This window comes from Alteromonas sp. 5E99-2 (assembly GCF_017368475.1).
In the GTDB taxonomy this organism is placed as follows: Bacteria; Pseudomonadota; Gammaproteobacteria; order Enterobacterales; family Alteromonadaceae; genus Alteromonas_F.
The window spans coordinates 57,672-115,342 of the sequence record NZ_JAFNJE010000010.1; the positions used below are offsets into that span (position 1 = coordinate 57,672).

The window sequence follows — 57,671 nt, forward strand, 5'->3', positions numbered from 1 at the left end:
TAGGCAGCCATGACTCGTTCAATTATCAACACCAAACAAAAGTTTTGGAAAAACACACTCTCATTTATTTTTTGCTACCTGTTTACCAGTACTTTCGCCAACGCCCATGATGCTTCGTCTACCTATTTAGCAAACGCATCTATATTGGTTACAAACGGCAAAACTAAGGTGTTATTCGACCCCTTTTTCCACAAAAACTTTGGCCAATATCAACTGGTACCAGAACAAACATTAAAGGCTGTATTTGCCGGATTACCGCCATTTGATGGTATTGATGCCATTATTATTAGTCATGCCCATGGCGACCACTTTGCCGCTGATGATGTAGTGCGTTATTTAATGCGCTATCCAGCAACAAAACTCATCGCACCACAACAAGCCATTAACCAAGTGAATGCGCTACCCGAAGCAAAAAAAATAGCAAAACAGCTATATCCGATAGAGTTGAAGTTCCAACAACCGCCAAGCTCGATGACAGTCGACTCGCTATTTGTTGAGGGCGTTAGAATTCCTCATGCAGGTTGGCCGCAGCGCGCTGATGTGGAAAACATCGTGTTTAGAGTCACCTTAAAGGATACCGACAAAGCCCCCATTACCGTAATGCATATGGGTGACGCAGACCCAGATGACGACCATTACCTGCCTTTCAAGGAACACTGGCAACAACAGCAAACCGATACCGCTTTCCCACCTTACTGGTTTTTCTTCTCGTCAGAAGGCAATTACATTTTAGATGAATTGATTAATGCGAAACAACACACTGGTGTACATGTTCCCACTGTGGTTCCCGACAAGTTAAAAGCCACAGGTAAAGACTATTTTTCTGTATCTGGAGACACGCGGGAAATAAAAGTGTCTACCATAGAATAATGAAAATACATGCTCGACACTAAATGAATCTAAGTTTGTTAATTGCCATACAACACCTAACCTTTGTATGGCATTTATGTTGAAAATAGAAAAGCAGACAATGTTATCACTATAATTAAGCCGCCCAATGTAACCCATGACACAACATCTAAAACTCCAGTACCCGTTAGCCCACTAATCAAACCTGTCAAACTCGTAACGGAGAGTAAAAAAGGCCAGCGAAAAATACCCCACTTAGTTTGTTTGTTTTTCATGTGAATTATTCCTAAATAAATCTGACTTGTTTATATTCAATTTTCGTCGTTTCAGCCACAAATAAACTCCTGATCCTAGTACGAGGATCGCCACGATATCGAGTAACGCCCAAATCAACTTTAAAGGCAGACCTGCGTAATCTCCAAAATGCAGAGGCCTAGATAAAAACAGAGCTTTTACTAATACAGGAACGTCTCGTGTAGCGGTAAACTCTCCTGTTTCTGCTTCAATAAGCACAGGCTTAATTAAATGTTTTGTAAGCCCTGTATTTCCTACCATGTATATACCGTAATGCTGCGGAGAGCTAAAGTTATTGCCTGGAAAAGCAATACTGTATGGACGCATTCCAGGTGAAATTTCTTTCGCCTTTGCAATGGCATTGTCAATAGAACTAAGGTTCACTGCTAAGGGCGCTCCTTCAAATTCGGCGACCATTTCTTTAAGTTCAGTCGCTTGCCATAATCCAGCGATGGGGATATCCAATGTATTTAATACACCTGTTGCTCCAACTACAAATAACCATGTCGCGGTAACAATCCCCGTCATGTTGTGTAAATCGAGCCACTTAATACGAGGGTTGTGAGTCTTTCGTACCGTTGCGAACCTTAAATTGCGCATAAACGGCGCATAAACAACAACACCTGAAACAATTGATACCAAAAATAGTATCCCCATTACTCCTAAAAACAATGTCCCGGGAAAGCCCATAAAGAATCGAATGTGAGCTTCTTCCATCCAAAATAAAAAGCCTTTATTTGTGGGTAAAGGCGTTATCATCTCACCCGTTCGACTATCAAAAGGCTGAATATGTCCTTCTTCGAACGGCGTAGCTTCCGTTGCTGCCATTGCTACGCTAATAATAGGAAACTCTTCTTCTAAAAAAACAAATTGAACAACATCATTCAACCGTTCAGCTTTTGCTGACGCTATGATCTCGTCTACTGTTGGAGCCGAAGCCTCTGTAGCCACTTCTTCAAATGGCGGTATGTAGAAAAACTGTTCAATTTCTTCGCGAAAAATCAGTGGCAAACCCGTTATACACAAAACAAATAGAAACAATGTACATATGAGGCTTGTCCACTTGTGGATCCCGTTCCAAATATAGAGAGAGCGATTTTTCATTTACCTGTCCTTGCGAAATTATTCCCATTACCACTCATAATTGATCCCAACAAGGGTTTGTCTAAGATTTCCAAATTGACAATAGATATCGAAGCTACAGCTAGTGTAATATTCTTTATTAAAGAGGTTTGATACGTTGAAAGTTAAGTCAATACCGTCCCATGAAGGGTTAATTTCTTTAAGGTTATAGCGCAGCGCTAAATCAAAAACGGTATAAGAAGGTGAACGCAATGTATTAAGATCGTCTCCATAGCTGTCAGATACATAACGTACACCGCCTCCCACATTTAGGCCAGTTAACGGCCCCACAGGTATACGGTAACTCGCCCAAACCGATGCGAAACGTTCAGGTACGGCTTGCGGTCGCTTACCTACGACCGACTGAACAGATGATTCAGTAACTTCTGTATCCAACCAAGTAGATGACGCAATTAGTTCCAAGTTTTCAGTTACATTCCCTCGTACTTCAAACTCCAATCCACGAGAACGTATTTTTCCATCCTGTACGCTAAATCCAAACGTACTACTGGGTGTAAGAACGTTATCCTGCTCGATATCAAAGATAGAAGAGGTTACAAGTATTGATGTTTTTGAAGGCTGATATTTAATACCAGCTTCAAACTGACGTGCTGTAGTGGGTTGAAATTCGTTACCATCTTCGCCAACGCCAATTGTCGGCTCAAATGACGTTGAATAGCTTATATAAGGCGCAAGCCCAAAATCGAAAAGATAGAGAAGGCCTGCTCTATAACTTACTTCTGTATCTTTTTGTTCGCTAACGGTATCAGTAAAATTATCATAGGTTTCTAATTCTGCAGAGTCATGACGCGCCCCGAGCGTTAAACGCCAATTTGCAATATCTATCTGATCTTGTATGTAAAAGCCTGTTTGTGTCTGGGTTTGACTGTTATCGACAATATCGACAAAAGGACCTACTGGCTGGTTGTAAACGGGGTTAACTACATCAAGTGATGTCGCTTGTCCAAAACTGTAAAGCCAATCTGCTGTATTACGCAAATAATCGACACCAACCATGAATTGATGATTGACCGCTCCAGTGGAAAAGTTTACCAGTATACGGTTATCGGCATTAACGCCCTTTGCATTTTCATCCGATTGAATTGCCGCTCGAGGCAGCAAGCCTTCCGTTGTCAATGGTGCAATAAACTGTACACCCGCAAAGTCTATATCTATATGGGAGTAGCGTAACGCAGAGTGCAGCGAGATGTTGTTGTAATGATGATCAAGTTCGTATCCAATGCCATATTGCTCTCTATCAAACCCTTCAGCACCAGCGTCTCCAAAATTAAGATTAGGGCCTAATGCACTTCGATAAGCTTCAGGTGCTAAATCTCTAGCAAGTGCTGAATTGAAGATGCCGCCCTCGGGATCGGAAGAATAAAACCCGCCAACAGTTAACGAAGTATCCGAGCTTGGGTTCCATGTTAAGCTAGGCGCAACAGCAACTCTTTCCTCATCAACATTATCAAAACGCGTTCCAGATTTTCGCCCAATAGATGCCAATGAATAAGTAAATTTTCCTTCTTCATCTATTGCTCCTCGGCTCGTAATACCAACTTGATATCTATTATTACTCCCCAATTCAGCGCGTAATGTGTTTTCTGTTTCATACGTAGGCTTGCGGCTAATTTGATTAATTAACCCTCCAGGGCTTATCTGACCATACAATACAGCAGACGGACCTTTTATGATTTCAATTCGATCGAGTAAAAAGGGATCAATTGAGAATTGAGCGAAGGCTTGCCCTCGTGGCAACCTTAAACCATCAAGAAAGCTGACTAAAGTAGTACTCGTTCCAAAACCTCCAAATCCTCGCAAAAATACACTGTCATTTCTTGATGTTGATTCAACATCAGACAACACACCCGATGAATATCGCAATGCTTCACTCACTGTTTGAGAATTTTGATGATCTATTTGGGCTCGGGTAATGGTGACAATTGATTGTGGTGTTTCAATGACTGATGTATTAGTTTTAGTTGCACTAGTTGCAACCTCTTCTAAATATCGTTCACTGGTAACCGTAATCGTTTCAAGGTTTGTAGTATTAGATTCATCAGAACCTTCTTGAGCCATAGAAAATGCCGATATCAAAGTAGCACCGATAACTACTGCGGACTTATTCACTTTAACTGCTTGTCTTTTCACTTTTATCCCTCTAGCCATTTTATTTAATCACAACCCGCAACAGGACGGGACTGTCCCGTTCAGTATAATGATAATCATTATCATATTCAACGATTTAAAATAGAGAATTTGTAGTTGATAGTAAGAAGGATTAAACTAAGGCATGGTTAAAAATGAATATAATCCAACTTTTTTGCAATCAAATGATAAAACCAGAGATAAGATCCTCGATGTAGCGGCGATCCTATTTTCTGAACGTGGTTATGCAGGAACTGCCATTGATCAAGTGATCAAAACATGCGGGATCGGAAAAGATACATTTTACCGCAGGTTCGCCTCTAAGCTGGACTTGTTTGAAGCAATGGCGGTACGAGAAAGAGAAATAGTCGAGCTGCGTTTTCAGGAAGTGATAAAACACAGTTCTGGAACGACCTTCGAACAATTAGAAAGTTCTTTTCGATGGCTTCTTGAGATAAATTTAGAACCTCAGTTGATTGCATATAAACGTATCGCATTTACCGAGGCTAGTGTCTTTGGTAAATCAGCTCAAGATGCCCCAAGCGCTATTACCGATTACCTTGTTGAATTAATGGAAAAGCTTATTGCGCAAGGCAATATCCAAGAAAATGATCCTAACGATCTAGTCATGTATATCATTAACAGCCTAATTCTTTCACCTATGATGATGGCAATGTTGGGTAGTCAACAACCACTGTCTTCAGATTGGCAAAAGCTTTATTTTGACCGCACATGGGAAAGAATTTTCCATGGATTAAAGTATATAAAATAAGACCCTGCCACAATAGCCATAAGAGACACTCTTTAATGGCGAGTATGGTTGCCCTTCAAAGATTGAAATTTTGCGAGGCCTTCCGTTTATGCCTGTCAGTTTTTTTTACACAAGATAATCACAAAAAAATTAAGCTATTGAAAATAATAAACTTTTTATAATGGTACGAAATGTGCTTTTTATGCATGAATTAATTTAACAGGGACGAATAAATGAAATTACAAAACTTAATTGCTGCTTTAACACTACCTTTTCTTGTTGCAACAAATTCCTATGCTAGCGCGATTGTCGATGGCTTTAATAGTAATTCACTTGCGGCGAATGACGACGGTTCAACTGGATTAGTTGATATCGGTTTTTCATTAAACTTTTTTGATTCTAACTTTTCCCAGTTATTTGTAAATAATAACGGTAACATCACGTTTGAGAGTTCGTTAAGTACATTTTCTCCGTTCGATTTAACATCAACAGGGCAATCGATAATTGCGCCATTTTTTGCAGATGTTGATACTAGAAATGGAGGAACCGTTAGTTACGGGGAAGGAAGTTTTGATGGTTTTAACGCGTTCGGTGTAAACTACATTGATGTAGCTTTCTTTGGTGGAGCAGGTTCATCAAACACAAATACGTTTCAGCTACTGTTAGTAGATCGCTCTGATATTGGCTCAGGTGATTTTGATATTTTGTTCAACTATGAGCAAATACTATTTGAAACAGGCACTGCAAGTGATGGTGACGAAAACGGTTTAGGAGGCTCATCTGCAAGGGTTGGTTTTTCAAACGGAAGTGGTGATATAGGTACGTCTTTCGAGCTTACTGGTTCAGCCATAAATGGTGCATTTCTTGACGGCGGAGTGAACTCGTTAGTGGACAATAGTTTCAATTCTGACATTGATGGTAGGTATATATTTAATGTACGCAATGGCAGCGTTGATTTTATCGCTGAAGTTCCAGCACCAGCTCCTATATCTATTTTAATGTTAGTAGCATTAGCAATAAGATGCTATCGCAAAAGTAAATAAACAGATAGTGTTATAAAATAAAAAAGAGTACTTATGTACTCTTTTTTTGAGCCTTTTAATCTTAAGCACACGCAGTCTTAAAGCACATTTTGCATAATCTCTCGCTCAAACTCTTTTCAATATTATAACCCGTTCCATTTACATCTAGACCATCTTTTCCCATTAACGTTAGTCACCCTGATGATAAGTTGTAAAACATCGTTGCTATCATTAGCATTAACTTTTAATATCCCTTCAGTTTTTATCAATACCCTTATTTATATATGAATACTAACCTCATTGCAGAGCTCACATGGCGTGGCATGGTGCACGACATTATCGAAGGCACCGAACAACAGCTGCAAAAAGAAATGACAACAGCTTATATCGGATTTGACCCAACGTCAGACTCATTGCATATAGGTAGCCTTGTTCCAATTATTTTATTGGTTCATCTGCAAAAATCCGGTCATCGCCCTATAGCCTTAGTCGGTGGTGCTACAGGTATGATTGGCGACCCATCGGGTAAATCTGATGAGCGCAATTTATTAAATGAAGAGACACTCGCTAACAATATTGCGGGTATCAAGAGCACCTTAGCTCGCTTCCTTGATTTTGACAGTAAAGCGGAAAACGCGCCTTTAATAGTTAATAACTATGATTGGATGAAAACCTTTTCATTTATTGAATTTGCTCGTGATGTAGGTAAGCGTATTACCGTTAACTATATGATGGCAAAGGACTCGGTTAAAAAGCGCATTAGTGGTGATAACACTAACGGTATGAGCTTTACTGAATTCACTTATCAGCTTATACAAGGCTATGATTTTTATCACCTTTATAAAGAACACAATTGCTTATTGCAAATGGGTGGCTCGGATCAATGGGGCAATATTACTACCGGAACCGAACTTGTTCGACGCATGAGTGCACCTGATGAGGCGAAAGCGTTTGCCATGACATGCCCACTTATCACAAAAGCTGATGGCTCTAAATTCGGCAAAACCGAAGGTGGAAACATCTGGCTTGATGCCAGTAAAACATCCGTTTATAAGTTCTATCAGTTTTGGTTAAACACGTCAGACGAAGATGCAGAAAAATACATCAAGATTTTCACATTTCTAGATAAACCAACTATTGATGAATTAATTAAAGTACACGCAGAAGCGCCTCATCAACGAGCCTTGCAAAAGAAATTAGCAGAAGAAATCACCTGTTTTGTACACAGCGAAGTCGAGCTAGAAAGAGCCATTGCTGCGTCAAATATGTTGTTTGGAAAATCCACTTCTGAAGAACTTCAGCAATTGGACGAACAAACCTTTTTAGACGTATTCGAAGGTGTCCCTATGGCAACAATCAGCAAAGCTGACCTTGCCGAAGGACTTGATATGATTGGCGCGTTATCAGCAAAAACGGAATTTTTGAAATCCAATAGTGATGCACGAAGAGCATTGAAAGAAAATGCGGTGTCGGTGAATAAACAAAAAGCCAATGAAGACTATGTGATCACCGAAAAAGACTTAATTGCACAGAAATATGTGTTGTTGCAGCGCGGTAAAAAGAACTACTTTTTGTTAAATGTTGAATAGCTTTTTAATTCAGCAACAAAGACTTATGTCGCGATAAAAACACACTAAACACAAAGCCGCTGCAATCAGCGGCTTTTTGTTAAAGCAATTAAAAACCATTTTAATTTCATTACATTTTTCACCAACAATTAGTCAAAACAACCAATTTCAACATCCTCACTTATTACCAAATAAGCATAACTCTCTGTTTTATAAGAACCTTTTATATGGCATTCACTTTGCAAACGTAAATACAAGGTTACTGAACTTCAATGCAATAGAGGGTTTTATTATGGATATTTTATGTTTCTTATTTAGCTTTTTCTTTGGCGCGATTATATGGCTTATTCCAGTGGTGATGATCCTAGTGTCTAAACGTTCTGAAGGTGGTGAAAAAGCAGCATGGATACTTGCCGTCATATTCATTTCTTGGTTCGCTTGGATATTTTATTTATTACTTGCGCCATTAACCTCTAGACGAAGAGCTTATTAAAATGGCGTCATTTAAGAAAGTCATGCTTACCTTTGCAGGGGCATTGTTTATGGTGCTAGGAGTGATCTTTTTGATTGTTCCTGGCCCATCTCTCTTGTTTTTTATACCAGGTCTTTGGCTGCTTAGTTACGAATATTCATGGGCGAAACCTTGGTTGCGCAAATGTATGGCTCTAATGAAGGTTGGCGCTCAATGGCTTGATAAGCAAATTCGTAGAAGGCGATACCCTTAATTAAGTTCCGCTTCGCTATACACCTAGATTGAATTTCTAAAGTATAGCGAAGCTAACACCTAATGAATCATTTAATATTCAGACGATACGTAATCAACATAATGAAAAGACTGAATAACACGCCCTTTGACTTTTCGATACCGCAACGGAGAGTATTGGTAGTTAATATACGCTTTACTGCGCCTTAGCACCCCTCCTAAATCAATTGTTTTTCCTTCCATGTCTGTGGCAATCAATCTATGTTTATACCCGTTATTATCCAGTACTTGCTTGGCCTCTTCATCTGAGCACTGTAGACCTTGACTTAACTGCTTGAACCTAGCTTTAAATACCTGATTGTGTTTGTGGCGCAACCCAACCACAAGATGAGTAATTTCATGTATTAAGGTAATAAGTAGCTTTGAATGCGCATGTGTGCCAAGAAATGCCGGGTTTATATGGATGTTTCCACAGTTACTTACGCTGCCGTAGCATCGCTTAGACCCATCAAATGTTAATGTACGGTAAGAATGTGCCCACTGAGACTGCGGAAAAATAGAGTAAACGTGGTCTAAACAATAGGATAATGCTTCTTGCACCCACTCCTTTGATATAGGAGATTGAGAAACAAGTGAAGACCATAAAAAACCTTGCATAACGTAAGTAACCTGAATCCTGTTTAAGTAGAAAATTCCAAAACATTTACGATAAACAATACCCTACCATTTGGGTCTTGTCTTGGGTTAGATTTACATTAAAGCATTTAGTGCACAGGGGGGGATTTTTCATCCTCATATTCTTGGAACTTCACATCTGCAAAAACTAATTTAAAGACTTCAGTTAATTCAGGTACAAGTGCCTTATGCTTCTTATGAATAAAATGATAGAAAGGCCTTTCATCAATAACGGCTGAATAAGGGAATTGTTCTGATAGCATGGCGAAATTGTTATCATCTTCAATAGACTCAGCAATCACTACAGCAATATCTGCCCTACCCTTTTTCACCATATCAAGAGCCTGTTGTGCATTAGACACAAGTTTAAAATCAAAGCCTAAGTCCGTTAATTTTGTATTTGTAGCCAAAATTCCACGAACGGTCACTAGATTATATCGGTTCAGATCTTCCCATGTTGTTATGTTTATATCGCCATTGGTCACGTATGCCTTAATTTTTGCAACATATATAGGTATGGGAATTTTAATGTGATCAGGCAGTGTATTTTCTGCAGCCGATGCTCGGATTAAATCACCATCAATAAAATGGTTTTGCTTCGCCTCTATAAGCGCTCGCTTAGAAGGCATTTCAATTAACTCAACTCGATAATTCAATGAATCATAAGCTTGCCGAACCTTATCGTACACCTCAGGCATTTTCACTACATTTTCGACAGTAACAAACGTGAGTTGTTTCTTCTGCTCAGTAGATTGCACCTCTCTACAAAAAAGGTGAGCACATAGGAAAAACAAAATGAGTAATTTCATAGAGGCTGAAAAAATATAAGTCCTTTATAAAGAGTATTGACAGTGAGTCATAAAATTTCAATTTAAAACTAAAATTACTTTTTTGAAAAATTCTGAAGAAGCACTTAAGTTCAGAACAATTAAAACGTCTCAAGATTGTCACCACACTCACTAAGAAAAAGACATTGCTAACAAATAGTTAAATATTGGTTAACCAATAAGTTACCCATTTATTTTTAATACACGTTTAAACATCTGATTATTTATAAAAATTTCCACTTAACTTGACTAAAGAATAACCACAACTATTGTTGCGATAATGTTAAAAGGTTGTTATGTTTGTTGAGCTTGGTTAAATAAAGCCTATAAAAATCAAAATAACCAAGCAAAAACCACTTACCAATAATGTTAATTGGTAACCACTTAAAGCAAACCACAATAAGGCTAGTAGAAATGATAAAGACTAAACCCCTTATAACTTTGTGTACACTCGCATTGAGTATTAATGCTGGGCTCGCTATTGCACAAACAATTCCAATTGAAAGTGTTGGTGACTTTGGTGGCACTGCGGCCAACTTCCCTCCCGAAAATGCTGTTGATGGAAATACTGATTTCTCTTCCCGCTGGGCAGCAGAGCTAGACGGAGACCCAACTAATATTTTTGTAGATTTTGGCTCAGTGCAACGTATTGATGATGTAGGTATTGCTTGGGGTCGCGGTGACGAACGTACTTATCGATTTGAAATTCGTGCTCGTGCAGGAACAAGTGGCTCGTGGACACTCGTTTTCTCTGGAACCAGCAGTGGTACTACTGATGGTATTGAAACATACAACGTAACTGATATGGACGCGCGCCAAGTTCGTATAAAAACCTTTGAAAATAGCGCAGGTACCGATTTTACCAATATTACTGAGTTTGAAGTTTATGGCGCAGCAGGTCGCAGTGGCAGCAACGCGGGCAATAACGACAATTCAGGTAATAACAATGACAACGATAATGACAGTTCTGTAACGGATAACTCTACCCGAACTGTCTTATTCGAGAAAAACGGGTTTAGTTTTTCTATCGATGGGGCTGGTGGTGCGCAAGAAGGCATTCAACTGTATCTATGGAACACCAACGAAAATAATGAAAATCAACATTGGGTAGAAAGCCAGATTGACAATAGCTTCTATCAATACCGCAAAGCAAACACCGACCTTTGCTGGGATGGCGGCGATGGTGGTGAGATACGACAAGCCATTCGATTAGCCCAATGTGATGTAGATGATATAAATCAACACTGGGAACTGATTGACCTTCCAAATGGAACAGTACGTATTAAAAAACGCGGCGTCAGCTTTTCAATCGACGGTAACAATGGCGCAGTCAGACGTCAGGTTATCTACTTATGGAATTCAAGCGATAGCAACGTTAACCAACAGTGGAGCATCATAGAAGTTGATGGTGATAACAACGGCACCGATAATGGCGGTGACAACGGTGGTGATAACGGAAACACAGATTCAGGAGAGTTCAATTTAGATCCAAACCTTGAGCCATGGGAAAACTTCGATCTTTCGGATTGGGTTATCGATACGCCTGCCTTTGCTAGTGATGGTGAATCACAGCGTTTTGGCGAAAATGACTGGGACGAAATTACAGATGAATCTCGTGAGTTTTTCTTTACTCATACTGATGGCGGAATGCGCTTTGTTACACGACTAGATGGCGCACGAACGAGTACAGGTACATCATTTGTTCGCTCAGAACTTCGCGAAATGCTTCGTGCTGGTAGAGACGGCATCAGCACAATCGGCTTGAACGAAAACAACTGGGTATTGGGTTACCAACCAACCAATCTAGATTTAGGCTCAGGTACAACCGATGCTCAAGATAATACCCCCACTCAACCAGGAGGAAGAAACGGCGTACTTACCGCTACGCTCAGAGTAAACAGGGTAACGACCACAGGTACCGGTGTGCATGTTGGAAGAACAATAATTGGCCAAATTCACGCCGATGATGATGAGCCAGTTCGGTTATATTATCGAAAAGAGCCTAATGCTACACGTGGTTGTATTTACGCACAGAGTGAAATACGAAATAGCAACGTAAGCGACGTTGAGTTCCCATTAGTCGGTGACGGGCAAAGTTGTGATGATAGTTCAAACGGTATCGCACTTGATGAATTATTCTCATATAAAATAGAAAACATTGATGAGGACATCATAGTAACTATTTATCGAGGCGATCAAGATGGCCAAGAAATTGGTAGAACAACCATTGATTTAAACGAATTAGGTAGCGGTTACGACAGAGACGACGAGTGGATGTACTTTAAATTAGGTGCATACACTCAAAATAATCGTGGAGATGACAGTGATGGCGATGTAATTACATTCTACCGCTTGAACAACACTCATGATAACAACTAAGTAAAAAAGTCCGTAAGTCAGTCAAGAAGAGGCCTAATGGCCTCTTCTTTTAAGATATAAAAGGTAGTGAAATGAAAATAGTCTTCGTCTTATTTCTTGCTGTCATAGTCTTTGTTTTGTTTGTGGTTAATTCTCAAGATACCGCGATTAATACAGATAACTTAGCGAGCGATAACGTCGAACAAAGCCGCTCAATTCCATCATCAAATAGCGAAACAACAGACATAGCTAATGCAAATAAAGAGTCTATAAAACAAGAAAAAAGTTCATTAAATCAAACACAAAAAAACAACTGTATTGAAGCCTGTGAAGATGTATTAAACGCTTTGCACCTAGGAACTCCCCTTACTTCTAAACAACTTGAATACATCGGAAACACCCCTTTAATTATTATCGAAAATCTAATGCATTCACCGGAAAAACTGGCTATTTTAATCAGTTTAGGTTTCGAAAATGATGACGATATCGACAATATCCAAAGAAGCTTAGTAGCCGAAAAAATAAAAATTAACTTATCCCATGAGCAACAAGAATATTTAGCCAATGCGTTGTTTGATTCCAATAATAAGCACGAAAAGCTCGTTGCATTAGAATTGATGACAAACATCATCAAGCAAGACAATGCTGACTTAGCAAGTTTTACACGTATATTAAATGAAGAAACTGATTCTGAAATACTCATCAGAGCCATCAATTTAACTCAGCAAGCCCAAGGGAAAAATAACAAGCTAAATCTGATGTCTGGGTTGACGGAAATTATCCATGGTGATCATTCGCCTCATATTACAGGTAACGCACTTCTAGCAAAAGCAGCGATTGCGCCCTCCCCTTCACATATCTATCGCGATGTACTGAATGCAGCTTATAGTTACTCAGATCAAAGCAAAGAGTTTGGCTTAACTGTTATTGCTTCTGTCCTTGAAAAAGACACGACTAACGAAGAAAACAGAAGCGGATGGGAGTCTGATTCAAATTTACAGCAAGTCATTGAATCAATTGCTGACAACAAAGATACAGATATAAAAATCAGGCGTATAGCATTGAATTTGATGGATAATTACTACTAAAAAATACGCTTGATAATATTGTTAACAATTTCACCCTATTTCCCCTTAAATATCGTTCACTTTAGGTTTAAAATAGCCTATCGATTCGTCCTATTTTTTGACGTGAAGCTTGAGTGAGTACCCAGTATGAAATTATTCGTTAAACTAATACGAAACCTATTAGGTTTTGTTATTGCATGTATTGATTATGTTACCCGAGGAACTAAGCTAAAGCGCCCACAGGAAGAGCAACAACAAATAAACAATGAACTCTCGTCATTATCTCTTTATCAATTTTTCGCATGTCCCTTCTGTATTAAAACACGCAGGGCTATGTATAAGTTAAATCTACCCATTGAAACACGAAGTGTTGCAGAAGGTTCTGCATACAGGGCTGAACTACTTGAGGGTGGAGGCAGAGTTAAAACCCCCTGTCTTCGTATTGAAAAAGAAGGTAATGTTGAATGGTTATATGAGTCTTCTGACATTATTCACTATTTACAAGAACGATTTACCTAGAGGCTTTGTCTCCTAGTATATGTTCGATTTGAAGGCATAAGTAACTTCGGATACTGTAACCTAATAACGTAGTAACAAGCCGTTTTACAAGGACGTATTATGCTCAAGCATATTTTCTTAACCTCAGTTTTATTTTTTTTTGCTAGTGCCGTTTTCGGCTCTGAAGCAGATTACTCCCCATTTAGCAGACTACCTGCTAATCAAGATATAGAGTTATCACCAAAGGCAACACAAATTGCATTTGTTGAAAACAGTGTTGCCCATGAAGCTGCTATTTTGAAAGTTTTTAACCTAAAAACTCAAAAAATGCGTGCGTTATTAAACTCAGACAATAAACGAGTGAAAATTAACTGGGTTCATTGGAAAACCGAAGAAATATTAATGGTTAGTGTTCGATACGAATCTAAACGGCCGAATGGGCATCGCTTTTACCAAAGTCGATTGTACTCAATTGACACGACCGCTAAAAAGATAAAAAAAGTAGAAATGTTCCGAACCTCGAACCCAGATTACTCACCTCAATTTCGAGATGAAGTTGTACATTGGTTACCTGATAACCCGAAATATATACTCATGCAGGCTGATTTAGATTGGCCCCAACGTCCTGATGTGTACCGTGTGAATATTAAAACAGGTAAACAAATACGGGTTGTTAAAGAACGTACAAAAATCAGGCACTGGATAGCAGACCGACAAGCAAAAGTAAGAGTGGGTTATGCTAGAGACTACGACAATGAAAAAATTGTCTATTGGTACCGCGATAATGAAGATGAACGTTTCACACGTTTGTTTGAATACAATAACTTAACAGACAAGCCCATTAGGGTTCTAGGGTTCGACGCAAACCCTAACGAGTTGTACTACACCAAGTACGATGGCAATTTCAACGCCTTGTATAAAATGGATATGACAACGCGCAAATCCACCCTGTTACTCAAACATGAAAAATACGACGTTTCCGGTTCTCTTATTGTATCGAAAGCTACTAACGACGTCATAGGGATAAGAGATTCACACTCACCGTTTGCGCGCTTTTACTTCGATAACACGCACTATGAATTCCATCGTAAACTCGAAAAATCCATACCTGAACACTACAATTCTCTGGTGAGTTTTAGCGACGACGAACAAATGTACATTATGAAAAGTCAGTCAGACAACTCACCTCCATTTTATTACCTTGGTGACAGACAAAAAAATCAGTTGCAGGGTCTATTAGCTACCTATCCAGAAGCTGAAAAGCTCGATTTACCAAAGCATAAAAAAATCACATACAGAACAAGAGATGGATTAGAAATTGAAGCCTATCTCACTTTACCCTCAAAAGGTTCCGCTCCCTACCCGACGGTAATTCACCCTCATGGTGGCCCCGGTGTAAGAGATTATCGTGGATTTGATTCATGGGTATCCTATATGGTGAATAAAGGTTATGCGGTCTTACGCCCCAACTTTAGAGGTTCAAGTGGTTTTGGATACGAATTTTCTTCAGCACAATACGGACGTTGGGGTTTAGAAATGCAAGATGACCTCACGGATGGTTTACAGTATTTATTTGACGAGGGTATTGCAGATAAAAACCGTATTTGTATTTTCGGCGCTTCCTATGGCGGTTATGCCGCTATGATGGCAACAGTAAAAACACCCGATTTATATACATGCGCAGTCAGTTTTGCAGGAGTAAGCGATTTAAATTTATTGAAAAAAGCGGAAAGTCGTTGGGTAGGTGGAGAGAAAATAGCCGATGTGCAAATTGGTGAAAAAAGCAGTGATGTAAAATCCCGCTCTCCTATTAATGGAGTAGACAAAATAATCACACCGTTACTTATCATGCATGGTAGCGACGATATTGCCGTAAAAGTTAGGCAATCTAGACGTTTTGCTAAAAAATTAAAAAGCAGCAACAAAGACTTCAAATACGTTGAGCTTGAACAAGGTGATCACCATCTTTCAATTCAAGGCAACCGTTCATTGTTTTTTAAAGAATTAGACCTTTTCTTAACGAAGCATTTGGGTGAAATCAATGAACAATAACTTATAAAAATTAGAATAACAGCAAGTGGAACAGATCCACTTGCTCGTTTTCTTACTCATCCACCTCGGCTAAAAATATCTCTCTGTACGCTGCGTAACTAGACGCAAAAGTAATAGGTATCGCCACAAAAACGGCTAAACCAAAGCTCAGCATTACAATTAGATATAAGGCAACAAGCCAAAATCCAAAAAGTAAAAAAGGCAATGTATTTTTAAAGCAGCCTACAAAGCTCTCTTTCATAGCAGTGAGTACCGGCATATTGTGAAAAACAATTAAGGCCGGAGCAAACCACACTGCCATAAACAATGGCGTTAACAGCAATAGAGCGAAGCACATCCCTAATAAAAGTTGAGTTACAACAAGGTTGGGGTTAGATAGAGCTTCATCTCCGTTCACTATTTCTGTGTATGTATCACCCAAAAATGCAAACATCACTAAAGAACTTATCACAGCATATAAAAGTGAAAGTTGTATTAGCGGTTTTAAATTATCCTTAAAAGCCGCAAACAAATAATGAACATCAAATGGCTTACCTTCGTAAACCGCTTGGCATCCCTTCATGATCCCGCCCTGCCAAACATAAAAAAGTAACGTAGCAGCAATAAAACCCAACAAAGGCACGAGTTGTAACCCAATTGAAATCACAAGCCACAACAACGCAGTTATAACCCAGGCTCCAGCATCTCTCTTAAATATCCGAAATCCTATCATCACCCATTGGTTAGCAGCCGTAATTTTTTTCGCTTGAGGACCTACGTATTCTGCATTGTCCTGACGGGTATTAGCTTGTATTTTTTCATCTGTCTGTATCTGGTTTTTATCTTCTGACAATGTATTTCTCTGACAACTCAAAGTCTGTTAACTTTATCTAATATAACACGTTCAAATTGATGACATTACCAATTTAACGCTTCTGGTTTATTAACAATATGCAAACTTAACGGTCAGTTACAGCCATTGAGGTACGCTTAAAACGGGAGAGCACTAAACTAGTGGGCCTATCTGTTATTTTATATCTTAATACTTCAAGGCAAATAATTCAGCTTTCAGGAGTATGACCTCCAAAATTAGAAAATGTGAGTTACTATTATTTGTATCAAAAACATGCAAAACTTTAATGACAGACTAGAATTGTCATACACAAATCCAACTCTTTCTTTTAAGTAACAGAGCGTTATCATTATCATGGAAGCACTAAGGCAGAAAAACTTGCCTCAATGTTATGTTCAACACCCTATTTCACCAGCGTCAAAACTGGTGCTGGCCTTGCTATTCCTGCTATTTTCACTTTTTTTTTGTTCCAAATCGTATAGTAAAGACACCTATACTGAACGCCAAGTAATCGATAAAGTTAATGCGCTAGAAACTGAGACTGACCTTACTCATCAGCAAAAAATAGAGTCACTGAATTCTCTAATCACGTTAAGCCAAAGTAAGCAGTGGCGACAGGCTCTAATTACATCAAAAATACTCAAAATTGAATTGATGCTACATCTTGAACTCATCAACGAGGCAATAGCATTAGTCAATGAAATAAAGCAGGTTCGTTATGATGAATTAACCGCTATTGAGAAATCTCGTGTTGTTAGAGCTGAATTGAAATTTTATTCGACTCGAGGGTTCTTAGATAAATTGGAGGAAAGTCGATCTGAATTATTAAGATATGCCCGAATAATCGAAAAAGAGAATGGGAGTGAATTTGAAACCTTGGGCTACATATACAAAGCTATTGGTTACAGTTACTTTGACAACAATGAACTACCTCTAGCCATTGAGTATTTTAAACGGGCTTACTCTTTGTTTATTGCAGTTGAAGGAAGTAGAAAAAATATTGCCGTACCCGGAATTTTATCTGCACTTGGGGAAGTTCACACCGAAGTTGGTGAAATAACAAAAGCACTTGAATATTTTGAAGAAGCTCTTGGGCTCTACAAAGAAAGAGGTAATAAATTTAATCAGTCTGTGGTGCTTTTTAATATTGGAAGAGCCTATTCAGCTAATAAACAGCCTGACACCGCAACGCATTATTTCCAACAATCTATGACAATAAGTGAGGAAATCGATGATGCAATAGGAATTGTTTGGAGCAAGCAAGAATTAGGTGAAATTGCACTTCAAAAGGAAGAGTGGGTATTGGCGTTAGCCTTATTTAATGAGACTTTACCTGCTTTTATAGAAGAAAACGATATTTTCCACTCGTACTCTGCATTCAAAGGGAAAGTAAAATCTTATATTCAGCTTGGAAATTTAGACCGAGCTCAACTTGAATTAGACAAAGCAATTACGCTCGCTAAGCAATTTAAGTCGCCTACTCAGAAGCTTTCGTTACGTTTACTAGAGGCGGAGCTAGCTCATGCAAAAGGCGATATAGATAACCTTAACATGCTCTTTTTAGATGCGTTATCACTACAAGAAGATATTCACGAAATTCAACAAAAACGTTTAGTCACCCGTTATCGAGTTGAGTTTGATACTCAAATTAAAGAAAATCAAAACAGGGAACTAACATTACAAAATCAGCTTAACGTAAAAAAAATTCAACGAAAAGAAACTCAAAATATCACTTGGATATCTGTTTCGTTGGCTTTTGCCTTGTGTTTAATCGTTATCGCATTCTCATTGTTTAAACAAGTAAAGATGCGCAAGCATTTTGCCAAAATATCATTAAGCGACCCGCTAACAAACCAACCTAACCGCCGGGCTGTAATTGAATTTTCGCAACGTGCTTATGACAAGGCCCTACAAACCCAACAACCTTTAACAATAGCCATAATTGACCTTGATTACTTTAAGCGTATTAACGATGAATTTGGCCATGATGTAGGCGACAATGTTTTGAAAGCCTTTGGGCGAGCATGTAAAGAAGTGCTAAGAAAGCAAGATTATTTTGGTCGTTATGGTGGAGAAGAATGGATGCTGGTGATTACTGATACGAATGAAACTGTTTTACCAACAATTTTTGAACGAATCAGCGCAAAGTTAAATAAAGATAACATCAGCGGATTACCGATAGGTTTCGAAATTAACTTTAGTATGGGAGCTGCAACCACAGTTCCCTCCCCTAATCAGAAATTAACCAATGTAGTGAAAATGGCCGATAATCAACTTTATATTGCCAAAGAAAATGGGCGAAACCAATTAAGGTCAGCGGTAATGTCGGCCTAAGTACACTTAATACTGATTGGAATATTCAACTGTGATCTATGACAACCACACCGTATTTTTTACGGTTTAATCCTTTATCTATCGCTATGAATATGGTGTATTAGATAACATATTTACGTTTCGCAGACTCTGCGTATTAACAATAAGACAGTGCTTTTGATTCAACATCCATTCTATATAGATAAATGGCAAGTAACACCGGCAACCAATACATTGCGTTTAGGCGATATAGTTAAAACTATAGAGCCCAAAGCAATGAACGTTCTCATTCTATTGTGTCTTCGCCAAGGAGACGTTTTAAGTTCAGATGAGATAGTAGCTGAGTGCTGGGGCAACGCTGAAATCGGTGACAATCCTGTTCACAAAGTCATTACACAACTGCGCAAGGCATTGGGTGATAAAGCATCAACCCCGTCTTTTATAGAAACAATTCGTAAACGTGGCTACCGAGTGATAGCCGAGGTAGCATTTCCACTGGAAGATACAGAGGAAGCATCTAGCACAGAATGGACTGGGGGCTCACCTTTTGTTGGACTTAGTGCATTTAATGCATCTGACTCTCATGTGTTTTTTGGCCGTAACGAACAAGTTGCTACATTACTTCGGCAGATATCAAAGCAAGTTCGGCGTAAGCGCACGTTTTGTTTGATTTTGGGGCCAAGTGGAACAGGTAAATCGTCTATAGTCAGCGCCGGAGTGCTCCCTAAACTACAATCAAGCCAAGGCTATGATGGTATTAGAGTAGTTAGCTATACGAGTTTAGACTTTGCAGACATTTCAGATGGAAGACTTTTATTAGACCTTGCAGGTACGTTACTAGACTGGGACATTGACGGAATCCCTGTCTTCGATGGTCTTAGTGCTGATAAACTTGCCAATGACCTGCAAACTAAACCTGATACAATTATTTCCCATCTTCAAACCGTCTGTGAAAACGCCTTCAATCCGGCACTCACTGTAAAAGTGCACTTGTTTCTTTTTCTAGATAGATTAGAAATTTTGCTTTCCTCGCCTGTATTCAGTTCAGAGGAAAAAGCGAACCTACTATTGTTAATTGAAAAATTGGCAACAGCTGAGTGCGTTATCGTATTTAGTGCATGCCGTAATGATTTCTATCCTTTAGTTGTAACTCACCAAAGCTTAATGGCGGACAAAGCAAGCGGCGCACATTTTGATTTAGCAGCGCCGACTTATTCAGCCCTTTCTCAAATAATACGGCTCCCCGCCAGTGCAGCCAACTTAACTTGGACAAAAGATGAAAAAACGGGCTTATATTTAGATGAAATACTAGCAACCGAAGCGAGTAATAATCCAGATTCACTGCCTATGCTGCAATATACGCTTCAAGAGTTGTACTTGCAACGCAGCGAAAACAACGAGTTACAGGCTACCGTTTACCGTTCACTTGGTGGCATAGAAGGTGCCGTAGGGAAAAAAGCCGAAGAAATACACCAACAATTACCAGAGAGTCATCAGCAAGAATTCAGCTACATACTCTCCCTACTCGTCACTCTTAACTCCGACGGTCAAACAATCACTAGTCGAGCGGCACGATGGTCGCAATTGTCAAAAACGACTCAATATGATTTTGTACAAGCAATGATCGATAGCCGATTATTTGTCTCTCACTTACAAAACAATGAACCTTGTTTTAGTGTAACTCATGAAGCTTTATTAAGACGTTGGCCAAGAGCAAGTGAATGGATAAAAGCGCATCGTGAGAGTTTAATAATCAAAAGCCGGCTGCAAGAAGCCTCAAAACGTTGGGTACAAGAAAAACACAATAGTGCCTACTTATTGGCTAGCGGTAAGCCCTTACTTGAAGCACTCAGCCTCAAAAGCGATGCTGCGCTTACATTAGATCCAAACGAACTTAAACTTATTAAATTCTCTCAAAAGCGAGCAAAATTCAGGCGCTGGACCAGACAAGGCGTAGTTACCCTACTTTGTTTACTGACGTTTACTTCCGCTTTCATGAGCTACAAGGGCCAGCAATCTGAACAATTGGCACAAGAAAAACGACTGGAAGCAGAAAACTTATTAGGCTTTATGGTTGGGGAATTTGCTGACAAATTGCGTAGTGTACAGCGCATGGACTTGCTTGATGGGATAAGTAATAAAGCGTTAGAGTATTTTAGCACGCAAGAATCTCAGCCCAATAACACCCTTTTTTCCTTTACCGATAACAAAATAACACAACGGTCTCAGTTTCAACATGCTCAGACGTTGCAAGCCATGGGAGAGGTTGCTTATTCTCGTGGTACAAATAACGAAGCCGAGCAGGCATTTTTATCTGCGGAGTCCATTTTAAATACACTACTTGTGGAGGATAAAAGTAACCTAGAGTTATTGCAGTTAAAAGGCCTTAATGCATTTTGGAGAGGGCAACTTGCATTTGATAGCGGACAGTCAGTTGAAGCTCAAACGGCCTTCGAAGAGTACTTGCTCCTCAGCCAAGCCATGCTTGAACTTGCACCTAACGACCTTGATGTACAAATGGAAGTAGCATACTCCCATTCAGCTTTGGGCTCAGTAGCGGCTTCTCGTCAAGATTATGTTTACGCATTACAATCTTTTGAATTAGCACTTGAGATAACTACAAAAGTACAAACTAAAAGGCCGAATAATACACACTTACAGCTAGTAAAAACTGACTTTCTCACATGGATAGCAGATAGCCAAAAGCACCTTGGAAACCTAGCAAAGACACTGGAAATTCACAAACAAAATCAAATCGAATTAGATGCAGTTCTAGCCTTCAACAGTAATGACGTGAATATAATAATATCACTAGGATATGCTCACTGGCACCAAGCAAGAATACTTTATACAACTAATAACTATATTCAAGCATATGAAAATATAGAAAAAGCAAAAGCCTATTTTAATAACGCGCTAGGGCAAGACCCTGACAATGTGGTTTGGCAACAGCATAAAATGCGTATTCAAATTCTTCTATTCAACATAATTCAATTTCTATCAGAAAATCAAACTCAACAGCTCTCTCGGGCAAGAACTGAAACCGAGCAAGGTATTGATTTTATCAACCAGAGTAACGCTATTCCTCCCTTGCTTATTAATGAAATTATAGAGTTCTACCAAAGTAACAATAAATGGGATTTGAGTATGCTGTTTATACAAAAATCTCAAACTACTATTAATAAAAATAATAAAATTAATTGGTCTGGACTTTACAGATTAGCATATTCCCAACTACTCTTATTAACGGCGAGCCAAGAAGCCTATTCAAATAACACTTTGAACGCTCAAGGCAAATGTGAAGAAGCGATAGCTTATTTAACCCCTTTAGTCGCAAAAAGTAATAGTTTTGATTATTTGATACATTATGTTCAAGCTCACCAGTGTACGAACCAACTCAAACGAGTATCAAATGAAATCGCTATATTACGCACTATGGGAATTGTAGCTGAACCAATTTTTTAATGAGTTTTAAAAGGGAAATATATGCCTAAAAAATCAATGCCAACTCAAGTTTTACCTCCTCAAGTTCATATTCGAGTAGTCGTAGAGTTAATAGGAGGAAACCCTATTTTCACTTACATCAATGACAAAGGCGACGCATGTAATGGAAATGCAGACATCACTGCACTACATTCAGCTATTTGCTACACATTAGTAGATAACTGCAATGACTTTATTTTCGCATCTCCCATTATCGATAAGCACAAGCATGCAAAAGACTTAGTTATTACCACATCATCAAATAGAAAAACTTTGATAATGACCGATACAAAATTAAACTTCGATGAAATATCGTTTCAACTCGTTGTTGTAAAAGAAAGCGATCTAACAAAACCTTACATAAGTCCGGACCCTGTATTGAGAAAAGTTCCAGATTAGTAACCAGAAGTATCTAAAGAAGCGAAGTTACATTCTTTCTTCGCTTCTTTAAATAAATTTAAAATATATAAAAAACAAACACTTAAAGAAAGAAGACTAGCAGAAGGTTTCATTGAACTAGTAGGTATAAGATAAGTCTATAAATTCAGAGAAGAAACAATTTTTCTCATTATATGCAGGCTTATTATGAATATATTCAGAGTTACTTTTTTACTTTTCTTAAGCGCTATCTCTATTACATTCTTCCTTTACGCAATAAAGTCGGATTCGTTAACCTCATTAGAACTCGTGCTTTTTATCCCATTCAATATTTTTGTCATTCCTTATTTAGCAGCCAACGGGATAAAGCAGTATTTGTCATTTTCAACTAAGTACCATAATGGCAAAATTATAAAATTACAGCAGCACAAAAAATTGCACCGCTATTTATACTGAGATTAATGTTAACTACTGGATATTCGCTGCGCCCCATAACTTAGTGTATTTTTCACAGTGCAGTAATAACGTTGTATAGTCGCTGAAATTTTCGGGAAGTTTATATTCTTGAGCACCTTTTGGCGATTTCAAATCAGCTACAAATAGTGCATTTTGCATAGCATTTTTATTTGCCACATCACTGACTGTCTGGTTACTTAAAACAAATTTTAAATCAGGAGCTTTACTCGTTTTAAAGTCATCACCTAAGATTAAATAGGCGTCTCCATCTCGTTTTTCAATACGCCACTGCCCTTGAATTTTTTTTGATTTTTTTGTCCAACTACCACTTCGAGGAGAAAATATTTCAACCTTAGGCTCAATAACCACGTCTGCGGCTAATTCATCTACTGTAGAGTTATCAACTATCTCGTTTTCCACACTGTCTTTCAAGGTTGGTTCAGAAGCGCTGTTACTAACTTCAGACTGTTGTTCTATTACAGTGTTTACCGATTCCGTTATTTCAACGGTTTTTTCACTAGCACTTTCTACTTTTTCACCCACGGTTTGTGTAACTTCTGTTACTGGTTCAGGTACTTCCACTTGATTAGAAAAGTCATTTTTTAAATCGTCTACCTGCCCTGCCACTTTTTCAATAATGGCATCAGATTCAGATGTAAGTTCAGCCACTTGGTCAGTAACAATGCGTGTAACTTCAGATTTTTCTTCACTAACCATTTTCGTAGCAGGCGTACTAATTTTGTTATCCGCCTCACTTTGACTTACATCTTCTGTACTTTTTTCATTACTGCATGCTGACAACGTAATGACTAACGCCGTAGTTGTAATACCTGCTTTAATTAAATTTGATGATATAGGTTGTTTCATTATATTCCTCGCAAAACCGCCCAATATTAGTTGTGCAATCGTATATAAATTGAATTTTAATTAATTAGCCAATCTTATCGGCTCAATCAGTACAATACAGCCCTCGCAAAGCTAAGGGAAGGGAAGGAAAGAAGAAAGAAAGAAAGTAATTAAGTAAGATACAAAAAACCCCGCATAACCGAAGTTACACGGGGTTAAGGTCATACATTTTTCACATGTATTTTTATGAAAGGATTATTTTCTGCGAGCTGCGAAAACACCAGCAAGTAACATTACCAATAAAACGGCCATTCCTGGCTCGCTAACATTTACGCTGCCTAAAGTGACATCGCTACTAAAGAAGATTAAATCATTATTTGCATCAAATACATCCAAAAAGCCAGAACCAGAAAACGTATCAACAACAAGCTGGAAAATCAAAGAGCCATTCAATGAATCAAATGATAAAAACTCTAAACCTGCACTAATATTACTTGTATCTAGAACAGCATCAAAGCTAAACAATGCATCTGTATCCACCCCAAAAAACGATATACCTGCAAACGCTGGTTGCCCATCAAAAAAAGTATCGATAATAGCACCTGAATTAAGCGCGCTATTACTAACTTCAAAAGCGACTTCACCAAACACGTCGCCGTCTACAACGATATCTTGGGTAATTAAAACTGCATTTGCATTTACAGAAAATAATAAAGCCAACGCTAAAGACGCACTTGTGAATAATTTTTTAATTGATTTCATAATTCTATTTCTCTTTGTTATTTTAATTGGGGCACAAATGCCGTGCCCCTATTGTTATTATTAAATTAAGGTTGAACTTCCAACACAGTTGTCCCTTGAGATTCACCTGAGGCATCAATGAAATCGATGCTGCCCATGTAAAGCAAACTAGAGTCTAACCCACGAGTTCTTAAACTAATATTTTGGAATCTACCATTAATTGCAAGACTTGAAGCGGTTGCGACTGTGGAAGAGTCAGCACTTTCAACAATCCAGTTTGGTACGATATAGTCAACTGAATCGTTTGCGTCACCGCTGGCGTCGACACCTGTATCTGCCGCGTGAACAAACAGTACATAAAGGTCACCTGCCGCATCGTCAAAGCGTGCTACAGGGTTAACCAAAAGAACATCTTCGTTAGACGTTCCAACCGTCGCACTTTGTCCAGCTAGTGTACAGCTAAAGTCTTCACAGCTATAAACATATAGGTCTAAATCAGCGCCATCTTCCGCAACTAACTCATCTGACAACGCAAATCTTGCGACACTTGTTCCTTCAGGAATAGATAGGAATGTTGATGTGTTAAGACCAGCTCCAAAATCAAATGCAGCACCGTTTCTATTCACTTCAGTACCGGCTATACCAGTTGCTGGAGTCAATCCTTTCGTTTCCATTGCGAAACTACCTGTATAAGACGTTTCTACAAAGAAGGTTGCACGACCACGGTTCAATTGAAGTGATAACGACTCTGGGACATCAATAGTAACATTGGCTAAAGGACGAATAGCAATTGGACTTCTCACGTCTTCATCACCAGACAGTGTTACCGAACCAAACACCCACTCGTCAGGAACAATTGACTCAGTTGTAGTAAAGGTAAGTGCATAACTTGCTGTACCACCTGCTGCAACTTCAACTTGATTTGAATCAGTTTCATTTCCTTCAGAATCAAATGTTGCTACCGTTACATCGATACCTAGAGGTGCTTCTACGATAACATCATAAACGCCACCATCACCACTTACGTCAGTTACTGTACGGAAAATGGTTTCTGTTCCTTCAAGTTCAGCAATTGCAATTGACGGATAATTCAATTGACTTGCGTCAGTGGCAAAACCACGTTCTGAAAGCTCATCACAAGATGCGGCATCATCACCACTACCTTGTAAACTTAACACTAAGTTTTCTTCATTTTGACCACATAAGAAACCTAAATAGTCACCAAAGTTAGCCTCATAGACTAAACCAGGATTCATAGCTGATACAGGATCAGCATGACCAGCTCCAAAGTCGAATGGGTCAGCTTGAGTAAAGCCGTCTTCTTTTACAATGTCTTGACGTGCACTTGTCATCAATGCAGATTTTATTGCCGCTGGAGACCAGTTAGGATGTTGTCCAACAAGTAATGCAGCCATACCTGCAATATGCGGGCTAGACATTGACGTACCTTGTAAATATTGGAACAGCTCTCCATCAGTATGGGTACCAGTATCAAGTTGATCTGGCGTATTACCCGCCAAGATACGCACACCTGGAGCCGTGATATCTGGTTTCAGAATGTCACCTGTTTGCGTATTCACACCACGAGACGAAAAGTTAGCCATTATGTTACCAACTTCAGTCGTTGGCATAGAGATGCCATCTGTAGTCATATTCACTAGGGTAGATACTTCAGAAAGCGTTGATACCAACTCTAGTCCATCAGAGTTTCCAACCATCACACCTGGAACCGTGATACCAGTAGCATCGCCCCCCATTGCAATAGCAGGTCTATCGTCTGAATAAACCACAACTCCAACTGCACCTGCCGCCTGAGCATTTAAAATCTTAGTTGAAAATGCACAAGTTCCACGAGCAATCAATGCAATTTGCCCAGTCAAGTCAGAAGTAAGAGGGTCACACGCTTCTAAAGGCTCTGCCAACCCAAGATCACCAGAAAAACCTGCTTCAGGAATATCAGTGGTAATTGCACCTGGAATAGAAAACAACCCAGAGGTAGGTAAATCACCTGCACTAACTTCAAGTTCGCTACCAATAAGTACCGACTCACCATCATAAGTAGATGCCGCAACAGTGGCAATCCAAGGGGCAATATTAGAAACAGTATCAGCAGTAGGACCGCTGTTACCCGCTGATCCAGCAAACAATACGCCAGCTTCAGCTGCAGCTAAAGACGCATTATAAACAGGAGAGTTAATTGCTTGGCTGTTACCAATTGAATAGTTTAAAACATCTACGCCATCGACAACGGCCTGATCAATCGCAGCCATGCTGTCGCCAAAGAAGCACCCAGCTTCATCGTCGCCATCTGGATTAACGTAATCTGCGTTCCAGCACACTTTATAAGTAGCAAGCCTAGCTCTTGGCGCAATACCAGAAATAGTGCCGACTTCAGTACCGCTTAACACAGCGGTAATCCCTTCATTACCACCTGCTGTAGATGTTGTATGGCTTCCGTGACCGTCGGCATCGCGAGGTGATGCAAATTCACCTAGTCCAAATTGAATTTCTAACGAGCTTGAGAAAGCGCTACCGAAATACCGAGCACCTATCAATTTATTATTACACTCAAATTCATCTACTGGCGCAGTTTCATCGTTGTAAACTTCTACCCCGCTCTCATTCACGAATGAACCCACAGAGCCTACATTACACTCTCCGGCCCAGCTTTCTGGCGCAGGTCCATAAGCAAGCTCTGCAACACTTGAATCTTCACTGAATGCAGGGTTTTCTGGCCAAATACCAGAATCGAGCACACCAATAATGACATCTTCCCCTTTTAAGCCTAACGTATGCTGACCATTCGGCCCTGTTAAGCCTAAGAAAGCGGGTGTATTAGCAGTTTGAGGTTTTTGTAACTCGTCTTTATAAACTGCAGACACTTCAGGATGAGAACGCACTGCATCTAATTGTGAGTCAGTTAGCTTTGCAGAAAACCCATTAAAGGTGTGAGTGTATTTGTATAAAATATCATTAACGCCTATTTCCGATGCAACTTCATCTTGAGCTTCTTGCATACTTTGAATATAAGCAGTTAAAGCTGGAGTTTTAGCATTGTAGTTATTGCCGTTCTTGGCAACTAACTGATTACTTGGCGTAAGCTCACCAAGCTCAGATGCCTTAGCAATACCCGTCGCACCTTTTAACTGAATGATATAAACATTACTCGCTGATGGAACAACTGGCGCTGGGCCAACTGCCTTTAACTTACTTGTATCTACATTAACTAGATAATCTTGCGCTGCCGTTACACCGCTAAGACCCATACAAGCAAGCATAACGCTATTAACTATCGTTTTACGCTTCATTTTTTTATATTTCCTAGACTATTATTATTGTGAATCCCAATTGCTTTTATTTTTGTATTTTTTTAAACCAGAAAAATTTTCTTTCTATTTATAAACTTACTGATTCAAAGATAAAGCCTTGACACTTTACGCCAAAAATTTGACGAAGATCAAGCCTTAGATGAACTAAAGCTGAATAAAGTGTAAATTTATTGAAACGTTAGACTTATCTAATCGAAAGGTGATACTTTATTGGAGAAAATTTATAAAGAGTGCAATTCTAGGTTGAAAAACACGCAGAGTTATCACGAAACAATGTAATCATTCTCTGCGTATTGTATTTAAGCTTACTGTTCCTACTGCGGCATAGTGCGTTTTAGTGACTATTCAAGGTGCTAAAATCTTAGCTTGAATTTTGGCTTCAGCTGCATAACACAGTCCTTTAATGACTAAACCATAATAGAGCGTTAACAAGCACACGGCTAAGCTAGGGCCAAAAACGTGTGAAAAACCTTCTACGGTAATATTGTTCGACATACCGATTGCTCCTATCACAATGCCTATCCACCCCATCAACATACTCATATTTCCTAGTGTGGTATAAACCTGTTTAGCTTGTAGCATGTTTACCTTTTCTACTGGAATTTGCTCATTAAAAAGTAATTGAATGGCATCTTTGCGTGTTTGCTTAGTACTCGCCGCCATAGTAATTAAAACAGCAGGAGGAATAACAATCAGAAGCGAGGGGATATTTGAAAAAATACCTATACTTCCTGCCCCCCACATAGATAACACAACAACACCAAAAAACACCAATATTCCAAATATAAACATAATTAATTCACTCTTTGTTTGGGTTAGAAACTGTAATCCCGTGTACAATGCTTGACGGGTATACCAAAAATTAGCCTTCTGGGGATGAGTAGACAACAACTCCAAATATTCTTCTGCTAAATCACCCAACAATGGTTCTTCAAGCTCATTGGGCACACTCCATTTAACAAATTTTTCAGCTAATTTAGGCGGGCAAATTTGTTCTGATCCCATCGATAATTTCATACATTTACCGCCTTTGGATTTATCATTAAACTTATACCCTGCCACATAGCCGTCAACGCCTGTTTGCTTCTAACTAGGGCATCTTGACCTTTTGCGGTTAGCATAAAGTACTTTTTGGCTCGACCTCCGCGCTCGGGTGTAGCCTTGCCCATTTTGCTAGTGAGCAACCCTTTTTTTTCCAACCTTTCTAAAGTGGTGTATAAAGCACCAATTGTTACATCTCGCTTAATCGTTTCAGATAAAAGCTGACGAATAGCGCTACCATAGGCATTGTCATTTAACTTCAAAATTGACAATAAAATAAATTGTTCAAATTCTCCCAAGAACTTCTCTTTGGAAGGCATAGTACTTTCCTCTTTCAAACCATAATAACTACAATGTAGTATAAATTATCAAACTGTCAATATAATTTATTTTGTAGAGTAAATAATTCTAGATACGGAGTAATATGCCCATGCGATCTCAAAAAAACGAATTCAGAGGGAGTTTAATCGGTTTTGGCAAAACGGCTATTTGCAGACCTAGGGGTTTAAGTCAAAAATGGCCAACACAGCGTAAATCGCTTTAAAACCGATCTGAAGGTAACGGTTGCGGTGCACCACTTCTTAGTTATATCAATTCAGAAGTTGATCGGATATGCCTTCTCAGTCGTTCTGAAAGGCTCATTTAGAGGTGACGTGGATATAGATTATTACGAATTTCAAGGACATTTCAACGTTTGAAAAACGAGTAACCATTGCGATTACTCGTTAAATTTATTGCAATTTTCAGCTACGGCTAGAGTTGTTCAACACTAAATCCTTGCTCTTTCAGTTTGTTAAGCACACTATCTTCACCCGCCAAATGCGCGGCTCCAACCAATACAAACTCAGTATCATTGTCGTCAAACATTTGAACGATTTTGGGCATCCAATTATTATTTCTTTCTTTTAATAAGTCATTGTATAAATCAGGCGCTTTAATTTGCATTTCTTTGATCATAAGCGTATTCAAAGTTTTCATGTCGCCGCTTTTCCAAACCGTTAACAATTGCTCCAGTTGAGACGACATATTACCTAGATCCTCCAATGTGTACTTAATTAGGTTCTCTTCATCTCCTTCACCCATATTGGCAATAAAATTAAGTTGTTCGTCTACCGACTCTAACCATTTTTGAGGCTTGTTATCAGCGGTCGCTTTTGATGCGTAAAACGCATCAACGCCTTCTTGTAAAAAACCATTCGCTTGATATTCCAACACCGATAACGTTAATGCTACCGCCGCAGGTTTCAAAGGCTGAAAGTTAGCAATAGGAAGCCCACGGGAATCCATATGTTTTTTGAGCGCAGAAAAGGTTTCTGGTGTTAAGTAACTTTCTAATGTAGTGCCATCGGTGAGTACTATTTTACTCATCATTTTTTGTTGAAATGACGGCAATTTGGTTGCCGCAATATCAGTTTCAAAATACAGTTCATCGGCTTTGGCATATGCCGTTTCATATTCTGCAGGAAGAGGAAAGTTCTCTTGCCTTAAAATATGAATGGTACCCCCTATATATAAAGCACTATCTCCTTTACTTACTTTCCAAACAGACGCAGCATTCGCCGATATCGCGGTAAAAAGTAATGTTCCTAGTGTTAACTTGCGCAATATTGTCATGAGTACCTTCCTTTAAGTAAAATTGTCGCGAGAGGCCCCAAACTAGCACATTCCAAAAACGAATAACAACACCCCGTAATCTTATTCATTTGCGGTTACTTTAACCTTGAACGCTATGAAACTATTTTCACTAAGTGATGCTAAATGGTATTGTTTTTGTAGCTTAAATCTATCGTCTATAAAATGATCGCGGGTTATATTAATGGAAGAGAACAATACATCTCCGTCTAACGACAACAATACCTTGTCTCGCAGAGAAACCAGAGAAACGTTAACGCCTTTTGCCTTTGAACTTGACACCTCCTTGTTTGGCTCTCCACTAGCTACTCCTAGCAAACGATTTTTTGCACTTTTAGTAGACTGTTTTGCTGTTGCTCTTCTGAGTGAAGCGCCAGGAGAGTTACTTGCCATAGCAATAGCAATCACCTTGTATAGAATGGGCAACCACAAATTATTAGCCAACAATGCGAACAAAAAGAAACATAGACAAAGAAAGATAATTCGCGTCATTGGTGTCATTACTCTTTGCGTGCTGCTAATCGATTTGTTACCTCGCTACTTCGATAAATTTAATACCTCTAATCCAGATTATGTAAACGCGCCTATACAAGATGATTTTGACATTGAAAAAATGTCGGAATTTTCACCAAGTGAGTTAAATGAATTAACTCAAAGTGCTATCGAATTAGCGAAAGTTAAAGCCTCTGCACAAGAAAAACGCCCTATTTATTCTGTACTCGAATACATCAAAAGTTTAATTAATGATTTAGGATTAGGGTTTGGTTGGGCAGCCTTTTATTTCACTGTTTTAACCTCAATATGGAAAGGTCAAACCCTCGGGAAAAAATTATTTAAGATTAGAGTTCTACAACTAGACGGCACCCCTATATCCTTATGGGATAGTTTTGGCCGCTATGGCGGTTATGGCGCAGGGATCGCTACAGGGTTACTTGGCTTCTTACAAATATTTTGGGACCCAAATCGACAGGCTATTCACGATAAAATATCGTCTACGGTTGTTATTGATAATAACAAACAAAACCTAGCCTGAGGCCTATTTACTATTTAAATCACAACTTTTCATTATCGATTTTAGCATCAAGTGTAATGGCAAAATTGCCATTACACTTGATTATTTAACTCAGTATTTAAAGAGTATCAAGGTGGCGCAAGCCGTTGTTAGTTAGTGATTGATTCAATGGATCTATCTTATCTTTGAATAAGGCTTCCAACTGTATTTGATAGCCTTTCCATTGAGTATCTAAATCGTTAAGACGTTGAACAGCGCCCGCTTGAACAGGTGCTCCCGTCTGATCAAAATTCCCCATCAAAAACTGTACTTGGCGATCAAGCATGTTTGGCCAATTAATATCATCTTCAAAAGTGGTGTGCTTAGGCTGGATAATAAGCGCTTCCCACAGACTAATTTCATTTAAAATACTATCGATAGTTCCTTGATTTGATTCACTCAACGTCGTATCCATAGCTTTTAGTTCAGTTAGACGCTTACGTACATTTCGAGCTTTTTGTAAGTGGGACATCATTTCGTTAAACAGAGCAGCTGTAGCTTCAATGTGCTTATCAACATCTGCTAATAAAGCCTGATCCGCTTCTTCTCTTGGGTCAGCCAATACCTTGAAATTGGTTGTTTCGGAATAATCGCCCACCCGCAGAGTCGCTGAGTAGTCGCCGGGCATGACTCGAGCTCCTTCCCAGCCGCCGAACAACCTAACATTGTTAATGCAATTCAGTGGCGCTCTGCGCATATTCCACTGCCATTGATTATAGCCTTTTTTCGTTGAAGGGTGGCTAAATCTTACTGGTGATCTAGCATCTTGGTTACCAATTGCGCACGCTTCAAACTCACTTGCAGATGATGATATTTGGCGAACAACTTTTCCATCGCTATTCTTAATATCTATGATTAGCGCTTCATCTAGTGCTAAATCTTCATTCAAGTAATAACGAAATAGCACACCTCGTGGTGGGTTTTTAGCTTGTGGAATATCACTTCCCATACCGCCACGCTGAGCGCGAGAACCGTCAACGGGAGAATAAACGTGAAGTGATTTATTAATAAACTGGCTATTTGCGTCTCGTATTGGCTCGATGTTATCCAAAATATAAAAACCACGGCCTTGAGTTGCAATAACCACGTCATTGTCTTTCACTTTGATATCAGTGATAGGCACAGGTGGTAAGTTGAGTTTAAGCGACTGCCAATGGCTACCGTCATCAAAACTAACAAACATACCGCTTTCCGTTCCCGCAAACAGTAGCCCTTCTCTCTCGCTGTCTTCTCGTACTACCCTTACAAAGGCCTCTTCAGGTAAACCTTTATCTATGCGCTTCCAGCGTTTTCCGTAATTTTTTGTGACGTATATGTAGGGTTTAAAATCGTTCAGTTTGTAACCCGTCACCGCAATATAAGCTTTGCCAGGTTGATGTGGGCTAATTTCAATGGCGTTTACCTGAGCTTCCCCTTTTTTATGAGGGGTGATATTGCTCCAGCTTTTGCCTTCATCACGTGTAATAGATAAAGTACCGTCATCAGCCCCTACCCATATTTCGCCAAACTCATGAGGCGATTCAGCTAAATAAAACAGTGTATTGTAGTACTCTGCTCCCGCTTGCTCATTAGTAATAGGACCGCCATTTAAACCTTGTTTAGATAAATCGTTACGGGTTAAATCGGGACTAATTTCCTGCCAGTTAATGCCTCTATCCGCGGTTTTTAATAATTTCTGTGTTCCGTAATACACAATATTCGGTTTATGTTGTGACACCAAAACCGGTGCATTCCAGTTTGTTCGATATTTTTGGTCTTTAGCATCGCGGCCAAATACGTATTCGGGGTAAGGCATAATGGGCCGTGTACGCCCCGTGTCACGATCAAACTCTGTTAACGTGGCATTGATTGTGGTTGCGTAAACATATTTTGGGTTATTTTCATCAAACGAAATATGCGCACTTTCGCCACCCCCAACTGAAAATTGGTCTTCGTAACCAATACCTGAATCACGTGTCCTAGAAGGAGAAGCCAAGGTAGTGTTATCTTGCTGTCCGCCGTAAATATTGTAGGGTGATAGATTGTCGGTTACGACACGGTAAAACTGTGCTGTGGGCTGGTTGTAAATACTCGACCAAGATTCCCCGCCATCAAATGTAATCGTTGCTCCGCCATCATTGGCATTTACCATATTATTACTGTTGTCTGGATTAATCCAAAGATCATGGGTATCGCCATGAGGTAAGGGACGCGACGTAAAGTTTTTGCCTCCATCGATAGACTTAAACAAGTTTACGTTCATAACATAAACTGTGTTTTCATCGTTAGGGTCTGCTTTAATATGATTGTAATACCAAGAACGAGCACGCAATATTGTATCGCCATTTAACAGTGTCCAACTGTTGCCACCGTTATCTGAGCGGAACAAGCCACCATCTTCAGCTTCAACTATGGCATATAGGCGCTTTGGGTTTGCTGCAGAGACATCTATACCAATTTTGCCAACAGTTTCAGGTAGACCTTTAGATAGCTTTTCCCATGTATTACCAGCATCCGTAGATTTATAAATACCACTGCCTTCTCCACCTGATTTTACATACCAAGGCTTACGGCCGTGGTTCCACATCGCAGCGTAAAGAATTCTTGGATTAGATGGGTCAATAACTAAATCTGCTGCGCCCGTTTCAGCATTCACTTTTAACACATGTTGCCATGTTTTCCCGCCGTCAGTGGTTTTGAAAACCCCTCTTTCTTCGTTCGGCGCCCAAATATTACCTTGCACTGCAACCCAAACAATATCAGGATTTGTTGGATGGACTCGTATTTTAGGAATTTGTCCTCGGGTATCTAATCCCACTAACGACCAATTTTCGCCACCGTCAGTGGATTTATAAACCCCCTTACCATGACTCGTAGTTACGCCGCGAATGGGCCCTTCACCCGTTCCAACATAAAGGATTGAAGCATCAGAAGGTGCAACAGCAACAGCACCTATGGTACCTACTGCAAAGTCTTTATCAGACAAGGGTTTCCAAGATACACCTGCATTCTCAGTTTTCCATACGCCACCGCCTGTGGTTCCCATATAATATAATTGAGGGTTACCAGTAACACCCGTAACTGCAACCGACCGGCCTCCGCGATATGGGCCTGCAAATCGATATTCCATTTTATCGAATAATACGGGGGGAACTGTTTCATCCAGTGCATAGGAAAAATTAGCGACGCCGAACAGCGCACAACTAAAAACCATAGCTTTTGCGTAGGTTTTAGATAAGAATGTCATATTAAATTCAATCCAGTGTGTTTTCGATTATAATTATAGTGTTGATAGATTACGCGCGTTCGTACCGAACATGAATAGCGACTTAGCGTTCTCAGCACGTTTATTCGTAACCTCATCGATTTAGCCGTGCTTTAATCAAATCTAGTCAAAAGCGCTCATTTACTGGAACAAATCTGATAATGCTAGTCACTTAAAACAATGATGAGTTAAAAACACTGGCATTATTTATTCTAGTATAAAGGAGTACATATTACAGGATGCTTATCCTAATGATTGTCCAGAATATACGTGTAGTTAACCTTTCTAAAGTTACCAACCACCTCAAACCATCTTGTTATAAATTAGTGCCCAACGTATGCTTTGCAAAATTATCGCATAAGTAAATTTATTCAAACGTGACTCTTTTTTCCACAACCACGCTAAAAACTAAGCATCGTCATTTATATGCATTGATGCTTTTTGTGGTTCTAATTGTCGCAAACCAGTACTACCACCAAGTACAAATCACACATCACCACGATGCTTCTGTCCAAACATCTGTCGCTGAAGTTGAAATAGAAACCGAAGAAAGAGGTATAGAAGATTTTATAATACCTTCTGTCGTTCCCATACATCATTTCTATTCGTTCATAGTCACATGGGTATATGCACAAACACGAGAACTAAAACATTCTCATTTCAAGTATACCCAACCACCAACACGAGCCCCGCCAGCTTTCTAAAATAAACATAACCTGTTGTATTTAAATATATTAAAAATTTAGCCTGTCACTGTTACAGAGAGATTTTGGTATGTCCGCTCGCCTAATTTTAGGCCGGAAACCATCTCGCTAATAGTGGCTTGCTGTGTATATCAAAATTAGAAAGAAGATTTTTTATGAATAAAAAAATACTGGTAACAGTAAGTGTAATGACGTCTATTTTAAGTGCTTGTAGTCACGACGAACACCAAAATCACCATGAAACGTTACAATTTGAGGTAACCAATCCTTTTCGCAAAGACAGCACATTGGTTAAAGAATACGTTAGCCAAATTCATGCAATTCAGCACATAGAACTCCGCGCAATGGAAAAAGGTTATGTGCAACAGACCTTTGTTGATGAAGGTCAAACCGTAGAACAAAATCAAACTATGTTCAAAATAACTCCAACCTTATATCAGGCTGAGCTCCATAAAGCCCAAGCTCAAGCAAAAGCGGCGAAAATAGAGTACGAAAATACTAAAGCTCTAATGGAAAAAAACATCGTTTCACCCAATGAACTAGCCATTGTTAAAGCAGAATATGAGACAGCGGTGGCCGAGGTCGAATTGGCACAAGCACATTTAGATTTCACGAATATTCGAGCACCCTTTACTGGAAAGCTCGACCGTTTAGAAGTTCGAACGGGAAGCTTAGCTGATGAAGGAGAGCTGTTAACTACGCTCTCTGATCTAAGTGAAATGTGGGTGTATTTTAATGTTCCTGAATCTGAATATTTAGATTACATGCAAAACGACACTCCCATAATCAACACTAAGGTACAGTTAAAATTAGCCAATGACTCCATTTATCCGCAACAAGGAATAATTGATGCTGTTGAAGCTGATTTCGATAATCACACCGGTACTATTGAAATGCGAGCCTCTTTTCCTAACTCCGAAGAACTATTACGCCATGGGCAAACTGGTAATATATTAATTGATGTTCCTTATAAAAATACGCTTGTAATCCCCCAAAAAGCAACCTTTCAAATTCTCGACCAAACCTATGTTTACGTAGTCGATAGCGAAAATGTTGTTACTCCCAGACACATTACCATTGCAGCTGAATTACCTCATGTATTTATTGTTGAGCATGGGTTGGATGAAAAAGACACATTGCTTATCGAAGGTTTACGCCGTGTACACAACGGCGATCACATCGATCCAATTCGCATATCTGCGCAAGATGCTCTTGCAGCCCTAGCACTAGAAGCAGAATAAGGAAAAAAAATGTTTGGCGTATTCATTAAACGGCCAGTTATGGCCATTATGTTATCTTTACTTATTGTTTTCATGGGTGTGTTAGCAAAGCTATCCCTACCTACATCTCAATTTCCAGATATTGCCCCCCCCAGGGTAATGATTTCCTTAGCTTATCCAGGCTCAAGTGCAGAAGTACTGGTAAAATCGTCATTGGTAACCATCGAACGGGCAATTAATGGTGTCCCCGGTATGAAATACATAGTGTCTGATGCTACCAGTGCCGGTGAAGCAACTATTCAAGTTATTTTTGACTTGGGTGTCGATCCCAATCAAGCACTTATAAACGTTAAAACCCGCCTCGACCAAATCATGAGTAGACTGCCACAGTTAGTTCAACTAGAAGGTGTCGTTGTTCAACGAATACAACCTAGTATGTTGATGTATATCAATATTTTTAGTAAAGATAAGGAAGCCGATGAAAAATTTTTATATAACTATTCAAATATAAATCTGATACCGGAAATACAACGAGTAAAAGGGATAGCTAGTGCCAAAATATTAGGTAGCAGGCAATACGCTATGCGAATTTGGCTGAAACCCGATCGAATGCGTGCCTATAATATTTCCGTTGACGAAGTCATGGAATCATTGGATGAACAAAGCTTAATCGGTCGCCCGGGCCGTTTGGGAAGAAGCTCTGGCCTTGAGGCACAATCAAAAGAATATGTTTTAGTGTACGAAGGGCGTTTCGATGAGCCCGAAGAGTATGAAAATATTATTATTCGCGCTGATTCAGAAGGTCACTTATTAAAACTACGAGATATTGCAGACGTCGAATTAAGTAGTGAATTTTTTGACATTTATTCAAATAAAGATGGTTACCCTTCAGCAGCAATCGTATTGAAGCAAAATTACGGCAGTAGCGCGAATGAAGTAATTGCTGAAGTTAAAGACAAAATCAAAGAGTTGGAAAAGTCGTTCCCTGCAGGAATGCAATATGAAATCAACTATGATGTGTCAAAATTTTTAGACGCCTCTATTGACCAAGTTATTCACACTTTACTTGAAGCTTTCATATTGGTTTCTTTAGTTGTGTTCATATTTTTAGGTGATTGGCGCTCCACCTTAATCCCGATTCTTGCCGTCCCAGTATCCTTAATCGGTACCTTCTTTTGTATGCAAGCATTTGACGTAAACATTAATCTAATTACGTTATTCGCCCTAGTATTAGCAATCGGTATTGTTGTAGATAACGCTATTGTTGTTGTAGAAGCCGTTCACGCAAAAATGGAACACGATTCAACAATGACACCTTATTTAGCGACGCAACAGGTTCTTGCTGAAATGGGAGGAGCAATTATCGCGATAACCTTAGTTATGGTGGCGGTGTTTGTTCCTCTTGTTTTCATGACAGGACCTGTTGGCGTATTTTATCGCCAATTTTCCATCACTATGGCTTCTTCTATTGTCATATCTTGTGTTGTGGCACTTTCTCTCACACCAGTACTGTGTGCAATGTTATTAAAAAACCCACACACCCATGCTAAAAAGCGCACATTAATTAGCATTGCAATTGATAAATTTAATCATAGATTTGAAAAGATTACGGGGGGGTACAGCAAACTTATCGGCGCACTAGTGACTCGAAGAAGTGTTACATTCTTAATTCTCGGGATTTTTATGATAGGCACTTTCTTCGTGAATCAAAGTTTACCATCGGGGTTTATTCCAGGTGAAGATCAAGGGCAACTATACGCCATTGTTCAAACGCCGCCAGGCACCACATTGGAATCTACGAATGAAATTTCTCGTGAATTGCAAAAAATCGCTCTCGATGTAGAAGGAGTCTCTTCGGTATCATCACTTGCTGGATATGAAATTCTTACGGAAGGACGTGGCTCCAATGCAGGTACGTGTTTGATCAATCTAAAAGACTGGTCTGACAGAAACCAATCTGTTGAAGACATTATCGAAGAATTAGAATCCAAAACACATCATTTAGGTGCTGTCATTGAATATTTTGAACCACCTGTTGTACCTGGTTACGGCGCATCATCAGGGTTAGCTTTTAGATTACTGGATAAAACAAATAGTACAGACTACCAAGAGTTTGACAAAATCAATAAAGAGTTCATGGCTGAACTAGCCAAGCGCAAGGAACTAAAAGGCTTGTTCACGTTTTATGCCGCAGATTACCCACAATATAAAATAGAAATAGATAACCAAGTTGCAATGCAAAAAGGTGTATCTATTGGTCAAGCAATGGAGAATTTAAACATTCTAATTGGAAGCACATATGAGCAAGGGTTTATTCGCTTTAACAACTTTTTTAAAGTCTATACTCAAAGTGCCCCTGAATATCGACGCTACCCTAGTGATTTACTCGATTATTATGTGCGTAACGAAGAAGGCGAAATGGTCCCTTATTCTGCCTTTATGAAGTTAGTTAAAACTCAAGGACCCAATGAAATAACTCGCTACAACTTGTATACATCAGCAGCTATTCGCGCAGCTGCAGCTGACGGATACACTTCTGCTCAAGCAATACAAGCTGTAAGAGAAGTTGCTCAAGCCACCTTGCCCAATGGCTATGACATTGGTTGGGAAGGTTTATCTTATGATGAAGCGCAACGGGGTAACGAAGCAATACTCATTTTTGCTGTTGTATTGTTATTTGTTTACATAGTGCTAGCTGCACAGTATGAAAGCCTTTTACTTCCGTTTGCGATTATTTTGTCTTTGCCTACAGGAATTTTAGGCTCATTACTTTTGCTTAAGTTGATGGGGCTCGCCAATGATGTATATGCTCAACTTGGTGTGGTCATGCTGGTTGGACTGCTAGGTAAAAATGCAGTACTTATTGTTGAGTATGCCGTACAAAAAAATCAACAAGGACTGCCATTAGCTAAAGCTGCAATTGAAGCCGCTACGGCTCGTTTCCGCCCTATATTAATGACGTCCTTTTCATTTGTCGCAGGCCTACTCCCCCTTGTACTAGCTACAGGTGCAGGTGCAGTCGGCAACCGCACTATAGGTGCTTCTGCGTTAGGCGGTACACTTTTTGGAACCATATTCGGCGTAATTGTAATACCCGGTTTGTACTATATCTTCGCCAAGCTTGAAGGCGGTAGATCCTTAATAAAAGATGAAGACCATTTACCGTTAACAGAAACCTACCACTACAATAACGAGGAGCTCAAAGATGATTCACTATAAATCAAATAAAGGTAGTGCAAAGCCCCTTGTAATCGCACTCAGTATAGTTTCGCTTATGCAGGGTTGTGCTATTCCAACAATCCAAACAAAAGAAGTTAATCAAACACTACCGGAGCAATACGGAGCATCAACCTCCATAGGCGAAGTGAATATTAATTGGGAGCAATGGTTTGACGACCCAACTTTAAAAGAATTAATTAATATTGCTTTAACTAATAATCAAGAAGTTGCAACATTACTTCAGCGGATCAATATTGCCGCGAATGAAGTCTACGCTAGAGAGGGTGAATACCTTCCACAGCTCAACGCAGGTATAGAAGTTGATACCGAAAAAGTCGGCGAATTTACTCGAAAAGGAGCAGTAGAAGAACAACTAAATATACGCGAAGACAGAGCATTTCCCGACCCATTAGCAAATTTGGCGTTAGGCTTGAATGCATCATGGGAACTTGACGTTTGGAACAAACTCAGAAATGCGTCAAAAGCCGCTTCATTAGACTATTTTGCGTCAATTGAATATCAAAAATTCTTTGTGACGCAATTGGTTGCCGAAGTATCCGAGCATTACTTCGAACTATTAGCGTTCGACAATAAGTTACGCAATATCGACAAAACGCTCGACATTCAACGTAATGTAATCACCACCTTAAATCAGTTAAAAACGTATGGTCGAACGACCTCATTACCGTTAATTCGTTTTCAGGCAGAAGTAAAAAGAAATGAAAGTGAAAAATTACTTATCCAACAACATATTATTGAAACCGAAAATAAGCTTAATCTATTACTAGGTCGAACTCCTCAGCACATTGAGCGCACACCTTCACAACTCATGGTTCCATCACTGCAAATACCTGCGGCTGGTGTGCCTTCGGATTTACTGGTTAATCGTCCTGATATCCGACAAGCAGAGTTAGAGCTAAAAGCAGCAAAACTAAATATTGATGTAGCAAAAGCTAATTTTTATCCCTCATTTACACTGAATGCAGGAGTAGGATTAGAAGCCTTTGATACTCGTTATTTACTTGATATTCCCGAGTCTCTTGCCTATTCATTAGGAGGTGATATTTTCTTGCCTTTAATTAATCGAAGAGCCATAAAAGCTGAATATAAAAATGCAAGTGCTGAGCAAATTCAAGCCGCGTATGATTACGAATATACTGTAATTCGAGCAGTCTCAGAAGTATCAACCAGTTTATCTAAATTAGACAAACTAACACAAAATTATGAACTTAAACGTCAACAAATCACTGCACTAGAACAATCAATTGAAGTAGCAAATCGTTTGTTTTCGTCGGCTCATGGCGAATACCTTGAAGTACTATTAGCACAACGTGAAACTTTAGAAGCTCAAGGGGAACTTGTTGAAATGCGCACCCAGCAGTTCTCTGCATTGGTAGAGTTGTATCGTTCTCTAGGAGGAGGCTGGAAAGTTTAACTTAAGAAGTTCAAAAGACACAATGCCGTTCACAAAACGTGAACGGCATAAATACGTTAATTCTATTGTGTTTTCTATTATAAAGATGTAGACATAGATTAACGTTCAAGAACTAGCCCTCTCTTTAGGAAAATTAAATATCTAAGTAATTTCTTTAATACAAATAAAAAGGATTCAATATGTCAACCCTAGAAACCTACGCCAATAAAATTGGAAAAGCGTTATCAGACGTTTCTTCATTAAACGTAAGAACCTTTTCCGGTGATTTAAACACCATTATTGAAAACTCAGATGGAAACCTGAGTACTGAAGGCCTTGATAACGTGCTACTAACTGGAACCACTAATGCGAACCTTAAACTAGAGGCATTGACGGTAATGAGAATAGACGGAGACATAGATCAGTTTGTCACCACTGATATTTCTAAAGACATGAAAGCCATTCATGACGATGCAGTAGAAACCGGCAAGGCAACACGAACAGCAATCATAGATTTTGTAAAATCAGTCGTTTAAGTTTATGCATTTTCGAGATTTAGGTGAGTCGTTAGATCAAGCAATCTCTGCTAATTACCTACCCGATATTGACGACGATATCGAACAAGTGAAGCTCTACCGTCGTAGACTTCACTTGTTAAAGTATATTGACCGCGATACGGGTGAAAATAACCTAGACTCCAAATTACGTGATGCTATTACTCAGTTCCAAATCGATGTAGGTATTTCTGTATCAGGAAATCCCGACCATACAACCTTTTTTGCATTAGGCTCATTAGTTGCTTTTGAACCTCCAGAAGGTGGGCTTGAATTTATTGATGGTTTAACGACCAACAATCCAGCATTAATCAAAGCCATAAAACTTAAGCTTTCATGTTTTGGAATAAAAGTTCGACGAAATTCCAATATAAACGCATCGCTACATCAGTTCCGATCATTGCTTCTGGCACTCATGCTACCCAATACAAAAATTGGAATGACAAACAAAGAACTTCTTCCATTTCTGTTTGACATAGACCTTATAAGTTCTGGGGTGAAAGGAGATAAAAAAGGATTTCATTTTAGATTTCCACAATCTATCTCTCGCCACAAGCGAGAACAATTTAAAGATTCACTAGATATTTTTCTTCGCAATACCGCTGCCATTGAACTGTGGCTATACGGATATCCCATAGCATTATCAGAATTGAGAAATGGCAACGTTGATTTAAAAAAAGCATTAAAACTTTTTTGGAAAGAAACACCTGAAATGGCTAAGCCTCAGTCTAAATATAGAGATCGGGTAACCTATGATTTTTTTGTACGAATTAATTTCTTACAACAAAACACCGCAAACGCCGATATAAAAACGATAAATGCTGCTATCGATAAAAAACTCAAAAATGATGAAAGCTTCAAATTATCAACAGAACAAGAATCCCACTCTTTAATCAGCCGGATTATTGATGGAGGCCGCAGATTATTTAGAGGACTAGTAGCCGTGTTTCGCGGGTTTATTAAAGGTGTTTCTAGTTTGGTTAAAAATGCTACTCGGTGGATTTTAAGTAAAGGCCGTACCCACTTTATTGCCATGAAAAACGTAATTAAAGCGGGTTTGATTGGCTTCAAACAAATCAAACCATCAGAAAATATCATAGTACTTAGTGATTATGACAGAGACCAAACGGTTATCGTTTCTAGCACTGGAGATATTAACGAAGCAAAAATAAAGATGACTGAATTCACTATAAGGTCTCAATTGAGAATAGTGGGTATCAAAGGGTTTGTATGGCTGTTTAAGGTGTTTAGAAGTTACGGAAGCCTCTTTGCCGCGGGTTGGATCAGAGCCTTGTGGTCATTAACGAAGATAGGAGAACGTTTTGAGGAATTACAGGCTTTAAACAAGGAAGCGACGAAATTACTCAAAATTGCTGAGCAAAATAATGTGAGCTGAGCATCACTTATCTCCTTACTTTCTAATGGATTTAACACTGTTATTGCCTTTCCTGACACCTATATCTAGGGGAACATTGAATTTCATGAAACAGAGGACGTAAATACCAATCCAGAACTTAATTTGATTCCAACAACCTAGTCGCCTGGCCGGTTTCAACTTTATGCTATTTTGAAAGATAAGAGTGCATCAATAACGAGTATTTAGTCATTGGATAGTGTCTGCAATTTTATGATTGATTTGGGGTATCACTACAGACATTTTGAATTGGTCGGTGTGAGAGGATTTGAACCTCCGACCCCTGACACCCCATGACAGTGCGCTACCAAGCTGCGCCACACACCGACCGAAGATGCGCATTATAGGAACTTAGCGCTGAAAATCTACTCTTTTATTTCGGTTTCGGCGAGTTTGATTAATTATCAAACACCATCACCACTAATTCTGCTGGCAACCGCGCCATCTTGTCCCTTGTATTTAGCGTCTTTACGGGCGTTATAGGGTTTTTCCGCTGGGTTGGATAGCTTTTCAAAACTCAAGGCTCCAATTTTCATCATAGGACGAAGAGCCAAAGGCAATTTACCTGAATTGAAAAACTCTAAAACAATATTTCCCGACCAACCTGGGTCAATTCTGTGCGCAGTTACATGCACCATAAGCCCTAGTCGCGCTAACGAACTGCGCCCGTCTAACCAACCTACTATATCGTTAGGTAAAGTGACTGACTCATAGGTGATGGCTAACGCCAATTGCCCAGGGTGAAGAAAAAACGCTTTATCATCGGTGAGTACAATTTCGTCACTCATCACTGAATTTAGCGCTTTTTGTACTTCCTCTTTAGGCCCGCTTAAATCGATATAGGGCGCTGCATGATCTTCAAATACACGAAATTTGTTTCCCAAGCGCATATCAAGAGTAACACCTGAAATTTGCGAATAATCCGGTGTTGGTTCAATCACTATTTTCTGTTGTTGTATATGCTCGAAAATGTCTCTATCGCATAAACGCATTGAGTGTCCTTTAAAAGTAAGCTTGGGTAAAACTATGATAGTTAACCATTATGACGGTCAGTTTAATTGCAATCAATCTTGTATTACATTTATTGGTTCACCCACAATGTGTTTTTCTTCGTTTTCACTGCGCACCGCGCTTAACGCAACCCGTAATGATAGAGTTCTGGCGATTTCTCGGTATTGATTAGCCAATAGACTTTGTGGTGAATGAATGGGCAGTGGCTTGCCTGCGTCGGCGTATTCACGGATAGATATTGACAAGGGTAACGACCCCAGCAGTGGAATGTCGTGCCGTTCTGATAATTTTGTGCCACCGTTTTGCGAAAAAATAAATTCAGTATGACCGCAGTTAGAGCATGCATAAGAGCTCATATTTTCAACTAACCCCAACACTGGAATATTCAGCTTAGCAAACATATCAATGCCTTTTTGTGCATCAGCTAACGCTAAATCTTGTGGTGTAGTAACTACGATAGATGCCGTTAGTGGAACTTGTTGTGCCATGGTCAATTGCACGTCTCCAGTCCCCGGAGGCATATCCACAATAAGGTAATCTAACACGGGCCACTGGGTTTCATTTAACAACTGCATTAGTGCTTTGCTGGCCATAGGGCCACGCCAGACTGCTGCGTCTTCGTCTGGCACTAAATAACCAATAGAGTTTGTCACTATGCCGTCTTTTTCAATGGGGATCATAATCCGTTCATCAGGTGACTCAGGATGAGCGTCTTTGGTTCCCAACATGGTCGGAATAGACGGCCCATAAATATCCGCATCTAAAATACCGACGCTAGCCCCTTCTTGCATTAGTGCATAAGCAATGTTCACTGCAGTAGCACTTTTCCCTACTCCGCCCTTGCCCGACGAAACCGCAACAATATTGCGAATATTCGTAATGTGAGGAAGTGCTGCCGCTCGGGTTGTAATTTTAGTAAGCATGTCCACTGAATCAAGACTGACTTCGTGCTCTTTTGCAATAGAAAAAGCCAGAAATTCAACGGTTTTATGTTCAGAAACGCACGCAAATGGAAAAGTAATTGTTATCTTACTTTCAGCAAATTCAAACCAATTTAAGGGTAATTCAGGGTCGGCAAGTTCAAACAAATTGGCTACACCATGAGCCAAGGTTTTAATGAACTCTTCCTCGTGATTTTCACCGTCTTTTGAACTTTTTGAAAAAAACATAGCGCTCCTTATGCAAAGCTAATGCAAAATTTAGGCATTTCCGTTACTATTCCGCCCATTAAAATTAGTCAATCTTAGTCGAACAGTTCGAGGCTTATGAATCAAAAACGTCGCATTCTTGTTACCAGTGCCCTTCCCTATGCAAATGGGTCTATCCACCTTGGGCATTTATTAGAACATATTCAAACCGATATTTGGGCTCGTTTTCAACGATTAAGAGGCCATGAATGCTATGCGGTTTGCGCTGATGATGCTCACGGCACTCCCGTTATGCTTAAAGCCCAAGAGCTTGGTATTACACCGGAACAAATGGTTGAACAAACCCGCGCAGAGCATCACCAAGATTTAAAAGATTTTCTGGTCGACTACGACAACTATTATGTGACTCATTCTGAAGAAAACAAGGTGTTGTGCGAAGCAATTTACACCAAGTTGGATAACGCAGGTTACATTAGCAAGCGCACAATTAATCAATTGTTCGATCCAGAAAAAGAAATGTTCTTGCCAGACCGTTTTGTGACTGGTACCTGCCCTACCTGTGGCAGTGAAGAACAAAACGGAGACAGCTGCGACAGTTGCGGTGCAACCTACAGTCCCACAGAACTTAAAAACCCAAAAAGCGTTGTGTCCGGTGCTGTGCCTGTATTGAAAGAATCCGAGCACTTTTTCTTCGACCTTCCTCAGTTTGAAGGCATGTTGAAAGACTGGCTGCAAAGCGGTGCAATTCAAGAAGAAATGGCGAACAAACTACAGGAGTGGTTTGAAACCGGTTTGCAACAATGGGATATCAGCCGAGATGCTCCTTATTTTGGCTTTGAAATACCGGGTGCGCCCAATAAGTTTTTCTACGTTTGGGTAGATGCACCTGTGGGCTACATGGCGAGTTTCCTTAACTTTTGCCAACAAAACGACTTGGAGTTCGATGACTTCTGGACAGAAGGCAAAGACACCGAGCTGTACCACTTTATTGGTAAAGACATTACCTATTTTCACTGCCTATTCTGGCCAGCAATGCTAGAAGGTGCAGGCTACCGTAAACCGAGCGGTGTAAATGTACATGGCTTCGTTACCGTAAATGGCGCAAAAATGTCTAAGTCAAAAGGCACCTTTATTAAAGGCCGTACTTACCTAGACCATTTAGAGCCAGAATATTTACGCTATTACTTCGCGTCAAAACTGAGCGACGGCGTCACCGATATCGATCTTAACTTTGAAGACTTTGTACAAAAGGTGAATGCAGATTTAGTGGGTAAAGTGGTTAATATTGCCAGTCGTTGTGCAAGCTTTATCACCAAGCGTTTCGACGGTACCTTGTCTGACAATATTGTTGATACTGCCCTGTTAAACGAATTCCAACAAGCACAAGGCAGCATTGCTGAGTTGTTTGAAAAACGCAAATACAGCGCCGCTATTCGTGAAATTATGGCCTTAGCAGATAAAGCAAATCAATTTATCGACGCCAACGCGCCTTGGGTAACCATTAAAGAAGAAGGTAAAGAAGCCTTTACCCATGATGTTTGCTCACTCGGTATTCACTTGTTCCGTATATTAACCATATACTTACAACCTGTATTACCAGTGTTAGCCGACAAAGCCCAGGCATTTTTGAATGACACCTATACATGGGACAGCATTCAAACCGTGTTAAAAGGTCATGGTATTAATAAATTTAAAGCCATGATGCAAAGAGTTGAACCTGCGACTATCGAAAAAATTGTCGATGCGTCAAAAGAAGACTTAAAAGCAGCCCAGCAAAGTAAAGCAAAAGCGCAAGCTGACAGCCCTTTGGTTAAAGATCCAATTGCGCCTACAATTAGCTTTGACGAATTCGCTAAAGTCGATTTACGGGTTGCTAAAATTGCTCATGCAGAGCGCGTTGAGAAAGCCGATAAATTGCTGCGTTTAGAACTGGATTTAGGTGGAGAAAGCCGACAAGTATTTGCAGGTATAAAGTCAGCGTATGAACCTGAAGATTTAATAGGTAAACACACTGTCATGGTTGCTAATTTGGCCCCAAGAAAAATGCGTTTCGGTTTGTCTGAGGGCATGGTACTAGCAGCTGGACCTGGTGGCAAAGACCTGTTTATTTTAGAGCCTCACGACGGTGCGCAGCCTGGGATGAAGGTGAAATAACCGGCGACACAACAGAATTAGCTGAGTTCGCGGCGCTTAAGGGAACAAACTTGCGCGCCGCTCTTCGCTTACTCTTTATCTTGGTCATGGGAATGGTTTGTTTTTTCGCTAAAATACAATACGCAGCCCCGCTCCACCCTAAATAGGGCGACAAGTACTGGCTAGCAAAACCTGCGGTTTTATCGTTTATTGGCACAGTCCAATTTGAAAATACGTTGCGATAGTAAAAACAAGTTTCTTCTACAATTTCATAATGTAATAACTGCAGCCAATCTTTCACCCGCATCGGCGAGAAAAAACGTCCTTGCTTTAACGGATGATTACGAGAAAAAGGCAGTAATTTCATTATTCCAGACAGACTCAATGGGTTTAAACCACACAACAAAATGTGCCCATCGCAGGTAATGCTGTGATCTATTTCTCGCAGCATACGGTGAGGATCAGCAGAAAAATCCAGTTCTAACGTTAAAAAGAACGCATCTACAGAATTTCCTTGTAATGGCAATTCCGTGTTCAACGCTTTTACATTTGGTTTCGCGCTTCCATTGTGCAAGGTAACTTGGTTACGAATAGAACAATCCGTTAATTGAATGGCGTCGGACAATGGTCCAAGCTTAACTAAATGATAACCAAACATACGACTGGCTAACCTGTTGCATTCAGCTTCACAGGCTTTGTGTAGGCTATTCCCTTGCGTAAAGCTCTGCCAATCTTGAGGCTGATTATAGGTTTTATTGGTTCTTGCTGATCGCATTGATATCATAGTTCGTTTACACTGTAATTCGACACTAGACGAGATTAGAGATCATGGCAAGCGATCTAAACATTTTTCCCATACAGGCACTGTCCGACAACTATATTTGGTGTATTAACGATGGCTGCTACGCTGTTGTCGTCGACCCAGGCGATGCTGCGCCTGTCATAGAAAGCTTAAACAAACATGGGCTAAGATTAGACGCTATTTTAATTACTCACCATCATGCTGACCACACTGCAGGCATACAAGAATTAACAAGTGTTTATAAAAATATCCCTGTCATCGGTCCAAAAAATTCTAAAACAAAAGGCTTAACCCACTTAGTTGCAGAAAATGAAACCGTTAGCTTCGCAAATTTAGATATGCCGCTGCGTGTTTTAGAAGTACCAGGGCATACCTTAGATCATGTTGCCTATTACAGTGACACCGCGTTATTCTGCGGTGACACCCTATTTTGTGCTGGCTGTGGTCGTATTTTTGAAGGTACGCCGGAGCAAATGTGGTCTTCGTTGCAAAAAATCTGCTCACTGCCCGATACCATGCAGGTGTATTGCACTCATGAATACACTCTTGCAAACCTGAATTTTGCTCAAGCTGTAGAGCCCAATAATGAAGACATTCAAACAGCAATCGAGTCAGTAAAGCAATTGCGTAGCGCTGGGCTCCCTTCACTCCCGAGCAACTTGGCATTAGAACGCAGTATTAATCCGTTTTTACGAGCTGATATACAAGAGAATTGGCCTTTTTTAGAAAAACACACCCAGCAAAAAGTCGCTAATTCGGTATCTGCTTTTGCAGCCATACGAGGCTGGAAAGACAAGTTTTAAGGCAAAGGTGAAATAATTTCATAAACCCATTACACTAACCCGCTTTGTGCGTCAGTGTTTGGTAAAGTAAATGAAAGGCAATGCAGTAAATTTTTGGTTTGCGTTAGTAACAACAGGGTTGTTATCTGGTTGCAGTTCAGCTCCCTTATTCAGTAATGATACTACCCAAGAATCTCAATCTGTAGATGAAGTAAACGAAGCTGAAAATGGCGTAATTAACGTTATTCATCCAGAAGAAGAAGTCGTGTTAACCTTACCTGATCCAGAGGTAACTAAAGACTTTACGCCAGTTCCCATTACCGACGTTTGGCAACGTGTATCCCATCAGCTGAATTTTCCAATACCTCAACAGCAACGTATTGTTAGCCAGAGAAATTGGTACCTAAAACACCCCGAATACATGCAGCGTGTAGTCAATCGCGCACGACCTTTCTTGCATTATGTAGTGGAACAAATTGAACAGCATGATATGCCGTTAGAACTGGCTTTGTTACCTATAGTAGAAAGTGCTTATGACCCTTTTGCCTATTCTCATGGCAGAGCGTCGGGTATGTGGCAATTTATTCCCGGCACGGCAAAACAATTTGGCATGAAACAAACCTGGTGGTATGACGGAAGAAGAGACGTTATCGCATCGACTCAAGGGGCATTAGATTACCTAGCTTATTTACACAAATTCTTCGACGGCAATTGGTTACATGCCCTTGCCGCCTACAACAGTGGTGAAGGCCGAGTTAGACGAGCCATTCGCGCAAACAAAAGAGCCGGAAAACCTACCGACTTTTGGTCTTTAGATTTACCCAAAGAAACTCGCGCTTATGTCCCTAAGCTTCTCGCGCTCGCCGATATTTTGAAACATCAAGATCAATACGCCTTTGAGTGGCCTGAAGTAGACAATGTCGCCGTGGTTGACGTTATCGCAATTGATTCTCAAATCGACTTAGCTTTTGCTGCTGATATGGCAGGCCTTGATGTTGAAGCATTACAAGCATTAAACCCAGGTTTCAACCGATGGGCAACAGACCCTGACGGGCCTCATCGCTTATTACTTCCGATTGCAAATATTGAACAGTTTTCACAGACTATTGCAGGCACCGACACAAAAGACAGATTAAATTGGGTTAGGCACAAAATTAAATCCGGTGATAGCTTACTTAAGCTTGCAAAGCAATATCACACAACGCCTGAGATAATAAAACAAGTCAATGAGTTAAGGTCTAATAGAATTATTGCCGGCGAACATTTAATGGTGCCTGTTGCGCTTAAGTCTCTTTCTAGTTATTCCTTATCTAACGAAGAGCGCTTAGCAAAAACCCAAAACAAAAAACGCGGTGCCCATAAATTTATCCATACGGTAAAACCCGGTGATAACTTTTGGGATCTTAGCCGAGAGTACAAAGTAGAAATCAGTTCTTTAGCGAAATGGAACGGCATGTCTCCCAAAGATACCTTACACTTGGGCCAAGAATTAGTGGTGTGGGTAAACACAGTTAGCGACTCACAAAGCCAAGACGCTATTATAAGAAAAGTGTCCTACCAAGTTCGCCAAGGAGACTCTTTATCTCGCATTGCGTCCAAGTTTAATGTAAAAACAAAGGATATTGTTAAATGGAACGATTTAAACCCTAAGCGCTATTTGCAGCCAGGGCAAAAATTAGTACTCCATGTCGACGTTACCCGTTCAACGAGTTAATACACCATGTTGGGATTTAGCAGGGAAAATTTAAGAAAGAGCCAAGAGGCTCCATGGTTGGTGTTAGATTTGGTTATGCTTGGCATAGTCATGTTTAACTTACTTTGGCTAGCATTCGACGCGCTTTTTGAAACCAAGCTAATTCACAGTTTAATTGAAAATTATATCCTCAAATTAGTAACCTTATACACCCCAGTTCACGAAAACTTTTTGTTTGTTGACTTAGTTTTTGTCGCCATTTTTTTAAGTGAATTTATTTTTCGCTGGGTGGTTGCTGTTGTACGCAAAGATCATGTTCGTTGGTATTTCTTCCCCTTTATTCACTGGTATGATTTATTGGGCTGTATTCCAGTTACCACAACCCGTCTGTTCCGTTTATTACGAGTGTTTTCAATTCTATATCGGTTGCACAAATTTAAGATTATCGATTTAAACCGCACTGGTATTTACCGCTTTGTTGCATTTTATCTTGATGTTTTTATTGAAGAACTTAGCGACCGTATCGTCATAAAAGTAATTTCTGATGCTCAAAAAGACATTGCCTCTGGTTCGCCACTAATTGAAGACGTACAAAAGAACGTTCTCTCCCCTCGCCTACCTATAGTAAGCCGTTATATTGCAGGCATTTTAAATCATTTAGGCGACTCCATATTAGACAGTGATCACGGAGAAGTTATTCGTACTCACGTACAACAAAGCGTAGGCAAAGCGGTTAAAAACAACTCGCAAGTATCCGCCTTTTCAATGTTACCTGTTGTGGGTAGTACTATTGAAAACACACTAGAATCTGCGGTCACAGACATTGTTACCGCATCAATCATTAATTTACTCAGCGATATCGATGCTCAAAGAGTAGACCTATTTCTAAGAAACGGCATGACGGATTTCACACCAGAAGACGACGCCATTGACGACGAAATGATGATGGTGATCAACGAATGCTTAGAGCTAGTAAAAACCCATATATCTAGCCAACGCTGGAAAGTAGAGCTGGAAAACAGAAGTAAAAAATAAGCCCTATACAATAGTCATGAATAGCCTAAAATACGCCTATTAATTCTATTTTATGATATTCGCTATGAGAGCCAGTGCCTGCCACATTTTGGTAAAAACCAAAGAACAAGCTGAAAAACTAAAAGCCCAATTAGACAAGGGTGGTAATTTCCAGCAGCTCGCTAAAAAACACTCTTTATGCCCTTCAGCCAAAAAAGGCGGCGACTTAGGCGAATTTGGCCCCGGTCAAATGGTAAAAGCCTTTGATAACGTCGTATTCAAAAAGCCTATACTAAAAGTACATGGGCCAGTGAAAACCAAGTTTGGTTTTCACCTGATCAAAACCCTTTATCGCAGCTAGGATCTGTTTAAAAAGAGTTTTGACGCTTATTCCGCCAGCTGAATAGTCGTTAAGCTCACTTCAATGTTGTCGTCGCCCAAATTAAACCAAGCTTGACCATCTTGAATGGTGCATTGTATATGCATTTGTCTGTTTACAGCTTGTGCCAAGGTTTCAATAACCGATTCTGCAATAGTGTAAATACTGAGGTTTTTTCGCGCTTTTAACGCCGACTGTTCTTTTTGCCACCAAGTATCAAACATACCATTTTGGTAGCTGTAAACCGCCATGTGCTGCGACTGATTACAGCCTTTTTTAATCCGCTGCTCTGAAGGTTGTCCTAATTCAATCCATTGTTCGATAACATCGCTGTAGTCTTTTTGCCACAAATCTGGCTCATCTACGTCGCTTAACCCTTTAGTAAAGCTCAAAGAATCACTGGCATTCATGGCAAACGCCAATATACGAAGCATCATGCGTTTGTCGGATTCTGAGGGGTGACGGGCTATGGTTAAATTGTGGTCGGCGTAATAGTGTCTGTCCATATCGGTAATAGACAAGTCAACTTTGAAAATCGTCGCTTTCAATGACATTAGAGAAGCTTTTATTATGTATAGTTAACAATAATTTTATCATTAACCTCGCCTTAGATTTACCTTTTATCTGTTTTTAAAAGCGTCTGTCGCTTTGCGCCCTTGGTAAGCATTAAAACCAGAATAAGTTGAGCAAATAAAGACATCAAAAATAGCGCCCAGTGTTGATAAAAACCTGCAATCAAAAAGCTCACTAAAGCCACACTGCCATTTAACAATGCATAGGGAAGTTGAGTTTGAAAATGGTCAAATTGGTTACAATTTGCCCCTGTCGCAGACAATATAGTGGTTTCTGAAATAGGCGAACAATGATCGCCAAATAACCCTCCCGACAACACAGCACCTATGCTCACAAACAAGGCTGCTTCAATGGAAATGGCAGTAGGAATAACCAAAGGCAGCATGATGGCAAAGGTCCCCCATGACGACCCAGTTGCAAAGGAAATAACACCAGAAAGCACAAAGGCCACTGCGGGTAATAGCCAATAAGGGAACCCTCGCTGTGCCTGTTCAGCAATATATTGCGCCGTGCCCAACTCTTTGCCAAGTGAACTTAAGGTCCAAGCAAGCACTAACACAACAATCACGCTCATCATGCTATTCATACCACTTAAATATAAGCTGATACTCGTTTGTAAGTCCCTCACTTTATACCAGGTCATTAAACCAATTAACGCCACTGCGGCCAAAAAATAAGCACTGCTTAATCCCGCTCGAAAATCAGAGCCTGGAATACTGTTAAATGGAAATCCTAGCGGCACTAACATAATCGCCAGTACACAAGCCATAATAACTAGGGGAATAAACACAAATGAGGCCCGCGCGTTTTTATGGGTAAAGGGCTGAATTGCCGGTACTTCATTGCTCTCGGACGTCGAAGAAGATGTAACACAGGCTTTTTCCGCTAACGCCATGGCACCAAAATCAGCTTTTCTCCAAATTAACAAAGGCACAATCACAATGGCTAAAATGGCGTAAAACTGAAAAGGAATAACCCGAATAAACCCATCCCATGCCGACAAGTTGTCTTGATAACTGTCAAACTCCTTTTGCATCAAGCCCATTATGTATATTCCCCAACCAATAAAAGGCACCAAAATGGCCACGGGAGAGGCAGTAGAGTCAATGATGAACGCCAGTTTTTGGCGAGACACTTTCAATTTATCAAACAAAGGTCGAAAAACCGGACCGACAATGAGAGGCGTGCCCAAGTCAGAGTAAAAAATTAAAATCCCGCCACACCAAGACGCGATTTGTGCTCGTGCTCGGCTATTAATCCATTGCATTATTTGCAGTGCAAATGCGGGTCCACCGCCCGACTTTTCCATAAGCGCGACAAAACCACCAATAAAGACCATCAGCACAATAACACCGGCGTTGTAACTGTCTGTGACTGTGCCGACAAGGTGGGATTTAACTAACTCCGATAATACGGAAAAAGGGTTAAAACCAGTGAGCATAACTGTTGCTGTGACGACCCCAGTAAATAGCCCTATGACAACATTACGCGTGTATAGCGAAAACACTAAGGTCAATACAATGGGTAAAATTGAGGTGATATCAGGGGATGTCAAAGTTAAAAATCCTTTTAAAAGAAAACAGCACCCATAGTGAGTGCTGTTAGATGGATATGATTTTTATTGCTTACGCCAAATAGTCCCTTCAGGCCCGTCTTCCAGTACAACGCCCATAGCGGTAAGGGCGTCTCTGGCTTCATCAGCACCTGCCCAATCTTTTTCGGCGCGCGCGGTATTTCGCTTTAAAATAAGCGCTTCAATTTTTGCGACATCTTCGTTGGACCCGTCATTAACGCCTTGTAAATAGTCTTCAGGCTTAAGTTGTAATACACCTAAAATACCGCCTAATTTAACCAAAACAGACGCGAGTTTATCCGCTTCTGCGGGGTTGCTCTCAGCTTTATTCACCGCTTTTGCGACTTCAAATAGCACAGCAAAGGCTTCAGGTACGTTCAGGTCGTCGTTCATTGCTTTTACAAATTTAGCAGTAAATTCGCAATCAGCTTCAGCGCTGTCAGCAGTAATGGTTCTTCCTCGCAGCGCTGTGTATAGACGAGATAATCCAGCTTTCGCTTGAGTAATATTCTCTTCAGAATAACTCAGTTGGCTACGATAATGGGCTGACATTAAGAAGAAACGCAGGGTTTCTGCGTCGTATTTTTCAAGTACATCCCGCAATGTAAAGAAATTGCCTAATGACTTCGACATTTTTTCGTCATTGACCTGCACCATACCCGCATGCATCCAGGTATTTACATAAGGCGTGTCATAAGCGCAGCAACTCTGCGCAATTTCATTTTCGTGATGAGGAAACGTTAAATCTGAACCTCCCCCATGAATATCGAAATGCGCCCCAAGGTGCTTATGATTCATTGCTGAACACTCAATATGCCAACCTGGACGACCTTCACCCCAAGGCGAAGACCACGAAGGCTCACCGGGTTTCGCCCCTTTCCACAGAATAAAGTCCAGTGGGTCGGATTTCTCTGAGTTAACATCCACTCGCGCACCGGCGTTAAGCTGAGACAAGTCTTGCTTGCTCAACTTACCGTAATTTTTATCAGCGCTGACATCAAACAAAACATCACCACTGGGTGTGGGGTAAGCAAAGCCTTTTGCAATCAAGGTTTCAATAAGGCTAATTACTTCTGGAATGTGCTCAGTAACTTTTGGCTCTACATCCACAGGTAACAAATTAATTGCCTTAAAATCTTCGTGCATCATAGCGATAGTACGAGTAGTTAATTCGCTTGCCGTTTCTCCATTTTCAATGGCGCGAGCAATAATTTTATCGTCTATATCAGTTATGTTTCGCACATAGGTCACGTCAAAGTTTTGCGAGCGAAGAAAACGCACCAATACGTCAAAACTCAAATAGGTTCTAGCGTGCCCCATATGACACAAGTCATATACCGTAATGCCGCAGACGTACAACCCCACTTTTCCTGCTTCAATAGGCACAAACGGTCGTTTAGTTTGCGAAAGGGTGTCGTACAAATGCAACATTTTTAAATATCCTTTGGTGTTGTAAAAATTTTTCGCGCTTAGTGTACCACTGCGATACTGGATCCGCATGGCCTAATTCGATACTATGCGCGGCATTATGAATGCTAAAGCCTAGGTAGAGAGAATGAATATGGTTGTTTTACACACAAATTTTGGCGAAATCACATTAGAGTTGTTTGAAGATAAAGCACCGAAGACCGTTGCTAACTTTTTGTCGTACGTTAAAGAAGGCTTTTACGATGGTGTGATTTTTCACCGCGTCATTCCTAACTTTATGATCCAAGGCGGTGGCATGAACCCAGATATGTCTGAAAAGTCGTCAAATGCCCCTATTGAAAACGAAGCAAACAACGGCGTTAGCAATGAAGTAGGTACGATTGCTATGGCTCGCACTAACGACCCACATTCAGCATCATCACAGTTTTTTATTAACGTTCAAGACAACACCTTTCTAGACTTTAAAAGCGAAAGCATGTCTGGTTGGGGCTACTGTGCATTTGGTAAAGTAGTAGACGGTATGGACGTAGTGAACAAAATAAAAGCCGTAGCCACTGGCAACCACGGTATGCATCAGGACGTTCCACTTGAATCTGTTGTGATAGAAAAAGCCGTAGTTAGCGAATAATTTAACGCTCAGTAGTACGCATAATCATGGCGTTTACGTATTTTATATCTGATATTCACTTAAGTGAAAGCAGGCAGGATATTACTGATTGCCTGCTTGATTTTTTAGCCAATGAAGCAGACAAAGCAGACGCTTTATATGTGCTGGGTGACTTATTTGAATATTGGATTGGCGACGATAACGTAACGCCATTAAGTGAAAGTGTAGCCAGTGCATTTCACGCACTGAGCAAAAAAATTCCCCTTTACTTTATTCACGGCAATCGCGATTTTGGAATACGGCAAGGATGGGCCAAAAGTGCGGGGATGACTTTGTTGCCAGAACAATATGTCATTGATCTTTATGGTACTAAAACGCTCATTAGCCATGGCGATGAGCTATGTACATTAGATGTTGATTATCAAAAATTCCGTAAAAAAGCCCGCAGTTGGTGGTGGCCTAGAATGATGCTCGCCCTGCCTCTTTCATTGCGTAAACGCATTGCAGAAAACGGCCGCAAAAAAAGCCAGTCCAAACAAAAAAATCTTGCCGCGGATATATTAGATGTCACGCCCGAAGAAGTGGTTAAAGCCATGGAGCACCACAAGGTGACGCAATTTATTCATGGCCATACTCACAGACCCAATATTCATTGCGTAAAGCTTAGCCAAGGCAAAGGAACCCGAATAGTACTGGGCGACTGGTACAGCCAAGGAAGTATAG

At 40.0% G+C, this 57,671-nt stretch carries 45 protein-coding genes and 1 tRNA gene (1 of these 46 only partly in view); 26 read left to right on the forward strand and 20 right to left on the reverse strand.

All coding sequences use genetic code 11. From position 1 onward, the window contains the following. Positions 1–9 precede the first annotated feature (9 nt). A complete protein-coding gene (locus tag J3L16_RS11340; protein ID WP_207613097.1) occupies positions 10–870 on the forward strand; it encodes an MBL fold metallo-hydrolase in 861 nt (286 codons plus the stop codon). A 74-nt stretch (positions 871–944) separates the two neighbouring features. On the opposite strand, the gene J3L16_RS11345 is transcribed toward J3L16_RS11340, so the two are convergent. Genes J3L16_RS11345 through J3L16_RS11355 form a run of 3 tightly spaced genes read right to left on the reverse strand, consistent with a single transcriptional unit; the run spans position 945 to position 4,416 of the window. Beyond that, positions 945–1,124 carry a hypothetical protein gene (locus J3L16_RS11345; RefSeq protein WP_207613098.1) on the reverse strand — a complete coding sequence of 60 codons (180 nt, stop codon included), beginning with the start codon at positions 1,122–1,124 and terminating at the stop codon, positions 945–947. Beyond that, on the reverse strand, positions 1,105–2,247 hold the full coding sequence (locus tag J3L16_RS11350) for a PepSY domain-containing protein (RefSeq protein WP_207613099.1): 1,143 nt from the start codon (positions 2,245–2,247) through the stop codon (positions 1,105–1,107). The genes J3L16_RS11345 and J3L16_RS11350 overlap by 20 nt, the downstream gene beginning before the upstream one ends. A 27-nt stretch (positions 2,248–2,274) precedes the next feature. Continuing rightward, complete coding sequence (locus J3L16_RS11355) at positions 2,275–4,416, reverse strand: TonB-dependent siderophore receptor (protein ID WP_207613100.1); 2,142 nt, start codon at positions 4,414–4,416, stop codon at positions 2,275–2,277. 172 nt (positions 4,417–4,588) lie between these two features. On the opposite strand from J3L16_RS11355, the gene J3L16_RS11360 reads away from it, so the two are divergent. The 5 genes from J3L16_RS11360 (at position 4,589) to J3L16_RS11380 (ending at position 8,479) form a co-directional block, all read left to right on the forward strand. Beyond that, positions 4,589–5,185, forward strand: a complete 597-nt coding sequence (locus J3L16_RS11360; RefSeq protein ID WP_207613101.1) for a TetR/AcrR family transcriptional regulator — start codon at positions 4,589–4,591, stop codon at positions 5,183–5,185. Between the two features lie 212 nt (positions 5,186–5,397). Further along, on the forward strand, positions 5,398–6,207 hold the full coding sequence (locus J3L16_RS11365; RefSeq protein WP_207613102.1) for a nidogen-like domain-containing protein: 810 nt from the start codon (positions 5,398–5,400) through the stop codon (positions 6,205–6,207). 263 nt (positions 6,208–6,470) lie between these two features. After that, positions 6,471–7,775 (forward strand): tyrosine--tRNA ligase, encoded by a 1,305-nt coding sequence (gene tyrS / locus J3L16_RS11370; protein ID WP_207613103.1) that lies wholly within the window; start codon positions 6,471–6,473, stop codon positions 7,773–7,775. A gap of 271 nt (positions 7,776–8,046) precedes the next feature. Then, the gene (locus J3L16_RS11375) at positions 8,047–8,247 is read left to right on the forward strand and encodes a PLDc N-terminal domain-containing protein (RefSeq protein ID WP_207613104.1); all 201 of its coding nucleotides are present in this window, start codon (positions 8,047–8,049) and stop codon (positions 8,245–8,247) included. A gap of 1 nt (position 8,248) precedes the next feature. Then, on the forward strand, positions 8,249–8,479 hold the full coding sequence (locus tag J3L16_RS11380; RefSeq protein ID WP_207613105.1) for a PGPGW domain-containing protein: 231 nt from the start codon (positions 8,249–8,251) through the stop codon (positions 8,477–8,479). 71 nt (positions 8,480–8,550) lie between these two features. Here J3L16_RS11380 and J3L16_RS11385 read toward each other — a convergent pair whose 3' ends face one another. Further along, complete coding sequence (locus J3L16_RS11385; protein WP_207613106.1) at positions 8,551–9,114, reverse strand: hypothetical protein; 564 nt, start codon at positions 9,112–9,114, stop codon at positions 8,551–8,553. A 107-nt stretch (positions 9,115–9,221) separates the two neighbouring features. Next, entirely contained in the window at positions 9,222–9,941 is a 720-nt protein-coding gene (locus J3L16_RS11390; protein WP_207613107.1) for a transporter substrate-binding domain-containing protein, read from the reverse strand. A gap of 432 nt (positions 9,942–10,373) precedes the next feature. On the opposite strand from J3L16_RS11390, the gene J3L16_RS11395 reads away from it, so the two are divergent. The 4 genes from J3L16_RS11395 (at position 10,374) to J3L16_RS11410 (ending at position 15,934) form a co-directional block, all read left to right on the forward strand. Continuing rightward, positions 10,374–12,338: a polysaccharide lyase family 7 protein gene (locus J3L16_RS11395; RefSeq protein ID WP_207613108.1), complete on the forward strand. Its 1,965-nt coding sequence runs from the start codon at positions 10,374–10,376 to the stop codon at positions 12,336–12,338. A 71-nt stretch (positions 12,339–12,409) separates the two neighbouring features. Beyond that, complete coding sequence (locus J3L16_RS11400) at positions 12,410–13,405, forward strand: hypothetical protein (RefSeq protein WP_207613109.1); 996 nt, start codon at positions 12,410–12,412, stop codon at positions 13,403–13,405. 126 nt (positions 13,406–13,531) lie between these two features. Beyond that, positions 13,532–13,903 carry a glutathione S-transferase N-terminal domain-containing protein gene (locus J3L16_RS11405; protein WP_207613110.1) on the forward strand — a complete coding sequence of 124 codons (372 nt, stop codon included), beginning with the start codon at positions 13,532–13,534 and terminating at the stop codon, positions 13,901–13,903. 99 nt (positions 13,904–14,002) lie between these two features. Then, positions 14,003–15,934 (forward strand): prolyl oligopeptidase family serine peptidase, encoded by a 1,932-nt coding sequence (locus J3L16_RS11410; RefSeq protein WP_207613111.1) that lies wholly within the window; start codon positions 14,003–14,005, stop codon positions 15,932–15,934. A gap of 52 nt (positions 15,935–15,986) precedes the next feature. Here the strand turns inward: J3L16_RS11410 and J3L16_RS11415 are convergent, their stop codons facing one another. Beyond that, on the reverse strand, positions 15,987–16,766 hold the full coding sequence (locus tag J3L16_RS11415) for a BPSS1780 family membrane protein (RefSeq protein ID WP_207613112.1): 780 nt from the start codon (positions 16,764–16,766) through the stop codon (positions 15,987–15,989). Between the two features lie 354 nt (positions 16,767–17,120). On the opposite strand from J3L16_RS11415, the gene J3L16_RS11420 reads away from it, so the two are divergent. The 3 genes from J3L16_RS11420 (at position 17,121) to J3L16_RS11430 (ending at position 22,961) form a co-directional block, all read left to right on the forward strand. Continuing rightward, on the forward strand, positions 17,121–19,100 hold the full coding sequence (locus tag J3L16_RS11420; protein ID WP_207613113.1) for a diguanylate cyclase: 1,980 nt from the start codon (positions 17,121–17,123) through the stop codon (positions 19,098–19,100). Between the two features lie 150 nt (positions 19,101–19,250). Next, on the forward strand, positions 19,251–22,544 hold the full coding sequence (locus tag J3L16_RS11425; RefSeq protein ID WP_347564661.1) for a winged helix-turn-helix domain-containing protein: 3,294 nt from the start codon (positions 19,251–19,253) through the stop codon (positions 22,542–22,544). Between the two features lie 21 nt (positions 22,545–22,565). Then, a complete protein-coding gene (locus tag J3L16_RS11430; RefSeq protein WP_207613114.1) occupies positions 22,566–22,961 on the forward strand; it encodes a DP-EP family protein in 396 nt (131 codons plus the stop codon). Positions 22,962–23,408: 447 nt separating this feature from the next. On the opposite strand, the gene J3L16_RS11435 is transcribed toward J3L16_RS11430, so the two are convergent. From J3L16_RS11435 to J3L16_RS11460, 6 genes are all read right to left on the reverse strand, one after another. After that, positions 23,409–24,263, reverse strand: coding sequence for a DM13 domain-containing protein (locus J3L16_RS11435; protein WP_207613115.1), 855 nt, complete (start codon positions 24,261–24,263; stop codon positions 23,409–23,411). 234 nt (positions 24,264–24,497) lie between these two features. Then, positions 24,498–25,004 (reverse strand): hypothetical protein, encoded by a 507-nt coding sequence (locus J3L16_RS11440; protein ID WP_207613116.1) that lies wholly within the window; start codon positions 25,002–25,004, stop codon positions 24,498–24,500. A 65-nt stretch (positions 25,005–25,069) separates the two neighbouring features. Next, on the reverse strand, positions 25,070–28,291 hold the full coding sequence (locus J3L16_RS11445) for a S8 family serine peptidase (RefSeq protein ID WP_207613117.1): 3,222 nt from the start codon (positions 28,289–28,291) through the stop codon (positions 25,070–25,072). A gap of 366 nt (positions 28,292–28,657) precedes the next feature. After that, positions 28,658–29,329, reverse strand: a complete 672-nt coding sequence (locus J3L16_RS11450) for a MotA/TolQ/ExbB proton channel family protein (protein ID WP_207613118.1) — start codon at positions 29,327–29,329, stop codon at positions 28,658–28,660. Continuing rightward, positions 29,326–29,673 carry a PadR family transcriptional regulator gene (locus J3L16_RS11455; RefSeq protein WP_207613119.1) on the reverse strand — a complete coding sequence of 116 codons (348 nt, stop codon included), beginning with the start codon at positions 29,671–29,673 and terminating at the stop codon, positions 29,326–29,328. Before J3L16_RS11455 ends, J3L16_RS11450 begins: the two co-directional genes overlap by 4 nt. Before the next feature lie 433 nt (positions 29,674–30,106). Continuing rightward, entirely contained in the window at positions 30,107–30,967 is an 861-nt protein-coding gene (locus J3L16_RS11460; RefSeq protein WP_207613120.1) for a TraB/GumN family protein, read from the reverse strand. 202 nt (positions 30,968–31,169) lie between these two features. Here J3L16_RS11460 and J3L16_RS11465 point away from each other — a divergent pair, with 202 nt between their 5' ends. Continuing rightward, positions 31,170–32,018, forward strand: coding sequence for an RDD family protein (locus tag J3L16_RS11465; RefSeq protein WP_207613121.1), 849 nt, complete (start codon positions 31,170–31,172; stop codon positions 32,016–32,018). A 97-nt stretch (positions 32,019–32,115) separates the two neighbouring features. Here J3L16_RS11465 and J3L16_RS11470 read toward each other — a convergent pair whose 3' ends face one another. Continuing rightward, positions 32,116–35,262 carry a glycosyl hydrolase gene (locus J3L16_RS11470; protein ID WP_207613122.1) on the reverse strand — a complete coding sequence of 1,049 codons (3,147 nt, stop codon included), beginning with the start codon at positions 35,260–35,262 and terminating at the stop codon, positions 32,116–32,118. An 877-nt stretch (positions 35,263–36,139) separates the two neighbouring features. On the opposite strand from J3L16_RS11470, the gene J3L16_RS11475 reads away from it, so the two are divergent. From J3L16_RS11475 to J3L16_RS11495, 5 genes are all read left to right on the forward strand, one after another. Further along, positions 36,140–37,225, forward strand: coding sequence for an efflux RND transporter periplasmic adaptor subunit (locus J3L16_RS11475; protein ID WP_207613123.1), 1,086 nt, complete (start codon positions 36,140–36,142; stop codon positions 37,223–37,225). Between the two features lie 9 nt (positions 37,226–37,234). Next, positions 37,235–40,423 (forward strand): efflux RND transporter permease subunit, encoded by a 3,189-nt coding sequence (locus tag J3L16_RS11480; RefSeq protein WP_207613124.1) that lies wholly within the window; start codon positions 37,235–37,237, stop codon positions 40,421–40,423. Beyond that, positions 40,410–41,858, forward strand: coding sequence for a TolC family protein (locus J3L16_RS11485; RefSeq protein WP_207613125.1), 1,449 nt, complete (start codon positions 40,410–40,412; stop codon positions 41,856–41,858). Before J3L16_RS11480 ends, J3L16_RS11485 begins: the two co-directional genes overlap by 14 nt. A gap of 179 nt (positions 41,859–42,037) precedes the next feature. Further along, entirely contained in the window at positions 42,038–42,373 is a 336-nt protein-coding gene (locus tag J3L16_RS11490; protein WP_207613126.1) for a hypothetical protein, read from the forward strand. Positions 42,374–42,377: 4 nt separating this feature from the next. After that, positions 42,378–43,787: a hypothetical protein gene (locus J3L16_RS11495; RefSeq protein ID WP_207613127.1), complete on the forward strand. Its 1,410-nt coding sequence runs from the start codon at positions 42,378–42,380 to the stop codon at positions 43,785–43,787. 268 nt (positions 43,788–44,055) lie between these two features. Here J3L16_RS11495 and J3L16_RS11500 read toward each other — a convergent pair. The 3 genes from J3L16_RS11500 to apbC all read right to left on the reverse strand — a co-directional run bounded on the left by J3L16_RS11500 (position 44,056) and on the right by apbC (position 45,985). Then, positions 44,056–44,132 (reverse strand) — tRNA-Pro (locus J3L16_RS11500). 77 nt (positions 44,133–44,209) lie between these two features. Further along, a complete protein-coding gene (gene dcd / locus J3L16_RS11505; protein WP_207613128.1) occupies positions 44,210–44,797 on the reverse strand; it encodes a dCTP deaminase in 588 nt (195 codons plus the stop codon). Positions 44,798–44,869: 72 nt separating this feature from the next. After that, positions 44,870–45,985 (reverse strand): iron-sulfur cluster carrier protein ApbC, encoded by a 1,116-nt coding sequence (apbC, locus tag J3L16_RS11510; RefSeq protein WP_207613129.1) that lies wholly within the window; start codon positions 45,983–45,985, stop codon positions 44,870–44,872. Positions 45,986–46,081: 96 nt separating this feature from the next. On the opposite strand from apbC, the gene metG reads away from it, so the two are divergent. Further along, a complete protein-coding gene (metG, locus tag J3L16_RS11515; protein WP_207613130.1) occupies positions 46,082–48,118 on the forward strand; it encodes a methionine--tRNA ligase in 2,037 nt (678 codons plus the stop codon). Here the strand turns inward: metG and J3L16_RS11520 are convergent. After that, a complete protein-coding gene (locus J3L16_RS11520; RefSeq protein WP_207613131.1) occupies positions 48,069–48,872 on the reverse strand; it encodes an SAM-dependent methyltransferase in 804 nt (267 codons plus the stop codon). The two genes, metG and J3L16_RS11520, sit on opposite strands and share 50 nt — an antisense overlap. A 53-nt stretch (positions 48,873–48,925) precedes the next feature. Between J3L16_RS11520 and gloB the strand changes: the two genes are divergently transcribed. From gloB to J3L16_RS11540, 4 genes are all read left to right on the forward strand, one after another. Next, complete coding sequence (gloB, locus tag J3L16_RS11525) at positions 48,926–49,702, forward strand: hydroxyacylglutathione hydrolase (RefSeq protein ID WP_207613132.1); 777 nt, start codon at positions 48,926–48,928, stop codon at positions 49,700–49,702. A gap of 70 nt (positions 49,703–49,772) precedes the next feature. Beyond that, the gene (locus tag J3L16_RS11530; RefSeq protein ID WP_207613133.1) at positions 49,773–51,395 is read left to right on the forward strand and encodes a LysM peptidoglycan-binding domain-containing protein; all 1,623 of its coding nucleotides are present in this window, start codon (positions 49,773–49,775) and stop codon (positions 51,393–51,395) included. Between the two features lie 6 nt (positions 51,396–51,401). After that, complete coding sequence (locus J3L16_RS11535; RefSeq protein ID WP_207613134.1) at positions 51,402–52,409, forward strand: ion transporter; 1,008 nt, start codon at positions 51,402–51,404, stop codon at positions 52,407–52,409. Between the two features lie 64 nt (positions 52,410–52,473). Continuing rightward, entirely contained in the window at positions 52,474–52,749 is a 276-nt protein-coding gene (locus tag J3L16_RS11540; RefSeq protein ID WP_207613167.1) for a peptidylprolyl isomerase, read from the forward strand. Between the two features lie 26 nt (positions 52,750–52,775). Here the strand turns inward: J3L16_RS11540 and J3L16_RS11545 are convergent, their stop codons facing one another. The 3 genes from J3L16_RS11545 to cysS form a co-directional block, all read right to left on the reverse strand. Next, positions 52,776–53,321 (reverse strand): YaeQ family protein, encoded by a 546-nt coding sequence (locus tag J3L16_RS11545; RefSeq protein ID WP_207613135.1) that lies wholly within the window; start codon positions 53,319–53,321, stop codon positions 52,776–52,778. Between the two features lie 59 nt (positions 53,322–53,380). Then, positions 53,381–54,895, reverse strand: coding sequence for a Na+/H+ antiporter NhaC family protein (locus J3L16_RS11550; RefSeq protein WP_207613136.1), 1,515 nt, complete (start codon positions 54,893–54,895; stop codon positions 53,381–53,383). Positions 54,896–54,958: 63 nt separating this feature from the next. Further along, complete coding sequence (gene cysS, locus J3L16_RS11555) at positions 54,959–56,344, reverse strand: cysteine--tRNA ligase (RefSeq protein ID WP_207613137.1); 1,386 nt, start codon at positions 56,342–56,344, stop codon at positions 54,959–54,961. Positions 56,345–56,474: 130 nt separating this feature from the next. On the opposite strand from cysS, the gene J3L16_RS11560 reads away from it, so the two are divergent. Together J3L16_RS11560 and J3L16_RS11565 are read left to right on the forward strand one after the other, a co-directional pair. Further along, positions 56,475–56,969, forward strand: coding sequence for a peptidylprolyl isomerase (locus J3L16_RS11560; RefSeq protein WP_207613168.1), 495 nt, complete (start codon positions 56,475–56,477; stop codon positions 56,967–56,969). Positions 56,970–56,995: 26 nt separating this feature from the next. Next, positions 56,996–57,671 carry the 5' portion of a UDP-2,3-diacylglucosamine diphosphatase gene (locus J3L16_RS11565; RefSeq protein ID WP_207613138.1) on the forward strand. The gene runs 47 nt beyond the window's last position, so 676 of the gene's 723 nt are visible here — the first part of the coding sequence; its start codon is at positions 56,996–56,998; its stop codon lies off the right edge, out of view.

Coding starts and splice junctions, on each gene's coding strand:
- J3L16_RS11340 (WP_207613097.1), top strand. CDS start 10: ATGACTCGTTCAATTATCAACACCAAACAAAAGTTTTGGAAAAACACA.
- J3L16_RS11345 (WP_207613098.1), bottom strand. CDS start 1,124: ATGAAAAACAAACAAACTAAGTGGGGTATTTTTCGCTGGCCTTTTTTA.
- J3L16_RS11350 (WP_207613099.1), bottom strand. CDS start 2,247: ATGAAAAATCGCTCTCTCTATATTTGGAACGGGATCCACAAGTGGACA.
- J3L16_RS11365 (WP_207613102.1), top strand. CDS start 5,398: ATGAAATTACAAAACTTAATTGCTGCTTTAACACTACCTTTTCTTGTT.
- tyrS (WP_207613103.1), top strand. CDS start 6,471: ATGAATACTAACCTCATTGCAGAGCTCACATGGCGTGGCATGGTGCAC.
- J3L16_RS11375 (WP_207613104.1), top strand. CDS start 8,047: ATGGATATTTTATGTTTCTTATTTAGCTTTTTCTTTGGCGCGATTATA.
- J3L16_RS11380 (WP_207613105.1), top strand. CDS start 8,249: ATGGCGTCATTTAAGAAAGTCATGCTTACCTTTGCAGGGGCATTGTTT.
- J3L16_RS11385 (WP_207613106.1), bottom strand. CDS start 9,114: ATGCAAGGTTTTTTATGGTCTTCACTTGTTTCTCAATCTCCTATATCA.
- J3L16_RS11390 (WP_207613107.1), bottom strand. CDS start 9,941: ATGAAATTACTCATTTTGTTTTTCCTATGTGCTCACCTTTTTTGTAGA.
- J3L16_RS11395 (WP_207613108.1), top strand. CDS start 10,374: ATGATAAAGACTAAACCCCTTATAACTTTGTGTACACTCGCATTGAGT.
- J3L16_RS11400 (WP_207613109.1), top strand. CDS start 12,410: ATGAAAATAGTCTTCGTCTTATTTCTTGCTGTCATAGTCTTTGTTTTG.
- J3L16_RS11405 (WP_207613110.1), top strand. CDS start 13,532: ATGAAATTATTCGTTAAACTAATACGAAACCTATTAGGTTTTGTTATT.
- J3L16_RS11410 (WP_207613111.1), top strand. CDS start 14,003: ATGCTCAAGCATATTTTCTTAACCTCAGTTTTATTTTTTTTTGCTAGT.
- J3L16_RS11420 (WP_207613113.1), top strand. CDS start 17,121: ATGGAAGCACTAAGGCAGAAAAACTTGCCTCAATGTTATGTTCAACAC.
- J3L16_RS11430 (WP_207613114.1), top strand. CDS start 22,566: ATGCCTAAAAAATCAATGCCAACTCAAGTTTTACCTCCTCAAGTTCAT.
- J3L16_RS11435 (WP_207613115.1), bottom strand. CDS start 24,263: ATGAAACAACCTATATCATCAAATTTAATTAAAGCAGGTATTACAACT.
- J3L16_RS11440 (WP_207613116.1), bottom strand. CDS start 25,004: ATGAAATCAATTAAAAAATTATTCACAAGTGCGTCTTTAGCGTTGGCT.
- J3L16_RS11445 (WP_207613117.1), bottom strand. CDS start 28,291: ATGAAGCGTAAAACGATAGTTAATAGCGTTATGCTTGCTTGTATGGGT.
- J3L16_RS11450 (WP_207613118.1), bottom strand. CDS start 29,329: ATGAAATTATCGATGGGATCAGAACAAATTTGCCCGCCTAAATTAGCT.
- J3L16_RS11455 (WP_207613119.1), bottom strand. CDS start 29,673: ATGCCTTCCAAAGAGAAGTTCTTGGGAGAATTTGAACAATTTATTTTA.
- J3L16_RS11460 (WP_207613120.1), bottom strand. CDS start 30,967: ATGACAATATTGCGCAAGTTAACACTAGGAACATTACTTTTTACCGCG.
- J3L16_RS11465 (WP_207613121.1), top strand. CDS start 31,170: ATGGAAGAGAACAATACATCTCCGTCTAACGACAACAATACCTTGTCT.
- J3L16_RS11470 (WP_207613122.1), bottom strand. CDS start 35,262: ATGACATTCTTATCTAAAACCTACGCAAAAGCTATGGTTTTTAGTTGT.
- J3L16_RS11475 (WP_207613123.1), top strand. CDS start 36,140: ATGAATAAAAAAATACTGGTAACAGTAAGTGTAATGACGTCTATTTTA.
- J3L16_RS11480 (WP_207613124.1), top strand. CDS start 37,235: ATGTTTGGCGTATTCATTAAACGGCCAGTTATGGCCATTATGTTATCT.
- J3L16_RS11485 (WP_207613125.1), top strand. CDS start 40,410: ATGATTCACTATAAATCAAATAAAGGTAGTGCAAAGCCCCTTGTAATC.
- J3L16_RS11490 (WP_207613126.1), top strand. CDS start 42,038: ATGTCAACCCTAGAAACCTACGCCAATAAAATTGGAAAAGCGTTATCA.
- J3L16_RS11495 (WP_207613127.1), top strand. CDS start 42,378: ATGCATTTTCGAGATTTAGGTGAGTCGTTAGATCAAGCAATCTCTGCT.
- dcd (WP_207613128.1), bottom strand. CDS start 44,797: ATGCGTTTATGCGATAGAGACATTTTCGAGCATATACAACAACAGAAA.
- apbC (WP_207613129.1), bottom strand. CDS start 45,985: ATGTTTTTTTCAAAAAGTTCAAAAGACGGTGAAAATCACGAGGAAGAG.
- metG (WP_207613130.1), top strand. CDS start 46,082: ATGAATCAAAAACGTCGCATTCTTGTTACCAGTGCCCTTCCCTATGCA.
- J3L16_RS11520 (WP_207613131.1), bottom strand. CDS start 48,872: ATGCGATCAGCAAGAACCAATAAAACCTATAATCAGCCTCAAGATTGG.
- gloB (WP_207613132.1), top strand. CDS start 48,926: ATGGCAAGCGATCTAAACATTTTTCCCATACAGGCACTGTCCGACAAC.
- J3L16_RS11530 (WP_207613133.1), top strand. CDS start 49,773: ATGAAAGGCAATGCAGTAAATTTTTGGTTTGCGTTAGTAACAACAGGG.
- J3L16_RS11535 (WP_207613134.1), top strand. CDS start 51,402: ATGTTGGGATTTAGCAGGGAAAATTTAAGAAAGAGCCAAGAGGCTCCA.
- J3L16_RS11540 (WP_207613167.1), top strand. CDS start 52,474: ATGAGAGCCAGTGCCTGCCACATTTTGGTAAAAACCAAAGAACAAGCT.
- J3L16_RS11545 (WP_207613135.1), bottom strand. CDS start 53,321: ATGTCATTGAAAGCGACGATTTTCAAAGTTGACTTGTCTATTACCGAT.
- cysS (WP_207613137.1), bottom strand. CDS start 56,344: ATGTTGCATTTGTACGACACCCTTTCGCAAACTAAACGACCGTTTGTG.
- J3L16_RS11560 (WP_207613168.1), top strand. CDS start 56,475: ATGGTTGTTTTACACACAAATTTTGGCGAAATCACATTAGAGTTGTTT.